The organism is Meiothermus cerbereus DSM 11376, assembly GCF_000620065.1.
Taxonomy (GTDB): domain Bacteria; phylum Deinococcota; class Deinococci; order Deinococcales; family Thermaceae; genus Meiothermus; species Meiothermus cerbereus.
Genome location: NZ_JHVI01000016.1, coordinates 1 through 56,060 on the forward strand (window position 1 = coordinate 1; position 56,060 = coordinate 56,060).

Sequence of the window (56,060 nt, forward strand, 5' to 3'; positions counted from 1 at the left end):
TGCGGGAATAGCTCAGTTGGTAGAGCACAACCTTGCCAAGGTTGGGGTCGCGGGTTCGAGTCCCGTTTCCCGCTCCAGCTTGCGCCAACTCATGGCGCACCGAACCCCCACTTCACCAGAGGTGGGGGTTTCTGCTTTTTTTTCGATTTCAGGAGTTGGGCTTTGTTAAATGGGAAGTATCCATCTTTCTATCTGCCCTACTTATACCGGATTCAAAAAGATAATCTTCAAACAAAAAGCGCTAAGAGGCTATCTTTTTGAATCCTAGAGCACTCCCTTCGGTCGGGTTAGTTCGTCACCGTTCGGTGACGAACTAACCGAATCTGGTATTACTCGAGCTCTGCCGGAGCTTACGTCGTGAACCAATGCCCGCTGAGCAAAAGTTGTGGACGGTACTGCGGAGCCGTCAACGGGGAAGCTGACCGAGGGGGTGGTGCAGGCCATCCTGACCAGCTAAGCCACACTTCCGCAAGGAACAAGGTACGTCTTCAGAGCGGGTCAGTGGGAGAATGGAGCAATTTTTGGGCTAGCGCTGCTGATCCACCTCGGGCAGATACGTGCGCCAGGCCTCGGGCAGGTGGGGCAAATCGGCTACCAGCAGAAGGCTGTGGCGGGGAGCGATGGGGCGGCGGGCCAGGTGCATACCGGCTTCCTCGGGGGTGCGGTTTTTCTTCTTGAGGTTGCAGGGACGGCAGGCAGTGACCAGGTTTTCCCAGATGCTGCGGCCCCCCCGGCTTTTGGGGAAGACGTGGTCTACCGTGAGGTCGCCCCCGCGTTTGCCGCAGTACTGACAGGTGTAAGCATCGCGGCGCAGGATGTTGCGGCGGTTAAGCGCAAGCCGCCCTGGAGGGCGGCGAACAAGACGTTTGAGGCGGATGATGCTGGGGATGGGGTAGGGGGTACTGGGAGTTCGCAGGTACTCGCCGCTTTCCTCGACCACCTCGGCGGTTCCATTCATAACCAGGATAATAGCACGCTTGACGCTTGCTAAACCTAGGGGCTCATAACCAGCATTGAGCACCAGAATGCGGGGGGAGTCGAGGTTCACGGTTCTTAGGATACTCGAAAATTGTCAGAGGATTCTAGAGCGACGCTTCACAATAGCTGCTCTATTGCGCCAATGGGGCGATCCCCTTCGGGACAGACCGCTGAAGCGACTGTTCACCTGTTTTCGAGTGCCCCAGCGGCAAAAAATACGTCTGGAACAGCACGTGTTATGATCGGCGTTGTGCCATTTTCTCTGAAGACCGCTCTAAAGCCTGGCCTCGGAACCGCGCTGCTAAACTTTGATTGAAGGGTAAAAGCGCCAATTTGCACCTGTGGCCCCACAGACCCTGCGGATGGAGAGCTGTTTGATCCAGCACATTTTTAATCGAGCAGCAGTTGCCCGATTGCAGAAAGTGAAACCCTGAACCAGCACTCTTTTGCACGTGGCGTGGCTGTTACAATCGAAAAGTTATGGGTCGTTTGATTCGTGGGCTGGCTGCCGAGGGAAACCTGCGGGTGCTGGCCGTAGAGACCACTGATATTACCGAAGAAGCCAGAGAACGTCACCAACTCTCGCCCACCGCTACCGCTGCGCTGGGCCGGGCCATGAGTGGGGTTTTGCTGCTGACCTTTCTGCTCTCCAAAACGCCTAAGGAGCGGGTAAGTCTCCAGTTTGTGGGCGATGGCCCCCTGGGGGGGCCGGTGGTAGAGGCTGCGCCGGATGGGTTTGTTCGGGGGTATGTCAAAAACCCTAAAGCCAACCCACCGTTACGGCCGGATGGCAAGCTTGATGTGGGGGCGGCTATTGGGCGAGGCGAGCTTAAGGTAGACCGGCTGCTGTCCAACGAGGAGCTTTACCAGTCCAGTGTGGAACTGGTGAGCGGTGAGGTGGCCGAAGACCTGGCCCGCTACCTGTGGCAGTCCGAGCAGATTCCCTCGGCGGTGTTGCTGGGGGTGCGGGTGCATGGGCAAGGCGAGGTACAGGTTGCGGGGGGTATAGCCATTCAGGTATTGCCGGGCTGCCCTGAGGAAGTGATTGAGCGGCTCGAGCAGAATCTTCAAGGCCGTTCGGGCATTACCGACCTGCTGCTGGAGAGGGGGCTCGAGGGAACCGTCGAGGCCTTGATGGAGGGCCTGGGTTACGACCCTACCGACCTGAGTGTGGTGGGGTTTCGTGAGGGGTATATCCCCCTTGTGTTCCGCTGCCGCTGTAGCCGCGAACGTGCCCTGAATGCCTTGATCTACTTCTCGCCAGAGGAGCGTGAAGAAATGATCGAGCAGGACGGGGGCGCCGAGGTGCTGTGCCACTGGTGTGCGGAGAAGTACCAGATTACCCCTGAGGAAATTCGCTCATTGCCTATGGGCGAGGGCTTTATGCCTGAGGTACCCAAAGCCTGAGGGCCTCACGGGATTATGCTTTCGGCTCTCGAGCTCAAAAAAATCGCGCCCTGGGGTAATCCTGCAAAACCCCCTGCTTGAAGGCCTCGTACCTGGAGGCTTCCACCAGGGCCACCGTCGAGCCGCCAAAACCGGCCCCGGTAAGGCGTGCTCCCACCGCTCCGTGGCGCAGCTCGGCCTCTACCAGCTGGTCGAGCTCGGGAATCGAGACTTCGTAATCGTCGCAGAGCGAGCGGTGTGAGGCCACCATTAGCTCGCCAAAGCGCTTGATATTGCCTTGCTCGAGCGCCTGTACCCCCTCCAGTACGCGCTGGTTTTCGGTCACCACGTGGCGGGCGCGCCGGTTCAGGGGTTCGGGCAGGGTCTCGAGGCGGGGGAGGTCGGCAGGGGAAAGCTCACGCAGCGACTTCACCCCCAGCAGTCGGCAGGCTTGCTCGCACTCGCTGCGGCGGGTGTTGTAGCCCGACTCGGCCAGGCGGCGCGGCACCGCCGAATCCACCACGGCCACCCGGTAGCCCTGGGGCAGGGGGGCCAGCCGGGTCTGGAGGCTCTGGGTGTCCAGGAACAGCCCATACCCCAGCCGCCCCACCGATGAGGCCATCTGATCCATGATGCCGCAGCGCACACCCACATACTCCACCTCGGCCTGCTGGGCCAGCAGGGCGATCCGCACGTCGTCCAGGGGCAGCTGGTAGAGCGCGCGCAAGGCCCGCAGCGTGGCCACCTCCAGCGCCGCTGAGCTCGAGAGCCCCCCACTCATGGGCACTTCACTGCGGATGTATGCCCGCAGACCGGGCACGGCGTAGCCATGCCGACGCAAGACCCAGACACAGCCCGCAATGTAGTCGAGCCAGTCGCCTTGCCGGGCTTCGTTCAACCCCCGGCTTTTGCGCTCCCGAAAGTTCTCGGCGTAGGCCTCGAGGCCCTCGGCAGCAGCAGCTTCGATGTGGGTCTGGTAGGGCAGGGGGGTGGGGAAGACAAACCCCCCGTTGTAGTCGGTGTGTTCGCCCAGAAGGTTTACGCGGCCAGGAGCCGAGGCGGATACGGTGGGTTCGATGCCAAAGACGTCTTTGAACATAGTCTGATCAAGATGCAGCAAGAAACGGGGTCTTGGGTTTTTCTATTAACCCTCGAGCACCATCGGGCGCGGGCGCCCGTCCACGGATGTCATGGGCCAGGCGGGGTCGAGGGTCAGGTTTTCCAGCCCTTGCTTGGTGAGCAGAAAGGTGTCCTCGACCTTGGCGCCGGGGAGGCTGGGGTTCCAGGCCAGGGCCATGCCGGGCTCGAGCTGGGTGGGGTTGCCGGGGCGGGCCAGCACCTCGCGGCTACGGTAGCCGGTCAGGCCGCCCTGGTGGTGGTTTTCGAACTCCTGGGGGTGGCCAGTGTCCTTGTAGGCGGCGCGGATCTTTTCCAGTACCTCGCCCAGCGTAGCGCCGGGCCTCGAGGCCTCGAGGGCCGCCGCCTCCACCTGGCAGACCTGCTGGTTGAGCCGCTGGGCTTCGGGGTGACCAAAGCTGCGCAGGCGGCTCAGGTTGGCAATCAGGCCGTGCCGCCGCCCGCAGACCACGCCCATGAACAACCGCCCCAGCCGCTGCTGTTTGGGAATGGGGTGGCGGTAGCGGAAGAGCCGCTCCTCACCGGCGACCAGCAAGACCAGAGGTTGGATGCCCCTGGACAGAAGTTCTTCGGCAATAGCCCCGGCCAGCTCGTGTTCGCTCCAGTCAGGATCGGCGAAGCGGAGGCTCTCGCCCAGGGCCGTGGCGGCCTCCCGACCCAGGGTGCGGTAGCGGGCCTGCTCCTCTGGCGAGAGCACCAGGCGCAAGGGGGTGAGGTCGTGCTCGAGGTCGCTGGGCCCCTCGGGGGCGGGCGGGCTGTACCAGGGATAGCGCACGACCTCGAGGCCCATTACCTCTTCGTCCAGAAGGCGTCCGGCCTCGATCTGGGAAGCGTGGAGCCGCACGCTGCCCAGGGTGACCTCGAGCCAGGCCGCAGCCGGGCGAAAGGTGACCACCGTGTTGTCGCCGCCGCCCGAAAGCCAGGCGAAGTTCTCGGGCTGCTGTACAAAAAAGCGGGCAAAACCCTGGGCTTCCATCCAGGCCCGCAGGCGGGTGAGTGCCAAATCGTTCATATCTCAGCCTATCGTTTTTTGTTACGCACGGTCATAAAAAATTCAAGGTAAGCCGAAGGTGGTGCTCAAATCGCAACCTCGCGCAGCACCCGCGCGGTCTCCTCGGGCAGGGCATCCATGGCAAAAGTACCGGCGGCAATCTCGGTTCCGGCCAGGTACTTCAACTTGTCGGCGGTGCGCAGGGCCGGGTAGAACTCCACGTGGAAATGGAAGACCTCCTCGGCGCCCTTGGGGGCGGCGTGCAGGGCCATGATGTAGGGCATGGGCTTTTGGAACAGGTTATCCAGCTTTTGCACCACCTGGCCCAGGAAGCTGGCAAAGCTCTTGGTTTCCTCCTCGGTAAAGGCCCACAGGCCGGGGCGGAACTGCTTGGGGAAGAGCAGCACCTCGTAGGGGTAACGGGCGTAGGGGGGGACGCAGGCGATGGTGTGCGCGTCTTCCAGAACCGTGTAAGGCCCCAGGTGGGGCAGCAGATTGAGTAGCACCGGGCTTTTCTGAAAGGCCTCGAGCTCCTTTAGCAGAATGGGCGGGATCCAGGGGTAGGCGTAAATTTGCCCGTGGGGGTGGTGCAACGTGACCCCCATCTGTTCGCCCCGGTTCTCGAAGGGCATCACGTACTGGATGTTGGGGCGGGCATAGAGCTCCTGGTAACGGTCGGCCCAGACCCGCACCAATAGCTCGCGCCGCTCGGGGCTGAGGGTGGCCAGGCTGCCGCTGTGTTCGGGCGTAAACACCACCACTTCGCAGTCGCCCCTGGCATCGCGGGTGGGGATGACCAGACCCTGTGGGGGCTCCCCGGCGTAGGGGGAGAGGGAGGGCCAGCGGTTCTGGAAGACGGCAATCTCGAAGTCTTCGAAGGGGATTTCGGTGGGGAAGCCGCCGGGTTTGCTGGGGGCCAGGGGGTCGTATTCCTTGGGGGGCAGGAATGTTCGCCCCTGACGGCTGGCGGCAAACACCACCCACTCATGCCTCAGGGGATGCCAGCGGGCGTGGGACTGGGCCTGAGCGGTGTTTTCGCCCTCCTCGAGCGCGGGCAGGGTGTGGGGTTTCAGGCCGTACAAATAAAGCATTCGACCATCTTTTTTCTGGTGTACGCGCTTATGCATGCTAACCTCAAATTGCTCGATGGCGTTCAGTCGGGATAAAGGGCCTGGCCTGGTAGCGGCTCCTCCTGCGGGCTGGTCTCTGCGCCAACTGCCCTAAAGCTCCAGCCAGCGGGCAAAATCCACCTCCCGCTCGCCAATCCTGAAGGTATAGGGGCCGGTTTGTGCGATGGACGGGGTGGCCTCGAGCCAGGCCTTAAGTTGTTCCCGTTCCTCGCCATCCAGCCACTCTGGGGGGTCGGAGGTGGCTTTGAAGCCCGATACCAGCCCCAGGTCCTGTAGTACCGCCCGCTGGGCAGGGCTGAGCAGGTTGTAGCGGGTACGAAAATAGGCCACATCGGGGTCGGTGTGCACCAGGGGCTTCAGCCAGAGGCGGTGCAGGCTGGTACGCAGGGCGTTGTAGGCGCTGGGGCCGGTGGGGTCGTGCAAAAATACCCGCCGGTCTTCGTTGTCCCAGTAAGGCGCCACGTCAGGCCCAATGCGTAGCCCATCCACCAGACCCAGCGAGGCGATGATGGGAGCGCCGCAGGCCAGGATGTACACCTCGTCGCCGGCAGCCTCGCGGATGATGCGCAAGGCTTCGCGGTAGGCATCCTCTCGGGCCTCCCCGGCGTGCCGGTGACCGGGTAATGCGGCAGCATACAGAAAATCCAGCTTCAAGTAGCGATAACCCCAGCCCCGCACCGTCTGGATAAGATTACGCAACCAGTTTTGTACACCGGGCAAGGTCACGTCGAGGGCGTAGAAGCCTCCCCAGTTGATGCCCGCCGGAACCAGATCGCCTTTTTCATCGCGCAAAAACCAGTCAGGGTGTTCTTTGAACAATTTGGAGCTGGGCCGGGCGATGAAAGGGGCCAGCCAGAGGCCGGGGGTCAGGCCCTGGCTCTGGGCCCGTAGCGCGATGGTGCTCATGCCCGAGGGAAACTTGTGGTTGGGCTCCCAGTCGCCCATATTTTGCTGCCAGCCGTCGTCTATCTGGAAGACCTCGAACGGCAGCCCCTGCAGACCAGCAATACTCTGGAGCATCAGGCCTTCCGAGATGTCGCTGTAGTAGCTATACCAGCTACACCATACCCTGGGCGCGGGTTGCTGGGCCCGCACCCCCAGGGTGGTGGCCAGCAGTTCGGCGTAGCGGGCCAAAACCTCTCCAGTTTCGCCGTAGGCCAAAAACCACTCTATCTCGTGCTCACCAAAGCCTTTGAGGCTCAGGCGGTCTGCCTCGATGCGGGCGCCAGGGCGCAACGCACCCAGAAAAAGCATCCGCCCGTCGTAGCCCTCGATGCCCCCCAGGCCGCTGCCGCCGTGGACGGGCGAGAGGGCATAGGCGGGGTCGTCGCATTGGGGCCGCCGCTCGGGGGGCAGGATGGGCTTGGGGTTTTCCTTGAGGCTGACCCAGGTTGCCTCGCTCCAGCTTTGCCAGCCCTGCTTGAAAAACATGGTGCGTCCGAAGGGATGGCCAATTTGCACGGTTTTGCCGCTAAGCAGGTAGCCGCCCAGGGTTTCTTCGAGCCTGCTTGCGCTTATGTGGAAGTCGTAGCCCTGAATCTGCATGGCTTACTCCTCGACCCAGATAGCCAAATCATAAGGAGCCATGGTGGGGCCACCCAGAACAAAGTGGGCATTTGCAGGCGCTGGAACCGTTTGCGGATGGTTGGCGTAGTTGAGGGCAAAGACCCAGTTGCCCCGGCGCCGGAGGCGCAAGCCTTCGGGCAAGGTTTGCGTGGTCAAACCCGCGCGCTGGGCGGCTTCGGCCAGGTAGTGCTGGAGAAACTCGCGATTTGGCCAGAAGGCCAGGTAGTGCCGGTTCTGCTGCTGGTAGATGGCCCCCTTGCCGTCGCCGAAAGAGGCCACCGGGGTCAGGCCAGACTCAACCCACTCCTTCCATACCCCCACCTGCCAGGATTGGCCCTGCCAGAGCACGGTGTCGGTCAGCCCTGGGCGCCAGCTTTCCACTCGAGTCACCTTGATGGGCAGCAGTTCCTGCAGCGTGCCTGGGGGTAACTGCGGTGGTATGCCCAGGGCCTCGGTTTTGGAGCCGGTACGGGGTCCAAAGATCAGGGTGCCAGGGGCGGTGCGGAAGGCCTCGAGGGCGGCTTCGCGCAGGATGGGCAGGCTGGGCACCACCACCAGCCGGTAGGGCTTCAGGCTGGCCCCAGGGGGCACCAGGTCCACGTCCAGCCCCAGGCGGCGCAGGGCCTGGTAAAAATGCCAGACCAGGTCGCGGTACACAAACCCCTGCCCCTGGGGCTGAATCCGGTAGACCCAGTCGGCCTCGTAGTCGAAGACCAGGGCCACCGGGGCTTTGGTGCTTGGGGACAGGGAGAGCTGGTGTAGCTCCTGGGCCACCTGCTGGGCCTCGAAAAAGCCTAGGTCGGGCTCGAGGTCGGGGCGGTTGAGCCCGGCATGAAACTGCTCCTGGGCCTGGGGAAACTGCCGCCAGCGGAAGTAGCTCACCACCTCGGCGCCGTGGGCCAGGGCTTCCCAGGTCCAAAGACGTACCATGCCGGGGGCCGGCGAGGGGTTGTGGTGGGCCCAGTTGACCGGCCCGGGCTGCTGCTCCATCACCCACCAGCGGGGCTTTACCCCACGGTAAAGGTCGTGGTGGAAGGCGGCCATGTCGGGGTGGCCGGTATGGGCGTAGCGCAGCTTCTCCTCTGTTGTGCAGGGCAGCACATCCATATCGGTGAAGCCCAGGGGATAGCTGTCCCAGCCAGCGATGTCTAGGTCCTGGGCCAGCCTGAAGTGGTCGAAGTCCGGGGTGTAGCCCATGAAGTTGTGCAGGATAAAGCGCCCAGGGGAATGCTGCCTGAGAATTTCCACCTGCATGTGGTTGAAGGCGGCTACCTGATCGGAGCTAAAGCGGTAAAAGTCGAGCCAGTGCGAGGGGTTGGCCTCGGTAACGGTCTGGTTGGGCAGGTCGATCTCGCCAAAGGAGCGGTAGGCCATGCTCCAGAACACGTTGCCCCAGGCCCGGTTGAGGGCCTCGATGCGGCCATAGCGGGCCTGTAACCACAGCCGGAAAGCCCGCAGATCCTCGGGGCCATAGCTGCGGGTGGTGTCGTGGCAGCCGTACTCGTTGTCGGTCTGCCAGCCCGCCACAAAGGGGTTCTGGCCGTAACGCTGGGCCAGCAGGGTTACGATGCGGCGGGCCTCCTCGCGGTAGACCCGGCTGCTAAAGCTGTAGTGGCGGCGCGAGCCGAATTTGCGCGGTTGTCCCTGCGCGTCATAGCCCAGAATGTCGGGGTGCTGGTCGATGAGCCACTTGGGCGGGGTAGCGGTAGGGGTGCCAAGCACCACCTTAAGCCCGGCCTGGCCCAGGGTTTCGATGGCCTCATCCAGCCACTCCCAGGTAAAGTGGCCGGGGTCGGGCTCGAGGCAGCTCCAGGCAAACTCGCCGATGCGGACGTAGGTCAGGCCCAGCGCTTTCATGCGCCGGGCATCCTCGGCCCAGCGTTCGCGGGGCCAGTGTTCGGGGTAGTAGCAGACGCCTAGCATAAGGTTTGGTATGGGGTATAGAGGGGTTTTGTGCTGGTGAGGGAGCTACCCAGGTGATACGCACAAGGCAGCAGCCCTGAACTAAAGCCCAGGTTTTGTTTTTGTGGGGTGTGCTTTGGGCGCTGCCTCATCTAGTCCTTCACCCCACCTGCGGTAATACCTGCGATAAAGTAGCGCTGCAGGAACAGGAACAGGACTAAAAAGGGCAGGGTGGTCATAACTGCCCCCACCATAATGCCCCCCCACGAGACCCGGGTGAGTCCAATCAGCGAGCCCAGCGCCACCGGTGCGGTCTGCATCTCGCGATCGGAAAGCACCAGCAAGGGCCACAGGTAGTCGTTCCAGGAGGCCAGGAAGAGAATGATGGCCAGGGCCGCCATGGCTGGGAGCACCAGCGGTACGGCCACCCGGAAGAAGATGCGAAACTCGCCGGCGCCGTCGATGCGGGCAGCTTCCAGCAGGCTCATGGGCACGCTCAGGAAGTTCTGCCGCATGTAGAATACGCCCAGGCTATTTGCCAGCGAGGGCAGAATCACCGCCCACCAGGTGTTGGTGAGCCGGAAATCGAAAGTCATGGCCTCGCGCAGGGCGGGCACCCCAAAGAAGAGGTAGGCCAGCGCTGCTACCGCGTAACCCAGCCACATTACCCGCCCCAGGGTAGGCGAGAAGCGGAGCCAGGCCAAGAGAAGCGCAATACCGCCAAACACCGCCATCCCGATCAGGATGGCCAGCAGGGTTTTGGCCTCGCGGGCCACCAGGATGAACTGCGGGATGACCACCGCAAAATAGGGGATGGTCAGGGTGGCGATTACCAGCGAGAACAAGAGCCCCTTGCCCCAGAACTGAAAACGGGCAAAAGCATACCCGGCCAGACTGGTTAAAAAGATGGAGAGCACCGTATAGATGCCAGCCACCATCACGCTATTGAAGAGGGTGCGCAAGAAGTTGGTGTCCGACTGCAGGCTTTGCAGGTTGGCGGCAAACTGGTTGCCCGGCAGGATGGGGGTAGGGGTGCTGAAGATGGCGATTTCGGGCTGGGTCGAGAAGACGAACATCAGCCAGAGTGGGGCCAGCCATAAGAGGGCCAGGGGGGTCAGGAACAGGTGCAACCAGAGGCTGCGCCACCACAATTGTCGTTTCATTGGTCCCTCCCAAAAAGCCGAAGCTGGATGATGGAGAAGACCAGTGCCAGCAGGGTAATGGCGTAGGCGATGGTGGAGGCGTAGCCGAAGTTGATGTTCTGGAAGCCCTGGCGGTAGAGGTAGACCCCCAGGGTGGTGGTAGCGGTGCCGGGGCCGCCGTTGGTGATGAGCCAGGGCTCGGTGAAGAGTTGCAGGGTTCCTATAATGGAGAGCACCAGGCAGAACAAGAGCACCGGGCGCAGGCTGGGCAGGGTGATGCGCCAGAACTGCTGCCAGGGGCTGGCCCCGTCGATCTCGGCGGCCTCGTAGATGTCTTTGGGGATGCTTTGCAGTCCGGCCAGGATGATGATGGCGTTATAGCCGGTCCAGCGCCAGGTGAGGGTGGTGATGATGACCACCATGGCGCCTACGGGGTCGAAAATCCAGTTGAGCTCGAGGCCTAAAGCGGCATTGACCGCACCGTTTTGATTAAAGAGCAGCCGGAAGACTGCCGAGTAGGCCACCGCCCCCACCACCACCGGGGCAAAAAAAGCGAAGCGAAAAAACCCCTTGGCCCGCAGCAATTGCGAGTTCAGCCCAATGGCTAGACCCGTTGCCAGAGCTAACATCAAGGGAACCTGGATGACCAGGATCAGAACCGTGTTGCGCAGGGCATCCCAGAAGGCGGCATCGCCCAGGATGCGGCCCCAGTTGATGCTAATGTCCCAGACCGGTGGGTAAACCCGGGTATTTTGAAACGAGAGCAGCAGCGATTCGATGATGGGCCAGGCCCAGAACAGGGCGAAAATCGCCAGGTAGGGAAGCAAAAAAAGGTAGGGGGTCGCGCTACGCTTCACGCGTCCTCCCGGAAAAAAAGCGCACAGATGTGTTGCATCTTATGGGATGTTCCAAAGTGATTCCGCTGTTGTAAAAGTTGGGGGTGGGACAACCCCACCCCCAAAAACCTTTAGCGTGCGATGGGTAGACCGGTGGCTTGGGAAATCTGCTGGGCAGCGGCATCGAGGGCGGCCTTGGCGCTGGGGAAGCGCCCGGCCACATAATCGGCCTGGGTCTTGACCATGATGGCCCGGGCTTCCTGGAAGAACTGGGTGCCGCGGGCTGCGGGTACGTTGCCGAGGGTGCCCAGGACAACCTGCCAGATGCGCTGGTTGCCCCAGTAGGGTTGAGGCTGGCTCACGTAAGGGTCGCGGGTAGCGGCCAGCAGCGAAGGCACCAGGCCATATTCTTTGAGCATGGTTACCTGGCCCTCGGTGGTGCCCAGGGCATAGCGAACAAAGGCCCAGGCAGCTTCTTTGTTGCGCGAGGAAGCGGGAATGGCCAGGGCTGAACCACCCAGGTTGGCCGCTCGAACACCACCGGGACGGGAGGCGGGCATTGGGTAGACACCCCACTTACCGCTCTGTTCGGGCGCATTGGAGCGGATGGTGCCTTCGTACCAGGCCCCGAACATGCTGGTGGCTACGGTACCGGCCTTGAAGGCCTGGATTTGCTCGTTCCAGCCGCCTTGCATCACAATACCAGCGTCGATAAGCTTTTTGACCGTCTCGAGGGCCGTCACACAGCCGGGCTGGTTAACCGTAACGGCACTGGCTTCGTTGTTGAAGTAGAAGCAGCTGTTCTGGTTGGCCAGCATGCGAAACCACTCGTCGTCCTGCCCGTTGGCGATGACCCCTACCTTAACCCGGTTGTTGGTGGCCGCGGCGATCTTCTTGCCCGCAGCAATAAAATCGTCCCAGGTGCGGATGGTGTTGGGGTTGACCCCGGCCTGGTTATAGATGTCGCGGCGGTAGAACATAACCACCGGGCCGGAGTCCCAGGGCATGGCAAAGACCTTGTTGCCCACGGTCAGTTCGGTCCACTTGAAGGCGGGGAACTGGTTGCGCAGGGTAGAGGCTGCCGGTTGCAGGGTGTTCATGTCGGTAAAGCAGTTGGGGAAGCGCGCCCAGAACACCTCGGCCTCGTTGTTTTCGATGGAGTACACGTCGGGCAGGTCGCCGCCGCCCGCTGCACAGCCCGCCAGCCCGCGGTCGTAGGTGGCCTGGTTGCCGATATCCAGCACCTTGACCTTAACGTTGGGGAAGAGCTTGTTGAAGCCGGGGATGTTGGCCTCGAGGGCCTTGGCGGCAATATCCCAGCTCCACACGGTAATCTCGCCGCGCAGGTTGGGGTTCCCCTGCATTTGTTGGGCCGAGGCCAGCGTGAGGGCCAGGGCCGCTCCTAAAACCAGTAGACGCTTCATGTATCCCTCCTTAGATACCAGCCTTTTGGGGGCCGCACTTCACGGCAAAACCACTTTTGGATATGCGGGAAGGTCCTTTTTTCCCCTTCAAGGTTCAAGCGGAGTCTAAGGGCTGGGCCAGAGGCTTGTCAATAGTTATGAATGCTTGCGAAAAGTTTCGAAAATAAACCCTGCGCCCTGGCGTTGCTGGCGCAGCAGCTGCCGCTGTTCCGGCCTGGGCGGGCTTCACGGGGATGCTGAGCCACAGCGCTGTGAAGCCTGGTGCGCTGGGCTACATGCAGCGGTTTTGACCTGCACCAAACAGAAATCTTCAAGTTGGATCAGGTGTGGCGGGCCACCGCCACCTCGAGCCCCCTGCTATAAAGCGCCTCGAGGTCTTCCTTTTTTGCTTTGCGGTCGGTGATGAGCAGGTCGACTGCCTCCAGCGGCCCGATGCGGGCTGCGGCCACCTGCATAATCTTGCTGTGGTCAGCCAGCACGATAATCTCGCGGGCGGCCTCCATCATGGCCCGCTTAATTTCTGCTTCTTGCAGGTTGGTGTTGGTGAAGCCTTTTTCGGGGTGTACCCCGTTGCAGCCCAGGAAAGCCTTGTCGGCGTTGATTTCGCGCAATAGCAGGGTGCCGTAGGGGTTGACCAGCGAATGCTGCAAAGGCCGCAGGGTGCCCCCGGTAACAATTACCGTAATGCCAGGGTGCGACTCCAGCAGCAAAGCGATGTTGAGGCCGCTGGTGATGACCACCACATTTTTGAGTGAGGGCGAAAGGGCTTTGGCCAGCTCGGTGGTGGTGCTGCCCACATCCAGAATGATGGTCTCGCCGTCGCGCACCAGGCTGGCGGCGTAACTGCCGATGCGCTCTTTCTCCCTGGCGTGCACCTGGCGGGTTTCCTCCAGGGGAAGCTCGAAACGCTTGGTTTCTGCGGGCACTGCCCCCCCACGGGTGCGGCGCAACAGCCCCTGTTGCTCCAGATACTCCAGGTCGGTGCGGATGGTAACGGTGGAAACGCCAAAGTGTGCAGCCAGTCTGCTGACCTCGACCCGGCCATCCCGGTGCAGCATGGCCAGGATTTCCTGGTGGCGAAAGGTGGCCTCGAGGGAGGGCATAGCGAAAGCATACGAAAGCAAACCAAAGAAAGCAAATCGAAAACGCAGTAAGAAAGGATTTCCTCGAGGTTCAGTCCTCCTCAACCAGCAGGGGCAGAAATACCGTGAAGCGGGTTTCGCCGGGCCGGCTGGCTACCCGGATTTCCCCGCCGTGGGCCTCGGCAATCTGTTTGGCAATGGCCAGCCCCAGCCCGGTGCCACCCTCGGGGCCTCGAGCGAAGCGGGTAAACAGGCGGGGCAGTACCTCCGGCGCGATGCCCGGCCCCCGGTCCACAATGGCAAAGGCGGCCCAGGGTTGTTTGGGCGGGTTCATCTCGGGGGTGGATGTGGTGCGTAGCTCGTCGGCGGATTCGTAGGGGTCGGGGGGGTTGTCGGTGGGCTCCTTGACCATCCAGACCCGCACCTGCACTTTTTCGGGCGCACCGGCGGCCCGCACTGCGTTGGCAATCAGGTTGCGGGCCAGTTGCAACAAGCGGTCGGGGTCGCCCAGCACCTCGGGAAACTCGGGGGGCATTTTGAGCACCACACCGGGGTACTCGCCTACGGCCTGGCGCAGCAGATCGCCCAGGTTGACGATGTGGGCATTAACGCTGCGCTCGGCCTCGCCCCGGGCCAGGGCCAGCAGGTCCTGCACCATGCGAACGGTATGGGCGGCAATTTTTCGGGAGCGATCGAGCATCTCGGTGTCGCCAGGGTTACGGCTGAGGCGCTCGAGGTAGCCATTGAGTGAGGTCAAGGGGGTGCGAAGCTCGTGCGAGACCTCGGCCAGAAAGGCCCGCTCGCGTGCCTGGGCCTCGCGCAGCTCGCCCAGCAGGTCGTTGACCTTCTCCACCATCACCCCCAGGTCGTCCTTGGGGCCGGTGTAGTGGATGGGCTCGAGGTTGCGGGGGCCGCGCTTGTCTACCTCCGAGGCCGCGCGGTGCAGCGGGATGAGCGAAACCTGGGCGGCCAGCACAATCAGAAGGGCCCCTATGGGAAATAAAAAAGCCATACCCTGAATCAAGGTGGTACGGACAGTGGCCGAGATGCCCTCGATGTAGCGGGTGTCCTGGCTGACCACCACCACCGCTCCGGGTATGCTCTGGTAGGCCGCCATAAAGGTTGGAGCGTAGTAGGGCTTGGCGGTGTTGCTGGCGGCTCGGATATAGTTTTTGGGTACTTTGTGGTCGAAGTCGGGGGTGGGTGCTACCAGAAGCTGTCCGCCCGTGCTGTAGAAGCTCACGCTCACCGGGCCGCTTCGGGGCAGGCTAATTTCCCCGGCCCGACCCGAGGAGTACAGTTGCGCTACCTCGTTGACGTAGCGCAATAGGGTACGCTCGACCTGCCCGTACAGGCCAAAGTTAATGCTGTAGACGGCAATGCTCAGGGTCAATACCAGTATCAGCACCCATAGGATGGTATAGGCCAGGATCAGACGGGTGCGGAAGGACATAAATATGAGCCTGGGGGAAACCTCAAGCAACAACCATCACCAGGGTTGGGCGGCCTGGGCATCGCTTTGAGGCCCAGGCCTATTCCGCTTCGCGCTGCCGCAGCGCATACCCCACCCCACGCACGGTGCGCAGATAGCCATAAGCACCGGCTTCCCGCAGCTTGGAGCGCAGGTTGGCGATGTGCACATCTACTACGTTGGAATCGCGCTCGAGCTGCCTTCCCCACAGGTGCTCCTCGATTTCCTGGCGGCTGAACACCTTGCCCGCCCGGCTTACCAGAAGCGACAGCAGCTCGAACTCCTTGGGCGACAGACGCAGCTCCTGACCCTCAAACAGCACCTGGCGTTTGGCGAGGTGCACTTCCAAACCACCCACGCTTATCTGCTCGCCGCCTTCGCGGTGGCGGAGTTGCACCTGGATGCGGGCCAGCAGTTCGGCGGGGTGAAAGGGCTTGACGATGTAGTCATCGGCCCCATCGGAGAGCAGGCTCACTTTGCGCTCTACCGCATCGGCAGCGGTCAGGACGATAATGGGCACTTCGTAGCCCGCGCGGATGCGGCGGGCCACCTCACCCCCATCCAGGTCGGGCAGGCCCAGGTCGAGAATGACCAGGTCGGGCAGCGCTTCGCGCAAACGCACCAGGCCGGCCATGCCGCCCGAGGCCCAGTCTACGGTGTAGCCAGCCTCTCCCAGCTCGAGCTGCAAGAGGTGGGCGATTTCAGGGTCGTCTTCAATCAAAAGAATGCGTTTCATCGAACCTCCGGCAAGACACGCCCATTGGGCAGATTCAAGCGATACGTACGGGTCAGAAGCTCATTAAGGCTAACACGTTCTCCCTGGATATTCAGGGCAATATCCCCCTTGGGGGTAGTAATTCCATTGTATGGCGGGCGATAGCCTCCATCCACCCGGAACAGCACCCGAACCTCGCGGTTGGCGGGTGCGGGCAGCATGCTTTGCAGAACCATATTGCGTGCTTCTACCTGCCAGACCACATACACGGTGAGCAAATCCGGGGACACCACCCGAATTTCGCTTCCCGAAGGGATAGAGGGGAGATTGGGCAGCGGCGCGAGCGCCAACACGAAGGCTAGTAGAAGACTGCGCATCGTCCCACCACTATGCAAGGCTACCTGAACAGGAGCATGGGATTCCAGTAAAAGGCATTTTAACCTGACCAAGCGGGCTGGCGGTGATTGGAATTGAAGGGCGCTTCATAAGCCTGCGAATTGCCCACAATACAGTAGCAATGCACACTGCCATGGTAGGGCAAATACAAACGCCATGAGTTTAGCATTTCTTTAGCTGGGGCAAAGCTCAAACTGGACAGCGGCAGAAAAACCCCCCCCGATGGCGGAGCTGGCCGGTGAACCTCGAGCTGAGAACATTCCCCCCTACCTCCAGGGCGTATAATCAGCTATGAGAAAAATCGAAGCCATGTTACTTCAGCTCGAGCAAGAACTGGAAAGACAAATGTTCGGCTCGCCTGCCCAGCCCAACCTGGCCGAGGCCCGCCAGCTGCTGGAGACCCTAACCAAACAACTTGATCAGGCCATCATCTTCGACAAAACCATTCGGGCCGACCTCGAGCGCCAGCTCGAGTCGCTGCGCGAACTTCTGGAAAGCGCGCAGGTTCCTGCGGATCAGGCCAAACAGCGGCTGATGGATTTTCGCAACTTTTACCAGAAGAGCTTTGGCAGCGGCCAGATTGTGTAGGTCGGCGCGAACCCACCTGAGCAATTTTGCCAGCCGCTAAAACTGTCCTTGACTGGTTTTTTGCGTAGGTTTCCATCAGGCCAAAATTACGGCAAAAAACCCGCCCAGGGTGGTGGCCAGCAGGTTAGTCAGATCGTTGCCCCACCAGGCCAGGCGGTCTTCTAACAAACCCAGCACAGTATCGGCCAGAGCGCCAGCGGCGCCCCCCACCACCACCGCTACCACCGGTGCTTTGAGCCAGACTGCCCAGGGGGCAAAAAGCAGTGCCCCACCCAGCAGGGCCAGCGTGCCCAGCCCGCTAACCGCAGCGTTGGTTCCGCTTTCGACACGGCCTTTTAGCGGATGCCAGGCCCAGCGGCTTCGACTGCCCAGCTCGGTGGCCAGGGTATCGGCAGCTGCGGTTGCCAGCGCGGCCAGAAAAAAAGCGGGCGCCCCCAGGGCAATGCCTACTGCGGCTGGAAGCCCATTGGCCAGCACCTGGGAAGCCATGCGGCCCGAGCGGTCTCGGCTGGTGTGGTTAAGCCGGCTGGCCAGGCTACCCAGGGCCACAAAGAAGAGCACTGCCAGGGCTGCTGGAATTCCTCCCGCCCAGAGGGGAAGGCCCCCTACCAAAGCGGCGGCCCAGGAAGCCCCCGGCCTGAGCCAGCCCATTCGCTCGGCCAGCAGCCCGATTCCAAAAGCAATGGATAAAGCCAGGAAGGGATTCATCTAAGTGTCTCCATCAAGATGCGGTTCCGAAAGATCGCTTTAGGAATTGCGCCAGGCACGCATAGACTCATTCCGCGGGTTTTGCCAATTTACCCTGGCGCAACTTAAACCCCACACGAGGCCTGGCGTTAGGCTGCGGCCAGGGCCAACCAGCTGTGCGCGCGCCTGCAGGATCCCAAAGACCAAACGAACCGGGGAGAAGCCTGTGCTATTCACGCCGACCTACCCAGCGACCCCGTTCGCAGCGCGGTCTCGAAGCCCTACAGCACCTGCGACCAGCTGACCGAGCGCACGTTGGGCACGCTGCGCAAGCGCTCGTCCAGGGCTTTTTGCTCGCTTTCGCTCAGGTCTATGCGGGTGCTAATGCGAAACAGCGAGGAAAGCGGTGAAGTGGGGCTCGAGTTCACGCCCATGGCACTTTTGCCCATCCAGGCGATGGCATCCATAATGTCGCGCAGCAATCCGGCCCGGTCGTCGGCCAGCACCTCGAGCTGCATCACCCGGCCCAGCCCTTCCCAGTAGGCCAGCACTACCCGTCCGGGGTCCTGCTCCATCAGGCGGCGCAGGTTGGGGCAGCTTGCTTTGTGGATGCTGACGCCCCGCCCCCGGGTGATGTAGCCCAGAATGGCGTCGCCCTTGGCGGGCTCACAGCAGCTCGCCAGCTTGATGGGAACGTTCAGATTGGACTCCAGACGGATGCCCAGCTCACTTTTGACGGGCTTGGGCTTAGTGGCAGGGGTTTCGCTTTTGGGGGCCAGGATGCGGGCGACTTGTTGTGGTGCAACCCGTCCCCCTGCGATGGCTGCGTACAGGTCCTCTGGCGAAGAGCTTTTGATGAGCTTGCGCCCTACCTCCTCGAGCTGGCTCTCCAGAGGCCGGGGCGGGCCCCGTCGTTTGAAGTATTTTTCCAGCATCCGCGCGCCTTTTTCCAGGGTCTCGGCTCGCTCGAAAGCCCGGAAGTACATGCGGATTTTTTGCTTGGCCGAGCGGGTTTTGGCGTAGTCGATCCAGTCCTTGGAGGGGTGGGCCGTTTTGGCGGTGAGAATTTCCACAATCTCGCCGTTTTGCAGCTCGTAGCTGAGGGGCACGATGCGCCCATTGACCTTGGCCCCGACCATGCGGTGCCCCACCTCGGTGTGGATATGGTAGGCGAAGTCTACCGGGCTCGAGCCTTTGGGCAGGTTGATAATTTTCCCCTTGGGGGTGAAGACAAAAACCCGGCCCCCTAGTAGCTCCTTGGTAACGGCCTCGACAAAATCGCGCGAGCTGCTGTACTCCTGCTGCCAGTCCTGGATGCTTTTGAGCCAGCCCACCCGCCGCTTGAGGTCTTCGGGGTCGGTCACGCCCTCCTTGTAAAGCCAGTGCGCCGCAACGCCAAACTCGGCCACCCGGTGCATCTCCCTGGTGCGAATCTGCACTTCCAGCGGCAGCCCGTTTACGGCAATCACGGTGGTGTGCAGCGACTGGTAGCCGTTGGGCTTGGGTACCGCGATATAGTCCTTGACCCGGCCCGGGATGGGCTGCCAGAGGGCGTGTACCAGGCCCAGCACGTGGTAACAAACCTGCTTTTCGCGCAGCGCGTTTTCTTCCGGATCCTGGCTAGGGCGTGGCTCCAGGATGACCCGCAAGGCCAGCAGGTCGTAAATTTGCTCGATGGCCTTGCCGTCGCGCTCCATCTTCTTCCAGATGGAGAACAGGTGTTTGGTGCGACCTGTGATCTCGATTTTCTTGATGGACTGCTTGAGGATGAAGTCCCGTGCCAGGGCCTGCTCGAGCTTTTCTTTGGCTGCCTGCACGGCGGCCTCACGCTCGGCACGGTGGCTTTTGAGGCGGGCCTCGAGGGCCTGGTAATTCTCGGGGTCGAGGTAGCGGAAAGAAAGGTCTTCGAGCTCGAGCTTGATTTGTCCAATACCCAGGCGGTGGGCCAACGGGGCGTAGATTTCCAGGGTTTCGCGGGCAATGCGCTGCTGCTTGTGGGGGGGCATGAACTCCAGGGTGCGCAGGTTGTGTAGCCGGTCGGCCAGCTTGACGATGATGATGCGCACATCCTCGGCCATGGCGATAAACATCTGGCGCAGGTCTTCGGCGTGCTTTTCCTCGGCGGGTTTGTCCTCCTGTGCGGCGTGGGCCAGTTTGTAGAGCTTGGAAACCTTGGTCTCGCCCTCCACAATCCTTCGCACCGCTGCCCCAAAGCGCTCCTCAATCTCCTCAGGGCGCACCTGGGTATCCTCGACGGTGTCGTGCAAGAGCCCAGCCATGAGGGTCTCGGCATCCAGGCCCAGCTCGGCCAGGATTTGCGCTACCGCGACCGGGTGAACGATGTAGGGCTCTCCACTCTTGCGCTTTTGCCCTTCGTGGGCGACATAGGCAAACTCGAGCGCCCCCCGCACCTGGGCCCTGGCCGCATCAGGCAGGTAGTGAAGGTGAGGCTCGAGCTGTTGCCACAAGGCCTCAACTGCGGTATGCGCTGTGGGCGATAGAGGTGCCGCCGTTGGCTGGGTATGCTTGGTCATATCAAGGTTCCGGGTCTGCACAAGGCCAGCCCTTAGAGGACGCTTTTCTAAGTCTAGCATTTTGCCGAAAACTAGCCAATTAGAGCGCCAATGTGAGGAGCGCGATAAGCCTGGTCGGACCGCCTTCACCCTTCGCTTGGGGGCCTGCTTTTTTCAGGCTGCTGCCGTAAAGCGACCGCCCGTTTTTTGCGACAAATGCAACACCTCCACGGTAAACTGGTCGCATGTTGCGACTAAACCTGACAAATATCCTATCCGAACGCATCGGTGAGCAGGGCGTTGATTGGCCTGGGGCGCTGGCTGCCCACACTCAAAGCTTAGAGGCGGCCCGCGCTGCGCTGTGGCAGCGTAAGTCCGACCCTGCCGAGTTCCTGGGCTGGATTGACGTACCCGAAGATACCGAGACCCTGCGGCAGGTGTTGCGCTACCGCCAGGCCAATGCCTGGGTGCAAGACCTGGTGGTGCTGGGCATTGGTGGTTCGGCCCTGGGCGCTCAGGCGGTGAGTGCGGCTCTGGGTAAAGGCCCGGTGCGCCTGCATTTTGTAGATAACGTGGAGCCTGAGCCTATTCTGGCCTTGCTCCGTACCCTCGACCCTCACAAAACCCTGGTCAATGTGATTTCCAAGTCGGGCTCCACCGCCGAGACCATGGCGGCCTTTCTGGTGTTCCGGCAGTGGCTCGAGCTGGGCCTAACCGACTGGAAGAAACACGTGGTGGTCACCACCGACCCCGCCAAGGGTATTCTGCGCCCTTATGCCCAGGCCGAGGGCCTGACCGCTTTCGAGGTGCCACCTTCGGTGGGGGGACGCTTCAGCGTGACCTGCCCGGTGGGAACCTTGCCGCTGGCTTTTGCCGAGGTAGACCTCGAGGGCCTGCTGGCCGGGGCGCGCAAATCCAACGAGCAGGCCAGGGCTGCACTGGAACACAACCTGCCGGCCCAGACCGCGTTGATCCACCACCTGTTTAGTCGGAAGGGCAAAAACATCGTGGTTTTTATGCCCTACTCCACCCGCCTGCGCTACCTGCCGGACTGGTTCGTGCAACTCCACGACGAATCGCTGGGCAAGATGCGCGACCGAACGGGCCAGGAGGTTCGCACCGGCACCACCGCGGTGCGGGCCATCGGGACCACCGACCAGCACGCCCAGGTGCAGCTTTTCCGTGAGGGGCCGCACGATAAGCTCATCAACATCGTGCGCCTGTTGAACCCCAGCGAAAACCTCGAGATCCCGGCGGTGAAGGGTCTCGAGGCCCTCGATTACCTCTTCGGCAAGAGCTTCTTCGAGCTCCTGGACGCCGAGGCCAAAGCCACCGCCCACGCCCTGGCCAAAGCCAAGCAGCCCAACTACACCCTTACCCTGGAAAAACTCGACGCCTACAACCTGGGCTGGCTATTGCAACACCTGATGTGGCAGACCGCCTTCCTGGGGGAATTGTGGAACATCAACGCCTTCGACCAGCCCGGGGTGGAGCTCGGCAAGGAGTACACCTACGCCCTGATGGGCCGCAAGGGCTATGAGCCGCTGGCCCAGGAATTGCGCGCCGAAGGAGTGGAATAACCGCACTTCCGGGCTGCTTCCGGTGTAGAGGGGGGCTGGTACGAACCCCGCCTGAACCGTTGCGCTACGGGAAGGCGAGCGCAAGACGATCTCTACGGTTCCTTGCAGTGTCTCCATAGTTAAAATGCAAGATGCTGTTCCGAAAGATCGCTTTAGGAATTGCGCCAGGTACGCATAGACTCATCCAACTGGTTTTGCCAATCTACCCTGGCGCAACTGCTATCCACGCTTCAGGCGGGGGCCCCAGAAAAAAAGCAATCAAAAGGACTTCTTATACCAGATTCGGTTAGTTCGTCACCGAACGGTGACGAACTAACCCGACCGAAGGGAGTGCTCTAGGATTCAAAAAGATAGCCCCTTGATGTTTTTTGTTTGAAGAGTATCTTTTTGAATCCGGTATTATGAGCCGGTCGAAGCCGAACAGGTATGGGTTGTTCCACAACGGGATGCAAACGGGTTCAGCGCTCCAACAGCGCACGCATGGCCTGGGGTACCGGCTGGGGCTGGCGCGTTTGGGGGTGGGCGGCCACATAGATGACCTCCCCGCTAATCAGGTGCGCCTCACCCCGAAAGATGCCCAGCACAAACTGCATACTGCTGTTGCCGATGCGCCCTACCCGCACGCCAATCTCGAGCTCGTCGTCGTAGTGGGCCGGGGCGTGGTACTCCACGGTGGCCTTGACCACAAACAAATCCAGCCCAAAGCGCTCCACCGTGCTGGGGTAGGGGATGCCCAGAGCCCGCCAGAATTCGGTGATAGCTACGTCGAAATAGGTCAGGTAGTGCCCGTTAAACACGATGCCCTGAGGGTCGGTCTCGGCCCACCGCACCCGCAGGCGATGATAAAAGCCAAACTCGGACTTTAACAACTATGCCTCACCAGCGGCTTTAGGCTGCTTCAAGAATCGCTATCTTCCAGGCCCCCCACATCCCAGTGCTCGGGCGAGCGCCAGAGGTTGGAAATCAAGAGCTCGCGCATGGCCAGGAACTCCTTGGGCATCCGTTCGTATAGCTTGATGAAGAGTTCCTCGTGCGAGAGGATTTCCTTGAGCCACAGGTCGCGGTCGATGGCCATGAGCTCTTGGAATTGCTCTTTGCTGAAGTTCAGGCCGCGCCAGTCCAGGCTTTCGTAGTGGGGTACGTAGCCCAGAGGGCTTTCGGTAGCATAGCCCCGACCGTTAACCCGCTCCACAATCCACTTCAGCACCCGCATATTTTCGCCAAAACCCGGCCAAAGGTAGTTGCCATCCTTCCCCTTGCGGAACCAGTTCACGCTGAAGATGCGGGGGGGATCTACCACCCGGCGGCCCATATCCAGCCAGTGGTTGAAGTAGCTGGCCATGTGGTAGCCGATAAAAGGCAGCATAGCGAAGGGGTCGCGGCGCACCTCGCCGATCTGGCCGAAGGCGGCAGCGGTCATCTCCGAGCCCATTGTGGCGCCCAGGTACACCCCAAACGACCAGTTGAAGCTCTGATACACCAGCGGTACCACCGTGGCCCGCCGTCCGCCGAAGATGAAGGCCTTGATGGGCACCCCTTTGGGGTTTTCCCACTCGGGGTCAATGACCGGGTTCTGGCTGGCCGGGGCGGTAAAGCGGGCGTTGGGATGGGCCGCTTTGCGCCCACAGTCGGGGGTCCACTCGTTGCCCTGCCAGTCAATGGCTTTGGCCGGGGGCGGGCCGTCCATACCCTCCCACCACACGTCGCCCTCGGGGGTGAGGGCCACGTTGGTGAAGATGGTATTGGCCTTGATGGTTTCCATGGCGTTGGGGTTGGTGGCGTAGGAGGTGCCGGGTGCTACCCCGAAGTACCCGGCTTCGGGATTGATGGCGTAAAGTCGTCCGTCGGGGCCCGGTTTGATCCAGGCGATGTCGTCGCCTACGGTGGTCACTTTCCAGCCTTCTTCCTGGAAGGGCTTGGGCGGGATCAGCATGGCAAAGTTGGTCTTACCGCAAGCGCTGGGGAAAGCGGCCGCTACATAGGTTTTCTGGCCTTTGGGATCTTCGACCCCCAGGATCAGCATGTGCTCGGCCAGCCAGCCTTCGTCGCGCCCGATCACGCTGGCAATCCGCAGGGCCAGACATTTTTTACCCAGCAGGGCGTTGCCACCGTACCCCGAACCATAGCTCCAGATGCTGCGCTCCTCGGGAAAGTGCACGATGTATTTGACCTTGGGGTTGCAGGGCCAGGGGACATCTTTTTGTCCTGGCTCGAGGGGCATGCCCACCGTGTGCATGCAGGGCACAAAGTCGCCATCCTCGCCCAGCACATCGTAGACGGCTTTGCCCATGCGGGTCATGATGCGCATGTTCACCACCACATAGGCCGAGTCGGTAATCTCGATGCCGATGTAGCTGATGGGAGAGCCCAGCGGCCCCATGCTGAAGGGCACTACGTACATGGTGCGGCCCCGCATGCAGCCATCGAAGAGGCCCTGTAAGGTGGCGTGCATTTCTTTGGGGTTGACCCAGTTGTTGGTGGGGCCGGCGTCTTCTTTGTTGATAGAGCAGATGAAGGTGCGATCCTCTACCCGTGCAACGTCGCTAGGGTCGGAACGGGCCAGAAAACTGTTTGGGCGTAGCTCGGGGTTGAGCCGTATAAACGTACCGGCTTCAACGAGCTGGTCGCACAGGGCGTTGTACTCCTCTTCGGAGCCGTCGCAAAAGTGCACGGCATCGGGCTTACACAGGGCTACGGCCTCGGTGATCCAGTGCTTAACTCGCTCGCTCTTGATGTAGGAAGGGAACTCGAGGTTTTGCATATTGTCCTTTACTCTAACGGTTGTCCCAAGATATTTCACGGGCATTGGGGTTCCTCCTCTGGCAGGCCGACGACTTTGATAAATCTATCACTAGCCTTCGGAATCAGTCTTCACTACAAACTTGTAATTCAGTAGGGGCAATCGCCCCGCCTTGGGCGAAATGGCAGAGTCTAAACTGGGTTTATGAAAATCCGCTTGCGCGAAAACGGCTCGCTGGTGATCGACCTGCCCGAGGGCAGCAAGTTTGTGCTTAATGGAGAAGAGCGGGTTTTAGAGCGAGCCAAGCTGGCTTTGTGCCGCTGTGGCCACTCGGAATGCAAACCGTTTTGCGATGGAAGCCATAAGCGGGTGGGTTTTGTGGCGGAGGGGGGAGAGTTGGAAATAGAACTGCAATAGGCTGAGCAGGGTTTTTTGTTATGCTGGTGGCGCACATGAAACCTGGCCCTCTAAACGCCATTACCGATGTTCCCGGTATTCAGGTAGGCCACTTTACCGACCTGGACAACCTTACGGGTGTTACTGTCATCTTTCCCCAGAACGGGGCAGTGGCGGGGGTGGATGTGCGCGGCAGCGCGCCCGGTACCCGCGAAACCGACCTGTTGAACCCGGTTAACCTTGTTGAGCAGGTACAGGCCGTGGTGCTCTCGGGGGGGAGCGCCTATGGCCTCGAGGCGGCCGCAGGGGTGATGCGCTGGCTCGAGGAGCAGGGCAAGGGCTATCCGGTGGGTAACGCCGTCGTGCCCATTGTGCCAGCCGCGGTGATTTTCGACCTGCTGGTAGGCAGCCCTACCGTGCGCCCCAGCGCCCTGTACGGCTACCAGGCGGCCCAGAACCTGAAGGGGGGGCCGGTCGAGCAGGGCGTGGTGGGGGTGGGCACGGGGGCGCGGAACGGTGGTCTGAAGGGCGGCACCGGCACGGCCAGCCTCGAGCTGCCCGGCGGGGTGGTGGTGGGGGCTATCGTGGCGGCCAATGCCTACGGACAGGCCCACGACCCCATAACGGGCGAGCTTTATGCGCGTTTCTTAGAGCAAAACGGCGAGTTCAAGCTCAAACACCCCCCCCGGCCCCTATCGGCCCCAGACTACAGCGATCTTTTCACGACCTCTTTAGTGCCCAGCAATACCGTAATTGGATGCGTAGCCACCAACGCCCGCCTGAGCAAAGCCCAGGCCCAAAAGGTAGCCCAGATGGCCCATGACGGCATTGCCAGGGCCGTTTTCCCAGCCCATACCATGTTCGATGGCGATGTGATTTTTTGTCTGGCTACGGGGGAGGTGGAAATTGCAGGCCCTGCCGAACTCAGCCGCCTGGGTGCGGTGGCCGCCGATGTGTTTGCCAGGGCGCTGGTGCACGGGGTGCTGCAGGCCTATTCGGTGGGCGGGCTGGTTTCCTACCGCGACCTGTACGAAAAATAGGCGCAAAGAGGGATTTCTTGCGACCGCTTTGCCGGGAAGAACAATGGATCAAAACAACCTTGCCCTTCAAGCTGCCCAGGCCGTAGACACCGCCGAACTGGTGCGCCTGACCCAGGCGCTCGTTCGCATCGCCAGCTACTACCCAGGGCCGGGCGAGCAGCCGGTGGTGGATTTTTTGGAGTCCTACCTGCGCCAGCGCGGCTTCCAGACCACTGTGCAGGAGGTGGTTCCAGGCCGCCCCAACCTGATTGCCGACCTGGGGCAAGGTTCCGGCGGGCTGATTCTGGAGGGCCATAGCGATGTGGTCACGCATGGCAATCCCGAGCAGTGGACGGTTCCCCCCTACGAAGCCCGGATCCTGGACGGCAAGATTTACGGGCGCGGAGCCTGCGATATGAAAGGCGGGCTGGCAGCGGCCATCTGTGCGGCAGTAGCGGTACAAAAGGTGCTGGGCCAGCCCCGCAAAACCCTGCGGCTGTGCATCCCCTGTGATGAAGAAGGCCTGATGATCGGGATCAAGGCTTTTATCCGGGCGGGCTATGCCGAAGGCTTCGCCGGGGCGATTATCTGCGAGCCGGAAGAAAACCAGGTCTGCTTGTGGCAAAAGGGCGCCATGCGGGTCTGGGTGCATTTTCGGGGAAAGATGGCCCACGGGGCCATGCCCTATGCCGGAGCCAATCCCATCCCCTCGGCGGCCCGCTTTGTGGCGGCGCTGGGCGGGCTGCAAGCCGCTTTGCAAAGCGAAAGCCAGCACGAATACCTGGGCCTGCCCTGGCTGACCCCGACGGTCTTCGAGGCAGGGGCAGGGGAGGGGCAGCTCAACGTGATCCCCGATCGGGTGCGGGTAGGGCTGGACATCCGCACCAACCCCGGCCAGGATCACCGGGCCCTCGAGGCCCGGCTTCGGCAAGTGCTGGAAGAGAGCCTGGGGGCCGGTGTAAGCGCAACCCTCGAGGTCTTTGAAGTCCGCCCCGCCAGCGAAACCCCGCGCGACGCTGCGCTGGTGCAAGCGGTAGAACAAGGCTTGCAGCTGCTGCAGATGCCTGTTCGTTACGGTGGGGTGCCAGGGGCTACCGATGGCACTTTTTTGTGGGCCTGGGCCGGCTTGCCTGTTGTAACCATTGGGCCAGGGAGTCGTACCGTTCCACACCAGGTTGATGAGCACATCGAGATTGAAGAGCTGATTGCAGCCGCCAGGCTTTATGCTGCTGTCGCTGTGCTGATGCTGCGGGATGCGTAGAGCAGCCTTCGGCAAGGTGCAATCCCCATCATGAAAAGGGCTCTACGGGCTTATTTTTGCTGCGAGCAGCGGGAAGACCGCGATAATTGCTGCACTGCGGGGCGATAATCCCGTTTGCCAACCCCCTGGTTTTCGTGTTATTGTCTACTTGCGAGCGGTGCCGAAAAAAGCGTATCGGTAAGGCTTTTTTCGGATCGGGAGGGTGGAGAAGACCCAACTGATGTTCTGGTGGGACTCGTGATACCGAGCCCACCCGCGCGACGCGGCCATAAATCGCGACATTCCCATATAAAAAATAGGAGGAATCGTGATGAAACGTTGGTTGCTTATAGGCGTGTTGGCCTTGGCTGGCCTGGCTTGGGCGCAGCAGCGCGGTGGTTCCATTACCATCGCTATCCAAACTGAACCCGCAGCCTGGGATCCGACCCAGGTAGCGGGTGCGGATATCTCCCGCGTGGTCTACGACAATGTGCTACAAGGGCTGGTCAAGCGCAACCCCAAAGGCGAGATCGTGCCCTCGCTGGCTACGCGCTGGACGGTGTCCAACTCCGGCCTGACCTATACCTTTACCCTGCGCCAGGGGGTGAAGTTCCACGACGGTTCCGACTTCACCGCCCAGGATGTGCTGGCTAAGTTTAACCGGGCCCGCAACCCCGATACCCGGGCCTCGGGCCACCTGCGCCCCGACCTTTACCGCGATATCGTCAACATCACCAGCCCCAACCCCAACACGGTGGTGTTTAGCCTGCGCCAGCCCAACAACGACTTTCTTTTCATCCTCTCGCGCCCCGAGTCGCTGATTGGCCCCCGGCAGCGGCCTCTGGCCGAGCAGCGGGTGCAGCCCATTGGCACCGGCCCCTTCCGTTTTGCAGCCTGGGAGCGGGGCGTGGCGGTGCGGCTCGAGCGCAACCCCAACTACTACCTGCAGGGCCTGCCCTACCTGGATCGGGTCAACTTCCGCTTCCTGGGCGATGGGGATGCCCAGCTGGCCGGTCTGCGGGCTGGCGACCTGGACGTAATTGCCTATAGCTTGTTGCCCGAAAACGCGGTGGTGCTCTCGCGCGACCCCAACTTCAAAGTCTTTTCTGGTTCGGCTACCGCCGAGGCGGTGGCTGGTTTCAACAACAGCCGCCCGCCCTTCAACGATGTGCGGGTGCGGCGGGCCATCACCCTGGCCACCAACAAGGACGAACTAATCCAAGGGGCCATGCTGGGCTACGGCACCAAAATCGGCTCCATGCGCTCGCCCGGCGAAGCCTGCTATGTGGATCTGAGCAACTTCAACGCCTACAACCCCGATGAGGCCCGCCGCCTGCTGGCCGAGGCCGGTTTTACCAACCAGAACCCCCTGCGCTTTACCTTCAACCTGGCCGCCGAGTTCCCTTACGAGCGCCGCATTGGCGAGGCCATGGTGGCCCAGCTCAACAAACTGGGGCCGCTGCAGGTCACCATCCAGGTCACCGACTTCAACACCTGGCTGCAGCGGGTCTTCCGTCAGGCCGACTATGCCATGACCATTATCGGCCACGTGGAAGCCAACGATATTGGCAACTACGCCAACCCCAACTACTACTGGCGCTACAACAGCCCCCGTTTCCAGCAGCTTTTCACCCAGTACCTGCGGGCCCCCAACCAGACCAAAGCCTGCGAGGCCCTGGCCGCCGCCCAGCGCCTACTGGCTGAGGATGCCGCTGGGGTTTGGGTCATGAGCCTGCCCGCGCTGGGCGCTTATCGAGCCCGCATTCAGAACTGGCCCGACGGTTTCCTGACCCCCGCCATCAGCGTGGCCGAGGTGTGGGTACGGCAGTAGCCTGTAAGCCTTAGCTTTGAGGGTCGAGTGTCAAGGGCGTTTCGGCTCTAGAACCTCGGCCCTCGAGCCTTGACTATGTTTGCCTACACGGTTCGCCGCCTGGGTTTTGCCCTCGTCACCTTGTGGTTGGCGACGCTGCTGGTCTTTGCTGCACTGCTGCTGATTCCTGGCAACCCAGCCCAGGCCATTCTGGGCATTGATGCAACCCCGGCTGACCTGGAAGCCCTCGAGGCCCGTTTAGGGCTGGATAAACCCCCCCTCGAGCGCTACCTGAGCTGGCTGGGCGGGGTGCTGCGGGGCGACCTGGGACAGTCGATTCGTTATGAGCGGCCCATCTCCGAACTTATCGTGGCCCGGCTGGGGATTACCTTGCCCATTGTGGTGGCTTCGCTGCTGTTGGCCACGCTTATTGCAGTACCGCTGGGCATCCTGGCGGCCCGCAGGGCCGGAAGCCCAATAGACCTGGGTATTTCGGTGGTCTCGCTGGTGGGGATTGTGCTGCCCTCGTTTTGGGTGGGGCTGATGTTTATCTACATCTTTATCGTCTGGCTCAAGCTGCCGTTGCCTACCAGTTTTCCTATTGGGGGCTGGGAGAACCCCCAGCGGGCCTTGCTGGCCCTGGTGCTGCCGGTGCTGACCGTGGCCCTGGCCAGTGCTTCGTTTCTGGTGCGGCTGGTGCGGGGGAGTGTGCTCGAGGTGCTCTCGCAGGACTTTATCCGTACCGCCCGGGCCAAGGGGCTAACAGAGCGGGTGGTGCTGTACAAGCATGCCCTGCGCAACGCGGCCTTGCCGGTGGTCACGGTGCTGGGCCTCGAGTTCGCCAGCTTGCTTATCGCCACGGTGGTGGTGGAGACGGTCTTCGGGATTCCGGGCCTGGGCTCGCTCTCGCTTACCGCCATCAGCGCGCGCGACTACCCCCTGGTGCAGGCGGTGGTGCTGGTGATAGCGGCTTTTATTGTGCTGATGAACCTGCTGGTGGACTTGCTGTATGGTTTGCTGGATCCGAGGGTGAGCTATGCGTGAAGGGCGGCCCCCCATCCCCCGGCCCCTTCCTCCCAAGGGGAGGAAGGGGTGGCTGAAGATGTCTGCTGGAGGCCGAGAGTGAGTTATGCGTAGCCAGGCTGTCCCATCGAAAACCTCCAGGAGATCATCTGGTTGGGCCAAGCTGCCCATTGCGCTAAAGGTGGGTTCTTTCCTGATTCTGCTGGTTTTGTTGATGGTGCTGGCCAGCTCACTCAACCCCACCGACCCCAACGCCACCACCCCCAGCCGTCTGGCCCCCCTTTTTTCCCCCGGACACCCCCTGGGCACCGACATCCTGGGGCGCGATACCCTGGCTAGGGTGCTGGCGGGGGCCCAGAATGCCCTTTATGTGGGCCTGATTGCGGTGGGTATCGGGCTTTCGGTGGGGCTTTTGCTGGGTGTGCTGGCAGGGTATTTGGGCGGCTGGCTCGACCAGATTCTGTCGGTGTTGCTGGAAACGCTGTATGCCCTCCCGGCCCTGCTCATCGCCCTGCTGCTGGCTGCTATTTTCAACCCCGGCGTGACCACCTCGATGGTGGCCATCGGTCTGGCCGCAGTGCCAGCTTTTGCCCGGGTGGCCCGGGCCGGCGTGTTGTCGGTCAAGGCCCTGCCCTATATCGAGGCTGCAAGAGCTCTGGGCATGGGCAGTGGGCGCATTATGCTGCGGCACGTGCTCCCTAACATCATCGGGCCCCTGGTGGTGCAGGCCAGCCTGGCTTTTGCGGTAGCAATTCTGGCCGAGGCCGCGCTCTCGTACCTGGGTTTGGGCACCCAGCCCCCCAACCCCAGCTGGGGCCGGATGCTGCGCGAGGCCCAGAGCTACCAGGAACTCACGCCTTATCCGGTAATTTTCCCTGGTTTGGCGATTGGTCTGGCGGTGCTGGGCTTCAACCTGCTGGGTGATGGGCTGCGGGATTACCTGGATCCGAGAAAAAGAAGCTGAAAGAGGTTGCTATGAACTACGCAGACATGTTTCGGCTCGACGGCAAAGTGGCACTGGTGGTGGGGGGAGGTTCGGGGATTGGGCAGGCCTCTTGCGAGGCCCTGGCGGCCCAGGGGGCTACCGTGGTGGTGGCAGACCTGAAGGCCGAACTGGCCGCCGAGACCGCCGGCCGGATTGAGGCCAACGGGGGCCGGGCCGAAGCCGATGTGGTCAACATTACCAATGCGGAAGGGGTAAAGGGGCTAATCCAGGGCATTCTGGAGCGGCATGGGCGGCTCGATGTGGCCGTAACCACCCCCAGCATCAATGTCCGCAAGCCCATCCTGCACTACTCGAGCGAGGAGTTTGACCGGGTGGTAAGCGTCAACCTCAAGGGCACTTTTAATGTGCTCACCGAGGCAGGCCGGGCCATGGCCGAACAGGGCTCGGGCTCGCTGATTGCTTTTTCCTCTATTCGTTCGCAGGTGGTGGAGCCGGGGCAGTCGGTTTACGCCATGACCAAAGCGGGTACCGTCCAGCTCGTCCGGGGTTTGGCGGTGGAGTTGGGCCCTAAAGGGGTGCGGGCCAACGCCATTGGGCCAGGCGTGATTGACACCCCGCTTACCGCCCCCATCAAGAGCAAGCCCGACTGGTACCGCGCCTATGCCGAGCGCAACATCCTGCGGCGCTGGGGCCGCCCTGAGGAGGTGGCGGCAGCGGTGGCTTTTCTGGCTTCGCCGGCGGCTTCCTACATCACGGGCGCCATCTTGTTTGTGGACGGGGGCTGGACAGCCATTGATGGGCGCTTTGACCCACCGCTGTAGCGTTGTCCGCTTGGCGGGTGCGCCTTCAGGGTGTGTTCAGAAAGTGGCACTAAACTAAGCTGGTGAACGCTGTGCTTCTACGTCTGCTGCTGGTGGGTCTACTGAGCGGGGTGGCTGTTGCCCAAAGGCCTGTTGATATCGCATTCTGGCACACCCTCGAGTCCCCCGGGCGGGAGGCGCTGGAAAAAATTGTGGCGGATTTCAACGCTCGACAACGCGACTATCGCGTGGTAGCGCAGCATGTGGGCGACCTGCGCGAAGGGGGGTTCAAACTAACCGCGGCCCTTCGGGCAGGCAATGCGCCCCAGCTTTACTATGGCGAGGTTTCGTTTGTGAGCCGGGCAGTACAGGAAAACCTGGCCCTGCCTCTGGACGAATACCTGGGGGCTTTGCCCAACGACTTCTATCCCGGCTTGCTCGAGACCGGACGCTTTAGGGGCCGAACCTACGCCCTGCCGGTGGAGCTACACCTGCCGGTGCTGTTCTTCAATGCCGACCAACTGGCCGCCCGCCGCCTGAACCCACCCCAAAGCTGGGAGACCCTGGCCAGTACCGCCCAGCAGCTTACCACCCGTTCGGCCAAAGGGCTGATGGTGGTGAGCGATGTCTACAGTTTTAATGCACTCGTGATGAGCCAGGGTGGGCAACTCGTGCGCGAGGGCCGGCCCAACTTTACCGATGCCAGGGTGGTGCAGAGCCTCGAGTACCTGCAAAACCTGGTGCGCTCGGGGTATGCGGTGAGCCGCAACATCGCCGAGGCCCAGTTTGCCATGGTGGATTTTGTGCGCACCAAGGTGTTTATGGGGGTTGCGCCCATTACCGTCTGGCCCACCCTGGAAAAACGTACCCCCATTCCATTCCGGCTGGGGGTGGCCCCCCTACCCCGCACGCCCGACGGCAAGCTACCGCTGGCCGGGGGCAACCTGATGGTGCTGCGCGGCGCCAGCGAGGCCCAGGCCAGAGGGGCGGTGGCCTTGTGGCGCTACTGGATGGAGCCTGCCACCCAAGCCGAATGGGTCAAAGCGACCTACTGCCTCCCCTTGCGCCGTTCGACCCAGCCCTTGCTGGAGGATTTCTACCGCGAAGACCCCCGCCGCCGGGTGGTGCTGGGGGGCCTCGAGCAGGCCGCCACCTGGGTGCAAGACCCCGAGGTGACCCTCTGGTATGGGTTTTTGGAGGAGGCCCTCGAGCGCGTCTTGAAGGGCAACGCCAACCCCCGCCAGGCCCTGGAAGAGGCCCAGCGCAAGGCTCTGACGGTGGAGCGCCGCTAGCGCGTTTCAGTGAACGGTTTTTGTTGTGGTGGAGCATCCCTCATGCTCTTTGGGCTTTTGTGGAGGGTGCGACAATAAATCTGCTTGATTTTACTTATTTTGGAGCCCCCACCCGAAGCGCCGCAACTCGCAGCAGTCGTAACGGACGAGCTTTTGACAGCGCTTAGCGGAACGCTTTGAGCGGGGTTCATATCAGTCGATAGCGACAAGGGGGCGGGTGGGGTGGTTGTTGCGCCAGAAGAGACGGCTGGTCAGCTCGGCCAAGCCCCAGGCCAGTAGGGCCGTACCCAGCAGCACCCCCCACAGCAGCAGCGGCAAGGGAACCAGATCCAGCGCAACGATGCTGGCCGGCAGCATACCCGCCGCGAATTGCATGGCCATACCCAGCAGCACCGCGGCGTGCAGCCACAGGTTGGGCAGGGGGAACAGGTGGGTGTGGCGGGCCGGGTAAGCGAAGAAAAGCTGGCCGATGGCCATGAAGTGGAAGGCCGTGCTGCGGGTGGCCTCGAGGCTATACCCGAAGCGTGGTAGCAAGCCCAGCAGCCCCAGCGCACACATCGCCTTGATGCTGCCGCTCACCAGCACAAAGCGCAAAGAAACCCGATCCAGCAGAGGGGCATGTGGCGGGCGAGGCGGATGTTGCATCACACCGGGGTTTTTGTCCAGGGTGAGGGCCAGGGCTGGCAGGCCGTCGGTAATCAGGTTGATCCACAGAATCTGCACGGCTGTAAGCGGCAGAAGCAAGGCCCCGGTGGCGTCGCGTAGGTTCAGCAGGGCCGCGGCAAGAGCCCCGATGGCCACCACCAGCACCTCGGACAGGTTGGTGGAGAAGAGGAAGCGGATGAATTTCTGGATGTTCTCGTAGATATTGCGCCCTTCCTCGATGGCCGCTACGATGGTGGCAAAGTTGTCATCCAGCAGCACCAGGTCGGCCACCTCGCGGCTCACGTCCGAGCCGCGCTGCCCCATGGCCACGCCCACGTCGGCGCGTTTGAGGGCGGGGGCGTCGTTCACGCCGTCGCCGGTCATGGCCACCACCTCGCCGCTGGACTGGAGCAGCTCCACCAGCTTTAGCTTGTGCTCGGGGGAGACCCGGGCGAATACATTCACCTCGCGTACTGCCTGAGCCAGGGCCTGGGGGGTGTATTCTTCTAGGTCGCTGCCGGTGATGACCCGCTCGCCCGGAATCCCGATCTGATGGGCGATGGCCAGCGCGGTGGCCGGATGGTCGCCCGTGACCATCAAAACCCGGATACCGGCTTCCTGGGCCTTGCGGATGGCCTCGGGCACCTCGGGCCGGGGCGGATCCCAGAACAGCACCAGGCCCAAAAATTGCAGGTTTTCTTCAGTTTCGCCGGCAGCCCAGGCCACCCCCAGCACCCGGTAGCCCTCGGCAGCATAGGCCAGGGCTTTCTCGAGCCAGGACTGCTGTTCGTCTGGGGGCAGGCTCGAGCGCCCCAGCAACACTTCGGGGGCGCCCTTGAGATAGCTTTGCAGGCCCTTTGGACTCTGCACTGTGACCCGCTGGAACTTGTGGCTGCTCTCGAAGGCCCGTTCGGAGTGGCGGGGGTGGTACTGCCGCAGGGCTTCTACATCCACTCCCTTCTGCTCCACAAAGTTCAGCAGGGCCAGATCCATGGGGTCGCCGATGCCGTGGTCGGCGTCGTTGGCCAAGGCCAGGGCGGTGTGGGCCAGAGCGGGGTCGGGGCTATCCAGGGCCCGTACCTCCATGCGGTTTTCGGTGAGGGTGCCGGTTTTGTCGGTGGCGATGACCGTAACCGAGCCCAGGGCCTCCACGGCCGAGAGTTTGCGTACTACTGCTTTGCGCCCGGCCATGCGCTCCACCCCCAGCGAGAGCGTGAGGGTTAGCACCGCCGGCAACCCCTCGGGCACCGCAGCCACCGCCAAGGCCACCGCAAACAGAAAGACCTGTGGGAGCCGGCCCACCCCCTCGGTAAACAGGCCCAAGAGCACCAGCAGCCCGGCCAGCAGCAACACCCAGCGGGCCACCTGGTTGCCGAAGCGGTGGAGGTCGTGCTCGAGCGGTGTGGGCTCGGCCTTAATCTCACCCAGAAGGGTAGCGAGCTTGCCCAGCGCGCTCTCGGGGCCGGTGCGCTGCACCTCGGCAAAGGCCTTGCCCCGCACCAGTAGGGTCCCGCTAAACAGTTCCTGACCCGCTTCTTTTTCCACCGGGAGGCTCTCGCCGGTCAAGACCGACTCGTCTAAAAGCGGGTTGCCTTCCAGCACGGTTACATCGGCAGGAACGCGGTCGCCGGCCTCGAGCCGCACCAGGTCGCCCGGCACCAGCTCGCGGCTGGGGCGCTGCACCCACACCCCATCGCGCTCGACCCAGACCAGGGGGCTGGATAGCCGCTTGAGCTTATGCAGGGCCGCTTCCGACTTGCGTTCCTGCCAGGTGCCCAGCCCGGCGTTGAGCAGCAGAATCAGGCCAATCACCACGGACTCCAGCGGCCAGCCATGCCGACCCTCGAGCCACCACACCGCAAAATCCACCGCCAGGGCAAACAGCAGGATGTAGATCAGCGGACTTTTGAACTGCTGCAAAAACCGGCGCCACAGCGGCTCGGGAGGTTTCTCGGGTAGGGCGTTGGGGCCGTGGCTGTGCAGACGTCTTCGGGCTTCGGATTCGCTCAGGCCGGAAAAGGATGGCTCAACATACATGGTGGCCCTCCAAACAGACTCAAGTATCACGCTGAGGGGTGCTTGTTACCGGAGCATTACCTGGGCCTGCCAGAATGCTGCGGATGAACGCCTCGGCGGCTTGCCTGACCTCTGGACTTAGCCCTTCGCCGCTGCCAAACCGCCGACCCTCGAGGCCGTAAACCACCGTGCGGCGAGGCAGCACACCCAGGGCGCGGGCGAGCTCGAGGGCCTCGCTCAGGCTTAAGACGTGGCTCGAGAGGCGATTAAGTGCCGCGGGCAAGGGGTCAGAACCCACCTCGAGCACATGCAGGGTTCCGGGCGGTTGGCCCGAGCACACCGCCTCCACCACCCAGGCCTCGTCGGCCCCGGCCAGGCCCTCCACCAGGCGGGTCAGGTCGTCGCCCACTTCCAGCACTTCCAGGCCCGCTGTGCGAAGTTGTTTGGCAATCCAGGGCCCCACCCCGTCGTCCTGACGGAAGGGATTGCCCAGGGCCAGCACTCTAGGTCTCATGCTCCATTTCCAGCCGCAAAAAGTGGGTCGCGCAGGAGATGCAGGGATCGTAGTTGCGGATGGTCTGCTCGCAGCGCAGGGTGAGCTCGGGTTTGGGCAGCTCGAGGTGGGCCGCCACAAACTGCCGCAGGTCTTCCTCAATCATCTTCTGGTTTTGCGAGGTGGGGGGCACGATTTTGGCCTCGGTAATCAGGCCCTGTTGGTCCATCTGGTAGCGGTGGTAGAGAATGCCGCGGGGGGCCTCGCTACAGCCCGCACCAGTGGCGGCTTTGGGCACCACCGGAAGGCTGGGGGCATCGGGCTCCTCGTATTCGCCCATCAGACGCAGGGCTTCCTCGCAGGCGTAGAGGGTTTCGAGGGCCCGCACCACAATGCTCTGGAAGGGGTTGCGGCAGACCGGCCCCAGGCCAACCTCCTTTGCCAGCGATTGCAGCGGGGCGGGGAGCAGGTCGTAGTTGAGGTTGTAGCGGGCCAGTGGCCCCACCAGATAGGGCTGCCCAGAAAGGGTAGCGTGCAGGGCGTTGGAGTGGGGGACGTGTTCTTCCTGGAAGTGCTGCTCGAAGGCCGAAACCGGGATGTCCAGCCCCCGGTTGGAGACGATGCGCCCCTGCAGGATGGGGTAGGCGCCCTCTTCGCGCAGCGAGACAAAGGTGTAGTCGGGCTTTAGGTCGGGAAAGTTCAGCCCTGCCACAAAGCGCACCGTCTCCAGGGCAATCTCGCGGGCTTGCTCGAGCTTATCCCGCACTGCCAGCAGCTCGGCCTTGCGCGGCACCCGGTAGAACCCGCCCACCTTTACATTTATGGGGTGAATCTCGCGCCCGCCCAAGAGCGTCATCAGTTCGTTGCCGGTCTTCTTGAGCTGGAGGGCCCGCTTGATCCGCTCGGGCTGGTCCTGCGCCAGCCGTACCGCGTCGGGGTAGCCCAGAAAATCGGGGAGATGCAAAAAGTAGATGTGCAGGGTGTGGCTCTCGATCCACTCCCCGCAGTAGAGCAGCCGCCGCAGGGCTTTGAGCTGACCCCCCACTTCCAGGCCCAAAGCGGCCTCCAGGGCCTGGCAGGAACTCATCTGATAGGCCACCGGGCAGATGCCGCAGATGCGGGCGGTGATGTCGGGCACTTCGGCAAAATTGCGCCCGCGCAAAAAAGCCTCAAAGAAACGTGGGGGCTCGAAGATGTCGAGCCGCACCTCTTCGACCTGGTTCCCCTTGACCCGCACATACAAGGCCCCTTCCCCTTCCACGCGGGCCAGGTTGCCTACCCGGATGGTTCGGGTATGGCGGGGTTTCGCGCTGTCATCCATGGCGCGCTGCCTCCTTGCTAAAGGCCTGGGCCCCGGCGTTGTAGGTGCGGAAGGCCCGCTGTTGGGCTGTTTCGTCTACCCCGAGGTGCGTCCACCAGGCGCTCAGGGCCACGGTATTGGGATTCTCCTGAGGGCCAAAGCAGCCGTAGCAGCCCCGCTGGTAGGCCGGGCAGATGGCCCCACATCCGGCCTGGGTGACCGGCCCCAGGCAGGGGATGCCCTGGGCCACCATCACACAGACCGTGCCCCGGGCCTTGCACTCCAGGCAGACGCTGTGCGGGGGGATGTTGGGCTTGCGCTTGTGCAAAAATGCCGAGATCACCTCGAGCAACTGCGCTTTATTCACCGGACAACCCCGCAGCTCGAAGTCCACCTTCACGTGCTCGGAGATGGCGCTGGAGTGCTGCAGGGTCTGGATGTACTCGGGCCGAGCATACACCACGCGGGTAAAGGCCTCCACATCGGCAAAGTTGCGCAAAGCCTGGATGCCCCCCGCCGTGGCACAGGCCCCAATGGCCACTAGAAACCGGGAGTTCTTGCGGATAGCCTGGATGCGCTCGGCGTCGTGGGGGGTGGTGATGGAACCTTCTACCAGCGACAGGTCGTAGGGGCCGGGCAGAACAGCACTGGAGGCCTCGAGGAAGTGGGCAATTGTCACCGCTCCGGCCACGGCCAGCAGTTCATCCTCACAGTCCAAAAGCGAAAGTTGACACCCATCGCAGGAGGCAAACTTCCAGACCGCCAGGGTGGGTTTGTGCTTACCGGGCATCTAGACCTCCTTTCGCACGATCCAATCCCGCACCTGGGGGAAGGCGAATACTGGCCCGTCCTTACAAACGAAGTGCGGCCCCAGCTGGCAATGTCCACAAAAGCCCACTGCACACTTCATGTTGCGCTCCATCGAAAGGTAGAGGTTTTCCTCCGGCACCCCGCGCTTACGCAGCTCGGCAATGGTAAAACGCATCATTACTTCCGGCCCCACCATCAGGGCGGTGGTGTGGGCGGGGTCTAGCTGCAGGTGGGGAATTAGCTCGGTAACCAACCCCACAGCCCCATCCCAACGGCCCTCGGCCCGGTCTACCGTCACCCGCACCGGCGAGGCACCGGGGGCATGGGAGAGGGTGTGCTGCCAGCGCTGGAGTTCTTTGGGGAACAGCAGGTCGGCGGGGGTGCGGGCCCCATAAAGCAGGTAAACCCGCCCGTAGTTCCGGCGGTGGCGCAGCAGGTGGTAGATGGCGGGGCGCAAAGGGGGCAGCCCAATGCCCCCAGCTACCACCACCAGATCACCTCCCCTGGCCTGTTCCATCGGCCAAGCGCTGCCAAAAGGCCCGCGTACCCCCAGCACATCCCCCTTGCGGAGCTGGCACAGGGCCTCGGTGACCGGGCCCACCCGGCGGATGGTGTGCACCAGGCGCTCGGGCTTGTGGGGGTCGCCGCTGATGGAGATGGGTACCTCGCCCACCCCAAAGACATACAGCATGGTGAACTGGCCCGGCAAAAAGGCGAGCGGCGGGCTGGACTGGGCCTCGAGCTCGAGCGTCACCACATCGGCGGTCTCGCGGATGGCCCGTGCCACCCGAAAGGGACGGGGCAGCATGGGGTCGGGCCGTGGGGTAGAACTAATGAGGCTGACCATATAAGTCCAGTAGGCGAAGCCGGGTGGCCTGCAAGCGTCCGCCGATAACCCTCGAGAAGCGCTTGCACAGCTCGTAACCGAAGTGGTGGTCTTCTTCCGAGCGCTGGCGTACCGCCGCTGCATCGAAGGCCAGCAAGCGGGCAGCCTGGAAGATGTGGGCATCGAAGGTCTTGCGGGTCTCGGGCAGCATCACCGACCAGCCCAGCACCTCCCCCGGCCCCAGGGTCTGAATCACCAGCGCACCTCGCCCAGGGGTGTGGATTTCCAGGCGCACCAGCCCCTCTTGAACCAGGTAAAAGTCTTTGGATTGGTCGCCCTCCCGGTACAGGTAGTCGCCTACTTCCAGCGCCAGGGGCTCGGCCAGCTCGGCCAGCCAGGCCAGGTCTTTGGGTCGCAGGCCGCGGAAGAAGGGATGTTCGCTCAGATACTGCTGAAGGCTGGTTTTAGACATGTGCACCCCCCGCTGGCGGTACGGACCAGGGCTGCCCCGAAGGCGAGGCCCTCATGGCAGCCACTTCTTCGGTCAGGTCAATCCCCACCGGACACCAGGTGATGCAGCGGCCACAGCCCACACACCCCAGGCTGCCAAACTGGTCCTGCCAGGTAGCCAGCTTGTGGGTTAGCCACTGGCGGTAGCGGGCCCTGGTCGAGACCCGCACGCTGCCCCCGTGAAGGTAGGAGAAGTCGGCGGTGAAGCAGGAATCCCAGCGGCGGGTGCGTTCGGCCATCTGGCCCGCGAGGTCGGTATGGTCTTCCACGCTGGTACAGAAGCAGGTGGGGCAGACCTGTGTACAGTTGCCGCAGCTCAGGCAGCGGGCCGCCACCTCCTCCCAACGGGGGTGCTCGAGGTTCTGGTAGAGCATCTCCTTGAGCCCTTCGGTATCCAGTTGGCGTCCCATCTGACGGGCCGCCTGGGCCACCAGGGCCTCGGCTTGGCTCCACTCCGACCCCTCCGCCGGACGATGGGCTACCCGATCCAAAAGCCGGGCTCCGGCCTCGCTGCCCACCTCCCCCACAAAATAGTGCCGGTCGCCCTCCAGTACCTCGGTCAGGGCCAGGTCAAAGCCGGTCTGGGCTTTGGGGCCGCTGTTCACCGAGGTGCAAAAACAGGTGTTGCCCGCTTGTGTACAGTTGATGGCCACAATAAACACTTGCTCGCGCCGGGCTTGGTAATGGGGGTCCTGGTAGGGGCCGCCCAGAAAAACCCGATCCTGTATCTGAATGGCTGCCAGTTCGCAGGCCCGCACCCCAAAGAAGGCATATTTGGGGATGGGCTCGTCTTCGCTTTCGAACTCGAGCTTCCCGTTTTCCCTATGGGATCGGAACAAACGCAGAAGGGGCGGGTGCAAAAACCGCTTCCAGCTATGAGGCCCCACGTTGTAGCCAAACAGGGCCTCGTCGCTTCGCCGCCGCAGACGGTAGGTGCCCCCCTCCTGGTGGTCGGTGTAGCCGATGGGAAGGTCTTCAAGCCGCTGGAGTTCGTCGTAGACGATGGCCCCTTCCCGCATTGTGGGCCCCAGCGTCTGGTAGCCCTCGGCCTTGAGGGCCTGCAATAGCTGCTCGAGCCCAGAGCGTTCCAGTACAAACTGGCCCTTGCTCATGCCTTCCTCCGTTGCTTTTAGCTTAACCGATTGCGCCTGGGCCAAATGACCTCCGGCCTCGAGCCTTGCTAAGCTCGAGGCTAGGTCAGAGCTAAAGCCCACAAGTTCAGTGGCTAAGGGCTTAAACCCTCAAATCCGCTTACGCTCATCCCGCCGACCCCCAGCGCAATAATTTCTGCGCGGTTGATCAGCAGGTATTCCAGTTTTTCTTGCATCACCCCTTCGCCCACCACTGCGTTCCGCAAGATCAACACATTTTCCGGCCCACCCCACTGGGCCGCGCAGCGCCGGAAGGTTTCTGGGTCGTGAAACTCGTCCGGCCCAATCTCGTCGCCCTGTATGATGCGCTCTCCCAGAAAAACAATGCGAGTGTGCCTCATAAAAGCCTCCCTCAAGCCCTGGCTTTGCGTCCTTTACGGTTTTGCTCGGTCTCCACGATGCGCCGCTTGGTGCGCACCACCGAGTCGGGGTTAAGGCTGATGGAGTCGATGCCTGCATCCACCAGGAAAGCGGCAAACTCGGGGTAGTCGGAGGGAGCCTGCCCGCAGATTCCCACCTTGCGCCCGTGCTTGTGGGCTTTTTGAATCAGTTCGGCGCAGGCCCACCTGACCGCCGGGCTGCGCTCGTCGAAGAGGGCCGCTACCTGGGTGGAGTCGCGGTCTACCCCCAGCACCAACTGGGTCAGGTCGTTGGAGCCAATCGAGAAGCCGTCAAAAACCTGGCTAAATTCTTCGGCCAGGATCACGTTGGAAGGAATCTCGGCCATCACGTAGACCTCGAGGCCGTTCTTACCACGCTCCAGGCCTCCTTCTTTCATGACATCGAGCACCTTTTTGCCTTCCTCTACCGTGCGGCAGAAGGGAATCATCACCACCAGGTTGGCGAGGCCCATCTCGTCGCGTACCCGCCGCACCGCCTCGACCTCGAGCAAAAAGCCCTCTTTGTAGTCGGGGTGGTAGTAGCGGCTGGCCCCACGCCAGCCCAGCATGGGGTTTTCCTCGCTCGGCTCAAAGGCCTCGCCCCCCAGCAGCTTGGCGTACTCGTTGGTCTTGAAGTCGCTCATGCGCAAGATAACCGGCTTGGGATAGAAGGCCCCGGCCAGCACCGCGATGCTCTGGCTTAGGCGGTCAATGAAGTATTCGCGCCCGCTCTTGTAGCCATTGGTTTTAACCTCGATTTCGCGCCGCACCTTGGGGCTTAGTTTTTCGGGGTGCAGCAGTGCCAGGGGATGAATGCCCACCCAGTCGGCAAAGATAAACTCCATCCGGGCCAAGCCCACCCCATCGTTGGGCAGCAGGGCCAGCCGGAAGGCCTGCTCGGGGTTGCCCACGTTCATCATGACCTGGGTGCGGGTGGCGCCGATTTGGAAGGGGTCGAATTCCTCCACGCTGAATTTCAAAACCCCCTCATAAACCCGCCCCACCTCGCCCTGGGCGCACGAGACCGTGACCGGGCCACCCTTAGCCAGGGCTTTGGTCGCCCCAGCAGCCCCCACCACCGCCGGAATGCCCAGCTCGCGGGCCACAATGGCCGCGTGCGAGGTGCGCCCGCCCCGCTCGGTCACGATGGCGCTGGCAATCTTCATGATGGGTTCCCAGTCGGGGTTGGTGGTGACGGTCACCAAAACATCGCCGGGCTTGATCTGGTTCATGGCCTTGGGGTCGCGGATGACTTTGGCGGGCCCCGTAGCAATCTTTTCCCCCACCGCCAGCCCTTCCACCAGCACCTTGCCTTCTTGTAGCAGGGTATAGGTCTTGATGGTGGGGTTTTTACGGCTGTGGACGGTTTCGGGCCGGGCCTGCACAATAAACAGCTCACCGGTAATCCCGTCCTTGGCCCACTCGATGTCCATAGGGGTGGGTGAGCCCCGTTTTTTGCTGTAGTGCTGCTCGATCGCAACCGCCCACCGGGCCAGGGTCAGCACTTCTTCGTTGGAGAGCACCCACTGGACTTCTTCGTTGGAGAGCACCCACTGGTTGCGTTCGGCGGGCGCTACCGGGTTGTTGCGTAGCTTGTGATGCTCGGCGTCGTAGACCAAACGCAGTTCCTTGGCCCCCAGTTTTTTCCAGAGCAAGGGCTTGTAGCCTTTGGCCAGGGTTTCCTTATGGACATAGAAACGGTCGGGGGTGGACTTGCCCTGCACGATGTTCTCGCCCAGGCCCCACACCCCTTCCAGCATCACCACCCCGTCAAAGCCGGTCTCGGTATCGAGGGTAAAGATCACGCCCGAGGAAGCCAGATCCGAGCGCACCAGTTGCTGCACTCCCACCGAGAGCAAGACCTTTTCGTGGGGGAAGCCCATATCTACCCGGTAGCGGGTGGCCCGGGCGGTGTAGAGGCTGGCAAAGCATTTCTTCACGGCCTCCAGCAACTCGGCCTCGCCCTGGATGCCCAGATAGCTCTCGTGCTGCCCGGCAAAACTGGCAGTGGGCAGGTCTTCGGCGGTGGCGCTGGAGCGTACCGCCACCATCAGGTCTTCTATGCCGGCCCGGCGCGAGAGTTCGCGGTAGGCCAGCAGAATTTCACCCTCGAGGTCTTCCGGCAGCGAGGCCCGCAGAATCAGGTTGCGGATGAGCCGGGTGCGCCGGGCCAGGTCGTCGGGGTCGTGGGGGTTCAGCTCGCGCAACTGCTCGCGGATGGGGGCCCCCAGGCCGTTGGCCTGTAGGAAGTGATGGTAAGCCTCAGCAGTAACAGCAAAGCCATCGGGCACCCGTACCCCCAGCTTGCCCAGTTCGCGTACCATCTCGCCCAACGAGGCGTTCTTGCCCCCGACCAGTGGTACTTGTTCGATACCCACCTCCTTAAACCACCGCACAAAGCGCAGCGTGGGTTGGACGGAACGGCCCTTGGGGCGGCTCGAGCCCGAACGGGGCTTCGCGGATTCAACAGTAGCCATAAATGCCTCCTGCCTAAACCCTAAAAAGCCCTTATTACCAAGCCATTACTTGCATAGAGGGGCCAGACCTGGGAGCGGTTCGGTGCCCCGATGCAAGAGAAGATTTTCTACAGGTGCCGATCGAGCCAGTCGGCAATGTCTTGCAAAACCTGTTCCTTTTGCAGGTCGTTGAGGGGCTCGTGATATCCCCCCGGATAGATGCGCAGCTCTTTGTCGATCGAGGATACCTCTCGGAAAAGCCAGTGTGCCCCCTCGACGCGGTTGATGGCGTCGGCCTCACCATGCAGGATGAGCAGCGGATCCACAACCCTTTTGACCTGGGTTTTGAGCGAGCCCATGGCGTTCAGCACTTCGGTGCCCCAGCGGACACTGGCCCTACTGTGCACGAGGGGATCGTTACGATAAGCTTCGATCACGGCTGGGTCGCGGGAGAGGGCTTTGATATTTAGCCCCAGTTTGAACGACAAAGCGGGCCAGTTTGCAGATAGCAGCCGCGCCGCGGCCACCAGCAGGGGATTAGCGGTGCTACCCGGCTCGAGCAAGGCCCCACTCACGATGGCTCCCCTTATGTCCAGGGGCTGCATTGTCAGGTAGCTCAGCACCACCAGGCCGCCCATGCTGTGGCCAAACAAGAACGATGGCAGCGAGGGTTCGCAGGCTTGTGCAAAGTTGCGAAAAATGGCCAGGGCGTGCCAGTAATCGGTCCAGCTGTCGATGTGCCCGCGCTGCCCACTCGAGCGACCATGACCCACCAGGTCGTGGGCATACACCGCGTAGCCACGGGAAACCAGGTACTCTGCAAAATGGGCATAGCGCCCGCTGTGCTCGCCAAAACCATGGGTCACAACCAAAAAGGCTTTGGGCCTGCTGGGGCGCCAGCGCCGGTAGAACTGTCCGTAGCCATTTCCGCTTGGGGCAATACCTTCATGGATATGCATAGTCCTGTCAACCTAATGTGAGCGCATTATAAGCAATCCAACTGGCGGTAGCCACTGGCCCTGTACTATTGGGATACTGCCCCCCAGGCTGGCAGGTGAGTTTGCCGAACCACCGCAAGGGGTGCATTGTGCGAAAAAGCCCGAAGACAACCTCGTCCATCTGGGCCTGGCCTACCACCTCTGGGTTGCGCGGGTTTATCTGCGGGGGTGCTCCTTTAGCGCAGCACGCTGTAGCCCGCCCAGTCGACGGGACGCTCCGCCAGGCCCAGGCGCCAGGCCACCCCCTGGGCACAGCGCTCACCTGCCCGGCCATCGCCATAGGGGTTGGGCCGGAGGCGCATGGCCTGCAGGGCGGCTTCATCCGAGAGCAGGGTGTGGATGGTCGCAAAAACCTGCTCTGGGTCGGTTCCGGCTAGCTTCAAGGCCCCCACCTCGAGCCCTTCGGGTCGTTCGGTTACGTTGCGCAGCACCACCACCGGTATGCCCAGGGTGGCCCCGCTTTCCTGAACCCCGCCGGAGTCGGTTACGAGCAGAGTTGAGCGCCTCATCAACCCAGCCATAGCGCCAAACTCCAGCGGCTCGAGCAGCTCGAAGTTGGGCACTTTTTCCAGCACTGGATACACGGCCTCCCGCACCGCCGGGTTCAGGTGCACCGGGTATACAAAATGACACTCGGGATGGGCCCGGGCTACTCGAGCCAGGGCCGCAGCCAGCTCGTGCATAAAGGGCAGGTTTTCACGGCGGTGCATGGTTACGGTCACGATGCGCTTGCCTGCGGGCAGGGGGGGAGGGGTGCCGCGTTCGCTGGCATACAGCACCGCGTCTACTTCGGTCTGGCCTGTTACGATTATGTTTTGCGCGGCTTTGCCCTCCTGCAAGAGGTTTTTCTTAGAAGTATGGGTAGGGGCCAGATCCAGGTCGGTGAGCACATCGGTCAGGCGGCGATTGGCTTCCTCGGGGAAGGGCTCGAGCAGATTAAAGCTACGCAGCCCCGCCTCTACGTGTGCAACTGGAATATGCTCGAAGAAAGCCGCCAGGGTTACGGCAAAGGTGGTCAGGGTATCGCCGTGCACCATCACATAGTCGGCGCGAAGCTCCTTAAGTTTTGCTGCCGCAGCTGGCACAATGCGTCCCATCAGGTCTGGGAGGGTCTGGCGCTCGGTCATCACCTGTAAGTCGGCGTCGGGCTCGATGCCAAATACCCTTAGAGCGTCCTCGAGCTGTGTGCGGTGTTGCCCGGTTGAAAGCACAATGGTTTCGATACCCGCCAGCTTGCGCATAGCAAAGATAACCGGAGCCATCTTGATGGCTTCGGGCCGGGTTCCAAAGGCCAGCACCACCCGCTTCATGGCGCCTCCTGCCGATTTGCTGGTAAATACAAGGTCTTCATCCTGTCGAACTATAGTACAGCTCTTTTGCTGCTGCGTTCAGATAAACATAGGACTTACGCAGTTGAACGTTGACAAAACCATAGGTTGGCTCCTCACTTCAGCCCGTCGGAATTGTGTTTTATTGACGTTGTGGGCTTCTTGTTTCTGGAATCGTTATACCTTGTAAACGCAGGTACGTTAGGATTCGGGTAAATACCGTTCTGTACGCGATTTTATCGATCTTGTTCCCCCCAAATCCTCACTCAAGTGCGCAACTCCTAAAACAATTAAACAATCATCTCTGGCTGTTCCGGCAGGTGTTGTACGCTGGGGGGGTGGGATCCGCAGGGTGGATAAAGCGCTTTGCTTTGCTTGTAGCAATGGCTGTGGGCATGCTGGCCCTGGCCCAGAGCGTCCCCTGGCCTCCCGGTGAGCGGCTGACCTATAACCTTACCTGGCAGGGTATAGGGGTGGGCAGGCTTTACCTCAGCGCCGATCCAGTGGAGGGCGGCTGGCGTTTTCGCCTCAAGCTCGAGCCCACCGGGCTGGCCAAGGCCGCGGGCTATGGCCTGGAGTCTGAAAGCCAGGTAGGCCTCGACTTCTTTACCGACCGCTTCTGGCAAAACCTGACCGAGCCGCTCAAGGGCACCACCCGGCTGGTCTATGAACGCCAGGAAAACAGCGGTTCATGGGCGAAGGTGATGCACCCAGACGGTAGACAGACCGGTTGGAACAGCCCGAGCGACCAGATACTGGATCAGCTTGCGCTCATCTACTACCTGCGTCTGCGCCCCGAGACCCGCCAGATTTACGCGGTGGACTACCCCAAACCCGTCCAGGGACGCCTGGAGGTGCTGCCGCCCAACAATGGCCTGGTGGGGTATCGTTTTGCTCGAGAAGACGTTCTGATAGAAGTCTGGTACCGCCAGGATGCCCGGCGCACCCCGGTTCGCTTCGTCTTCGGGCGGGATTTTGGCCGACTGGAAGCCAGCCTGGTCGAGAACAGCAATGGGCGCTGATCCACGCGATGGGGCTGAACCCCACCGGCAGCTTTCTGTTTGGCGCAGGTCAACACCGACTGGATGTTAGAGCAGTTCCTGGCCCTGCTTTTGATGGGGGGCAGTAAAAAGAACAAATCAAAGGCATTTCTTTACCATAAATTGGGGAAGCCCGTCTGATGCACGGTGGTATATACGCCCCACAAAAGGCCAGAGCCGACCCGGCGGCCACTGGTGCAGGTGCTTTACAAACTTGGAAACTGGGTTTGGGTGAGTTATAGTTGCCCCATAGGGAACCTAATCAACCTCAACGGGGCCTTTGTGGCTCTAGAGAAGGTTGGGGTTGAAAGCAAGAGAGCAGATCTGGAGGCATGGTTTGAAAGGAAACATCACCGTAACGGAAGGCGCGCTGGCCGCTATTTTGGGCCTGGCTGCGCATGAAGTGCCGGGTGTGCTGGGCATGAGCCCTGCAGGCATCCGCGAGTCAATTAGTCGCGTCCTGGGCCGCAGCGAGGCCAGTGAAGGGGTGGTGGTCAAGCCTGACCCAGCCGCAAGCGGGAAGTATCAGGCCGACCTGTACGTGGTGATCGCCTTTGGGGCCCGCATACCCACAGTGGTGGATAGCATAGGGGAGCGGGTGCGCTGGGCAGCCAAAAGCCTGGCCGGGGCTGAGCTTTCTAGCGTGCGTGTCCACGTGGTAGGGGTGAGCCGTGGCTAGGCGGGCCAGGGAACAACAAGCAGTAGGGCAGGGGGTGCGTCATGGCCAGTAACCTTTCACCTGGCGAGCTGGCCCAGGCCTTTCGTTATGCGACCGATTGGTTTGCGGTCTATGTAGAAGAAGTGAACGCGCTCAACGTTTATCCGGTACCCGATGGCGATACCGGTACTAACATGCACCTCACCCTACAGTCGGTGCGACGGGAGCTCGACCTGGCCGACACCAGCAAAATGAGTGAGGTGGCTCGAGCCATCAGCTATGGTTCGCTGCTGGGTGCCAGGGGCAACTCGGGGGTCATCACTTCCCAGATTCTCAAGGGCTTTGCCGAGACCATTAAAGATGCGGCCATGCTTTCGCCTGCCTTGCTGGCCCAGGCTTTCGAGGAAGGCTCCCGTATGGGCTACAAGGCGGTGATGAAGCCTGTAGAAGGCACCATCCTGACCGTTTCGCGTGGGGTGGCTGAAGGCGCGCGGGAGGCTTTGGAGAAAGGAGCCGGCAGCCTCGAGGAGGTTCTGCAGGGGGCTTTGTTGAGAGGCCGTGAAGCCTCCGACCGTACCCCCGAGCTGCTGCCGGTGCTCAAGCAAGCTGGGGTGGTAGACGCCGGAGGGGTGGGCCTGCTGCGTTTTATCGAGGGGCTCGAGGGTTACCTCAAGGGCTTGCCCCTGCCCGAACCGCCCAAAATTGAGCGCTATGCCCAGACCGCCTTTGAGGAAGAAGAGTTTGGCTACTGCACTGAGTTTTTGATGGAGGGTGTGGCCGAATCCATCGAGAAAATCCGTGAAGCGGTTTCGTCCTTTGGCGACTCACTGCTGGTGGTGGGGGCCGAGGGCTACGTCAAGGGCCACATCCACACCAACGACCCCGACGGGCTGCTGGCCAGCGTGGCCCGCTACGGCAAGATGATCCGCACCAAGGTCGAGGACATGTCCCAGCAGCACACCGAGATCCTCTCCATGGCTGGGGCAGTCGACGAGGCGCCACCCCCCACCGGTCTGGTGGTGGTGGCCAACGGCTGGGGGCTGGTCAAAGCCTTCCGGGGTTTTGGGGCGCGGGTTGTGGCCGGGGGTCAGACCGCCAACCCCAGCGTGCAGGACATCCTGGACGCCATTCGAAGCCTGCCCAACCCCGAAGTAATCGTGCTGCCCAACAACAGCAACGTGATTATGTCGGCCCAGCAAGCAGCCAGCCTGGCTGAGGGAAAGACCGTACACGTCATACCCACCCGCACCATGGGCCAGGGGCTGGCGGCCAGCGTGCTGTACCAGCCTGAGCTGCCCTCGAGCGAGCTCCTGCCCGAGATGGAAGAGGCCTCTAGACGAGCCGCCACCCTGGAAGTCACCCGGGCCAGCCGGAGCGTGGAGATAAGTGGGGTCAGCGTGACCGAGGGGCAGCCCATCGGCTTGCGTGATGACAAGCTGGTACTGGCAGCCGATACCCCCGAGGATGCCTTATTTAATCTGGTCAGCCTGGCGGTTCAGGAAAATGAGCGCGAGATACTCACCATTTTCCACGGCCCCACCCTTACCAAAGAAACCCTGGATGCCCTGACGGCTCGAGTTTCTCAGGCTTTCCCCGAGCTTAGCCTCGAGGTTCATCCGGGTGGGCCTGACCTCTACGACTACCTTGCCGTGCTGGAGTAGGCCCAAACCCCAGGTATAGGTGCTGTCCGGTGTGCAAACCGGACAGTTTTTGCATCCCGGCGTTACGGACTATGCCCCACACGTAATGTAGCCCCACTGATTTGTGATTGGAAAAACACGTGCAGTACGGCATAAATGCTACATTTTGAGCCGCAAATCCTGTCAGGCAGATGTCATGTTTAAAGATGAGAAATGTAAAGGAGTGCTTTAGGTTGGACTCATAAAACAGTGAGCCAAATAGGCCTTGTTAAGCAAGTAAATAAAAGACTCCCCGAATAAACCACATCTAGACGGCCCGGCTAAATGAGAGACGTAACGCCTCTTTCTAAGAGAACCTGAGAACTACCCCCTAACCTCGAGGTGTATGAGATGGTTACTGTATTTGCGAATTCCAATCCTGATCCTGCTGATTGCAGTGTTTGGATTAAGCTGGGCCCAGGCCCCCCGGGTGATGACCCTCAAGGCTACGGCCTACACCTCTTCGGTGCGAGAGACCGACAGCACGCCCTTCATCACTGCCACGGGTGCGCGCACCCGTATCGGCATCATCGCGGTTAGCCGGGATATGCTGCGCGAACTGCCCTATGGTTCTAAAGTGATGCTCGAGGATCTGGGCACCACCGGGGGCAAGGGCAAGGGCCGCTTCAACTACCTGTTCAAGGATCGGGTTTTTGTTGTGGAAGACACCATGCATCCCCGCAAGCGGGAGCAGCTCGACGTCTGGCTCCCCGACCGGAATACCGCCATTCGCTTTGGGGTACGCAACGTTCGGGTCACGGTGATTCAGCGGGGCCGGGGGTAAGGCCAACCCTACCCGGAGCACGCCGCTAAGGGTGAGCGCGGATGTGGGCGCCCCTCAGGCAGGGCGAGGTAAGATGGTCGGGCCTGGGGGCGTAGCGCTGGGATTGTTGCACCGCTAAAGCACATCTGCTGCTGAAGTAGCTGGGGATGCTTTGAAGCTGCAAGCATCCATGGCAAAAACAGCAGGGTGCCCGACCCTCACCAACCCTATGCGGTTCATCTGGTTTCTTGCATCACGCTACCTGCGTCACCGCCGCACCCAGAGCCTCATCAGCCTGCTGGGGGTGGCGGTGGGCATTATGGTGCTTACCACTGCCCTTTCACTTACCAATGGCTTTATTAAGGGGCTGGTTGAAGCCACCCTTAAGGCCGTGCCGCACATCTACCTGCAAAGCCTGAACCCTGAGGAAAGCCCCCCACCTCCCCCCCACCCCCAGGTAGTGGGCCAGGCCCCGGTGCTCCTGACCAAGGCCCTCCTGACCCGCCGGGCTGGGGCGGGCCGCAGCGCAGGGGCCGACTTTGCCACCCTGATTGGGCTGGGGGACGGCGGAGAGGCAGTCTACCCCGAGCTCGACCTATCGCAGCTAAAGCCCGGTGGCATCGTGCTGGGCAGTGCCCTGGCCCGCAGCCTGGGGGCCTACCCGGGCGACAGGCTTTTTCTGGTTTCCATCAACCAGAAGCGCATCGAGCTAAGGGTGGTGGGCTCGTTTCAGACCGGCAACTACCTTCTCGATGCGGGCTTCGCCTTTACCACCCTGCAGGATGCCCGCGAACTGATGGAAGCCCCCACGGCCCTCTCGGGCTATCAACTCCGCCTGCGTGACCCTGAGCAGGCCCCGCAGGTGGGGCTGGCCCTGGCTGGGCGGCATTACTTCCCCCAGACCTGGCAGTCCAGCAACCGCACCCTGATCGAACAGCTGGCCCTGCAAAAACGGGTGATTGGTATCGTGGTCTTTTTGATTGTGGTGGTGGCGGCCTTGGGTATGGCCAGCGTACTGGTGCTTACGGTCATCGAGAAAACCCCCGACATTGCGCTGCTGCGGGTAATGGGGGCCAGGGCCAATCAGGTGGCGGGGGTGTTTGCGCTTCAGGGCTTGGTGCTGGGCACGCTGGGTATCGCTTTGGGCAACCTGCTGGGCTTTGGCCTCTCCAGCTACTTTGCCTGGCGACCTGTAGAGATTCCGGGTGAGCTTTATTTCCTCACCCGCCTGCCGGTGGAGATCAAGGCTTCAGACTTTGTCTGGGTTTCGCTGCTGAGCTTGCTGGTGGTGCTGCTGGCTTCGCTTTTGCCGCTTTGGCGGGCTTTACGCATCAAACCAGGTGAAGTGTTGCGTTAAGGTTATGTCAACCCCGCCTGAGGCTTTCAAATGTTTTTGATTTGTTCTTTCTTTGGGGCCCCGCCTGAAGCGTGGGTGGCAACGGCTCGAAAAGCTAGGGTGCTCTGGCAATCCCTAACGGAACGATTCAGGCGGGTATTCACACCGGCTGGATACATGGGCCAGCGCCGGTGCTTTGGCCTAGGGCCCCAGAGCACAAAGCCAAGCAGGCTCGAGGCCCGCATGGGCGCTTAGACTAAGGGTATGTTTGGCTTTTTTCGCAAACCTGATGAGCACCTCCAGCGCGAGGGCGATACGGCCTTCCGGGTACGGGTTCGCACAGCGCGCAATGGCGATATTGTGGAACTGCGGCTTACCAAGGGCAACGAGATTTCTGCCTCGGACGAAGGAGGGTACTATGTGCGTAAGATTATCGTGTCGCCACAGCATCTGGATCGGGCTGTGCTGGAAATTTGGTTCGACCACGCCTACCGCCCTAAACGCAAGCTGGTGGAGGGTGGCGAGCTGATTCCCATCCGCGATTGGACATAAAAAACCCCTACCCTGGAGGTAGGGGCGCATTCGCTGGGAGAAGGATTACTGTAGCTCGTCCTCGAGGTTGTCCATCAGCCGTTGGGCAAGGCTGCTTTGCTCCTCGCTGGTGAAGCCTTCATCGCTGCTGCTGGGATAACTGCGCCGCCCTCCTCCGGTGCGCTCGAGCTGGGGTTGCAGCTCGCGCAGGTCTAAGTAGCGGTCGCTCTGGTTGCGCAGCTCGAGGTCGGTGAGTTCGGGTACGCCCAGCAGGTGAATCTCCTTGCCCTGGGCCCGCAAGGCCGAAAGGGTGTGGGACAGGTCGCCCGAACCGCTGGCTACTACAGCCCGCTCCCAGCGGGGTGCGGTAATGAGCAGGTCGGTAGCAATCATGGCCTCGAAGCGGGGGTCGCCATGGGTTTCGCGGCTGCGAACGGTGTAGCCCATAAACACCAGCGCATCGAGGAATTTTTGCTGACGTTCATCGTTGCTATCGGTGACGGGCGCATAGTAGAAGGCGTTGTAGAGGTCTTCGGGTTTGGAAAAAACCCCAATCGCCTTCCGGTGGTCAATGTTCCACCCCAAACGCTTGGCCGCATCGTACATGTAGGAGCCGTCAATAAACAAAGCCGTCTTCATCGTCTTTTGTCTCGCTTCCTGGTTTGCGGAGGGGCCATCCGCTACGCTAGATGCATGCTACATCTAGACGGCCCAATCTACTATATCGGTGCGCTCGAGCGACCGTTGGTGATTCAGACAGGGCCACCCCTAGCTCTGCTCTTTACATCATGCGATATTGCCTGTCAATTTCCAAGCATCGTAACGGATTTGGCAGGTCTCGAGGTGCAGGCCGCCTGCGACTGGCGCGCAAAAGAGGAGCTTTTCAAGGCCTTGCTGTGGCAGGGTGTTGAAGTCTATCTGCTAAACCCCGATCCCCGCAAACCCCTGCAAGCAACACGCCATTCGGTGCGGGCCGCGCTGATTTACATACACAGCCACAAAAACCAGACCGCCTGCCTGTGAGTTTGCAATACGCACCTCAAGCGTTTGGCTCGGCCCAGCGTTACACAAACTGGGTACAAGACTGTGAAAAAAACTTGACCTTAGCCCTGAACCGTGCTCCTCTAAACCTCCAAAACCACCTTGCCAAATACGCTGCGTGCTTCCAGTAGGCGGTGTCCCTCGGCGGCCTGGCTGAGGGGCAGGGTTGCCCCCACCACAGGCAATAATCGCCCCTCCTCAACAAACTTCAGGATAGGGAAGAGGCGGCTTTTGGAGGCCATAGTGGAGCCAAAAATAGAGAGCTGACGGTAAAAGATGTGCGAAAGCGGGGTGGTGGCCTCGTAGCCTGAAGAGGCGCCTACCAGGCTAATCCGCCCACCCCAGGCGGTGGCCTTAATGACCCCCTCCCAGTACTGGGCTCCGGTATGGTCTACCACCGCGTCGGCGCCTTTGCCTCCGGTAAGCCTGCGAACTTCTTTGTGCCAGTCGGGCTGGCTGTAGTTGACCCCTTCATCTGCGCCCAGGGCTTTGGCTTTGGCCAGCTTTTCTTCGTTGCTGGCAGTGGCGATAACCCGTGCGCCGTGCAGCTTGGCGATCTGAATGGCCGCTACCGAGACCCCCGAACCCGCAGCCATGACCAGCACATCCTCGCCAGGCCGAACCTGTAGCTTGTCCACTACCATCTGCCAGGCGGTCAGGAAGGTGAGGGGCAACGAAGCGGCCTCGAGCCAGCCCAACCCAGCTGGCTTGGGCAAGATGTTGGCCGAAGGAACCGTGACCAACTCGGCATACCCGCCCCAGCGGTGTTCACCCAGAATCTGGTACTCAGGACAGAGGTTATCCTGCCCGCCCAGACAGCGCTCGCACCGACCACACGAGACCCCTGGGTTCACCACCACAGCATCCCCAGGTTTTATACCGCCAACACCAGCACCTACCGACTCCACCTCGCCAGCAATGTCGCACCCCAGAATGTGGGGTAGGGGAAGCCTGGGGCTGGCTACGCCCTTGCGCACCCAGATATCGAGGTGGTTGAGCGCCACCGCTTTCACGGCAACCCGCACCTGCCCGGCTTCCAGTGCTGGGGGGGCAATTTCGCCATAGCGCAAGACCTCCGGGCCTCCCCTGGACTCCATCCATACTGCTCGCATGGGGCGATTGTGCCATCTAATGCTGTGGCCGTCAAACCACAATCCGCGTGCCTGCTGTGCCCTCCAGAACCCCTTGCAGGATGCCCCGGGCACCCCTGGCGACGGTGGCCCAGGGGGCGCCCTTACGCAGCGCGTTCAGGGCGGCTTCGACTTTTGGAATCATGCCACCGGAGATCGTGCCTTCTTGAATTAAAGCCTGTACCTGTGACTGGCTAAGCTGTGGAAAGCGGCTCGAGGGGTCTTTGGGGTCGCGCAGCACCCCCACCACATCGGTCAGGAAGATGGCCGGCAGGTGTAGCGCTCCGGCGATGGCTCCAGCGGCGGTGTCGGCGTTGATGTTGAGGGGGCCCTGGGGGTCGAGGCCGATGGGGGCCACCAGGGGGGTGAGTCCAGCTTGCAACAACTTTTGTAAGGCATCGGTGTTGACCCTGACCACCTCGCCCACCCGGCCCAGCATGGGGTCTAACAAACGGGCCTGAAGCAGCTCTGCATCCCTTCCGGTCAAGGCCAGGCTGAGCCGCCCACGGCGAGAAAGCCCATCGGCAAGGTGCTTGCCCAGGGTGGTGAGAACCATCTCCACCACTTCCATCTGTTCGGGCGGGGTAATGCGCAACCCCTGATGAAAATGGGTTTCGAAGCCCATCCGGTTCAACCACTCGGCAATTCGGGGGCCACCCCCGTGTACCAGCACTAGGGGCCCGGGATAGGTGCTTATCTCATCGAGCAGCTCCCCTGCTTCCTTGAGACTACCCCCGATTTTTACCAGCAAAGCCTGTTCCATATTGACAATCATACCCAGCGCGGGGCCTTTGCTCGGCTTGACATGCCCCTAAGCGGATGTTACCCTTTTGAGTGCGCTTGCGTGAGCAAGTAGACAATTGGGCGATTAGCTCAGCGGGAGAGCACACGCTTCACACGCGTGGGGTCGTAGGTTCAAATCCTACATCGCCCACCAGCACCAGGACGAGAAAAACCGGAGTCGCTAAGGCTCCGGTTTTTGCTTTATACCCCCAAAATCTTTCCATCGGGCCAACCCCCAAAGGGGTAGGGGCTGCGTGATGCTGTGCACATGGGCTCGAGGTTGGGGCGGAGATTTTACTGTTATGGACAGAAAATAAAAGCCCCACTTTGTGCTTCTCTCGCAAACCTGTACAATAAAGCGCTATGGCTGGGTTATTTTCGTTTCGCGGGGAAGACGTGGGTATTGATTTGGGCACCGCCTCGGTGCTCATTTATGTGCGTGGCAAGGGTATTGTGCTGCGGGAGCCCTCGGTTATCGCTATGGTGAGCGACACCAAAGAGGTCAAGGCAGTAGGGGCCGAGGCTTACCGGATGCTGGGGCGTACCCCTGGCAACATTGTGGCGGCGCGTCCCCTAAAAGATGGCGTAATCGCCGACTATACCCTGACCGAGCGAATGCTCACCCTGTTTATCAAGAAAGTCTTGCCGCCCTTGCGCTTTTTCCGGCCACAGGTGATGGTGGGTGTGCCTTCTGGCGTGACCGAGGTCGAGCGCCGGGCGGTGGTGCAAGCCATCGTGGAGGCAGGCGCCAAGCGGGCCTATCTGATTGACGAGCCCCTGGCCGCGGCCATTGGCGCGGGTATCAAAATTGCCGAGCCGACCGGCAGCATGGTGGTGGATATTGGGGGAGGTTCCAGCGACATTGCGGTTATTTCGCTCGGTGGAATTGTGCGTTCGACCAGCCTGCGTATAGCCGGTAACGAGTTTGACGATTCCATCATCCGGTATATTCGCAACAAGTACAACCTGCTGATTGGAGAACGCACCGCCGAGGATCTCAAGATAAAAATTGGCGCCGCCAAACATGTGCCGGGTGAGCAGGGTATGGTGGCCGAGGTGCGGGGCCGCGACCTGATTTCGGGTTTGCCCAAGAGCATTGAGGTGACCACTGATGATGTGGTAGAGGCCCTCAAAGAACCCCTCGAGAAAATCGTTCAGGGGGTAAAGAGTGTGCTCGAGATCACCCCACCCGAACTGGTGGCCGACATTATCGACCGGGGCATTTTGCTTACCGGTGGGGGCGCCTTGCTGCGCAACCTGGACCTGCTGTTGCAAGAGGCGACAGGGGTTCCGGTGGTAGTGGCCGAAAACGCGGTTGAGGCGGTGGCCCTGGGGACGGGCAAGGCCCTCGACATGCTCCACGTACTGCGAGACGCCCTGGTTACTTCCGATAACG

At 61.7% G+C, this 56,060-nt stretch carries 50 protein-coding genes and 2 tRNA genes (1 of these 52 running past the window's edge); 21 read left to right on the forward strand and 31 right to left on the reverse strand.

Features of this window, described 5'->3' with window-relative positions:
• Position 1 precedes the first annotated feature (1 nt).
• Positions 2–77 (forward strand) — tRNA-Gly (locus Q355_RS0107295).
• 449 nt (positions 78–526) lie between these two features.
• On the opposite strand, the gene Q355_RS0107300 is transcribed toward Q355_RS0107295, so the two are convergent.
• Complete coding sequence (locus Q355_RS0107300) at positions 527–1,048, reverse strand: HNH endonuclease (RefSeq protein WP_027877193.1); 522 nt, start codon at positions 1,046–1,048, stop codon at positions 527–529.
• 410 nt (positions 1,049–1,458) lie between these two features.
• Here Q355_RS0107300 and hslO point away from each other — a divergent pair, with 410 nt between their 5' ends.
• Positions 1,459–2,385 (forward strand): Hsp33 family molecular chaperone HslO, encoded by a 927-nt coding sequence (gene hslO / locus Q355_RS0107305; RefSeq protein WP_027877194.1) that lies wholly within the window; start codon positions 1,459–1,461, stop codon positions 2,383–2,385.
• Positions 2,386–2,419: 34 nt separating this feature from the next.
• On the opposite strand, the gene galK is transcribed toward hslO, so the two are convergent.
• From galK to Q355_RS0107365, 12 genes are all read right to left on the reverse strand, one after another.
• Positions 2,420–3,463 carry a galactokinase gene (galK, locus tag Q355_RS0107310; RefSeq protein WP_036258953.1) on the reverse strand — a complete coding sequence of 348 codons (1,044 nt, stop codon included), beginning with the start codon at positions 3,461–3,463 and terminating at the stop codon, positions 2,420–2,422.
• A 45-nt stretch (positions 3,464–3,508) separates the two neighbouring features.
• The gene (locus Q355_RS0107315; RefSeq protein ID WP_027877196.1) at positions 3,509–4,513 is read right to left on the reverse strand and encodes a M24 family metallopeptidase; all 1,005 of its coding nucleotides are present in this window, start codon (positions 4,511–4,513) and stop codon (positions 3,509–3,511) included.
• 65 nt (positions 4,514–4,578) lie between these two features.
• Positions 4,579–5,619, reverse strand: a complete 1,041-nt coding sequence (galT, locus tag Q355_RS0107320) for a galactose-1-phosphate uridylyltransferase (RefSeq protein ID WP_027877197.1) — start codon at positions 5,617–5,619, stop codon at positions 4,579–4,581.
• Positions 5,620–5,712: 93 nt separating this feature from the next.
• Entirely contained in the window at positions 5,713–7,167 is a 1,455-nt protein-coding gene (locus Q355_RS0107325) for a glycoside hydrolase family 36 protein (protein WP_027877198.1), read from the reverse strand.
• A gap of 3 nt (positions 7,168–7,170) precedes the next feature.
• A complete protein-coding gene (locus Q355_RS0107330) occupies positions 7,171–9,111 on the reverse strand; it encodes a beta-galactosidase (RefSeq protein ID WP_027877199.1) in 1,941 nt (646 codons plus the stop codon).
• 131 nt (positions 9,112–9,242) lie between these two features.
• Positions 9,243–10,253 carry a carbohydrate ABC transporter permease gene (locus Q355_RS0107335; RefSeq protein WP_027877200.1) on the reverse strand — a complete coding sequence of 337 codons (1,011 nt, stop codon included), beginning with the start codon at positions 10,251–10,253 and terminating at the stop codon, positions 9,243–9,245.
• Positions 10,250–11,089 carry a carbohydrate ABC transporter permease gene (locus tag Q355_RS0107340; RefSeq protein WP_027877201.1) on the reverse strand — a complete coding sequence of 280 codons (840 nt, stop codon included), beginning with the start codon at positions 11,087–11,089 and terminating at the stop codon, positions 10,250–10,252. The genes Q355_RS0107335 and Q355_RS0107340 overlap by 4 nt, the downstream gene beginning before the upstream one ends.
• A 110-nt stretch (positions 11,090–11,199) precedes the next feature.
• Positions 11,200–12,492 (reverse strand): extracellular solute-binding protein, encoded by a 1,293-nt coding sequence (locus Q355_RS0107345; RefSeq protein WP_027877202.1) that lies wholly within the window; start codon positions 12,490–12,492, stop codon positions 11,200–11,202.
• A gap of 320 nt (positions 12,493–12,812) precedes the next feature.
• Positions 12,813–13,595, reverse strand: coding sequence for a DeoR/GlpR family DNA-binding transcription regulator (locus tag Q355_RS0107350; protein WP_027877203.1), 783 nt, complete (start codon positions 13,593–13,595; stop codon positions 12,813–12,815).
• A gap of 70 nt (positions 13,596–13,665) precedes the next feature.
• Positions 13,666–15,027 (reverse strand): sensor histidine kinase, encoded by a 1,362-nt coding sequence (locus Q355_RS0107355; protein WP_027877204.1) that lies wholly within the window; start codon positions 15,025–15,027, stop codon positions 13,666–13,668.
• Between the two features lie 79 nt (positions 15,028–15,106).
• Entirely contained in the window at positions 15,107–15,781 is a 675-nt protein-coding gene (locus tag Q355_RS0107360; RefSeq protein ID WP_027877205.1) for a response regulator transcription factor, read from the reverse strand.
• Complete coding sequence (locus Q355_RS0107365) at positions 15,778–16,137, reverse strand: hypothetical protein (protein WP_027877206.1); 360 nt, start codon at positions 16,135–16,137, stop codon at positions 15,778–15,780. Before Q355_RS0107365 ends, Q355_RS0107360 begins: the two co-directional genes overlap by 4 nt.
• 310 nt (positions 16,138–16,447) lie before the next feature.
• On the opposite strand from Q355_RS0107365, the gene Q355_RS0107370 reads away from it, so the two are divergent.
• Positions 16,448–16,744: a hypothetical protein gene (locus tag Q355_RS0107370; RefSeq protein WP_027877207.1), complete on the forward strand. Its 297-nt coding sequence runs from the start codon at positions 16,448–16,450 to the stop codon at positions 16,742–16,744.
• Positions 16,745–16,819: 75 nt separating this feature from the next.
• Here Q355_RS0107370 and Q355_RS0107375 read toward each other — a convergent pair whose 3' ends face one another.
• On the reverse strand, positions 16,820–17,452 hold the full coding sequence (locus tag Q355_RS0107375; RefSeq protein WP_027877208.1) for a DUF92 domain-containing protein: 633 nt from the start codon (positions 17,450–17,452) through the stop codon (positions 16,820–16,822).
• Between the two features lie 260 nt (positions 17,453–17,712).
• Entirely contained in the window at positions 17,713–19,965 is a 2,253-nt protein-coding gene (locus tag Q355_RS0107380) for a RelA/SpoT family protein (RefSeq protein ID WP_051529352.1), read from the reverse strand.
• 224 nt (positions 19,966–20,189) lie between these two features.
• Here Q355_RS0107380 and Q355_RS0107385 point away from each other — a divergent pair, with 224 nt between their 5' ends.
• Complete coding sequence (locus Q355_RS0107385; protein ID WP_027877210.1) at positions 20,190–21,524, forward strand: hypothetical protein; 1,335 nt, start codon at positions 20,190–20,192, stop codon at positions 21,522–21,524.
• 458 nt (positions 21,525–21,982) lie between these two features.
• On the opposite strand, the gene Q355_RS0107395 is transcribed toward Q355_RS0107385, so the two are convergent.
• Positions 21,983–22,393, reverse strand: coding sequence for an acyl-CoA thioesterase (locus tag Q355_RS0107395; RefSeq protein ID WP_027877211.1), 411 nt, complete (start codon positions 22,391–22,393; stop codon positions 21,983–21,985).
• Between the two features lie 29 nt (positions 22,394–22,422).
• Positions 22,423–24,285 (reverse strand): phosphoenolpyruvate carboxykinase (GTP), encoded by a 1,863-nt coding sequence (locus Q355_RS0107400; protein WP_027877212.1) that lies wholly within the window; start codon positions 24,283–24,285, stop codon positions 22,423–22,425.
• 183 nt (positions 24,286–24,468) lie between these two features.
• On the opposite strand from Q355_RS0107400, the gene Q355_RS0107405 reads away from it, so the two are divergent.
• From Q355_RS0107405 to Q355_RS0107440, 8 genes are all read left to right on the forward strand, one after another.
• Positions 24,469–24,681 carry a CDGSH iron-sulfur domain-containing protein gene (locus Q355_RS0107405; protein WP_027877213.1) on the forward strand — a complete coding sequence of 71 codons (213 nt, stop codon included), beginning with the start codon at positions 24,469–24,471 and terminating at the stop codon, positions 24,679–24,681.
• 35 nt (positions 24,682–24,716) lie between these two features.
• The gene (locus tag Q355_RS0107410) at positions 24,717–25,700 is read left to right on the forward strand and encodes a P1 family peptidase (protein WP_027877214.1); all 984 of its coding nucleotides are present in this window, start codon (positions 24,717–24,719) and stop codon (positions 25,698–25,700) included.
• A 43-nt stretch (positions 25,701–25,743) separates the two neighbouring features.
• Positions 25,744–26,940, forward strand: coding sequence for a M20 family metallopeptidase (locus tag Q355_RS0107415; RefSeq protein WP_027877215.1), 1,197 nt, complete (start codon positions 25,744–25,746; stop codon positions 26,938–26,940).
• A gap of 310 nt (positions 26,941–27,250) precedes the next feature.
• Complete coding sequence (locus Q355_RS0107420; protein WP_027877216.1) at positions 27,251–28,750, forward strand: ABC transporter substrate-binding protein; 1,500 nt, start codon at positions 27,251–27,253, stop codon at positions 28,748–28,750.
• A 75-nt stretch (positions 28,751–28,825) separates the two neighbouring features.
• Positions 28,826–29,773: an ABC transporter permease gene (locus tag Q355_RS0107425; RefSeq protein ID WP_027877217.1), complete on the forward strand. Its 948-nt coding sequence runs from the start codon at positions 28,826–28,828 to the stop codon at positions 29,771–29,773.
• Between the two features lie 85 nt (positions 29,774–29,858).
• Positions 29,859–30,716 (forward strand): ABC transporter permease, encoded by an 858-nt coding sequence (locus Q355_RS0107430; RefSeq protein WP_027877218.1) that lies wholly within the window; start codon positions 29,859–29,861, stop codon positions 30,714–30,716.
• An 11-nt stretch (positions 30,717–30,727) separates the two neighbouring features.
• The gene (locus Q355_RS0107435; protein ID WP_027877219.1) at positions 30,728–31,519 is read left to right on the forward strand and encodes an SDR family NAD(P)-dependent oxidoreductase; all 792 of its coding nucleotides are present in this window, start codon (positions 30,728–30,730) and stop codon (positions 31,517–31,519) included.
• Between the two features lie 71 nt (positions 31,520–31,590).
• Complete coding sequence (locus Q355_RS0107440) at positions 31,591–32,790, forward strand: extracellular solute-binding protein (protein ID WP_036258984.1); 1,200 nt, start codon at positions 31,591–31,593, stop codon at positions 32,788–32,790.
• Between the two features lie 192 nt (positions 32,791–32,982).
• Here Q355_RS0107440 and Q355_RS0107445 read toward each other — a convergent pair whose 3' ends face one another.
• The 11 genes from Q355_RS0107445 to wecB all read right to left on the reverse strand — a co-directional run bounded on the left by Q355_RS0107445 (position 32,983) and on the right by wecB (position 45,685).
• Positions 32,983–35,472 carry a cation-translocating P-type ATPase gene (locus Q355_RS0107445; protein WP_027877221.1) on the reverse strand — a complete coding sequence of 830 codons (2,490 nt, stop codon included), beginning with the start codon at positions 35,470–35,472 and terminating at the stop codon, positions 32,983–32,985.
• A 19-nt stretch (positions 35,473–35,491) separates the two neighbouring features.
• Positions 35,492–35,965: a hydrogenase maturation protease gene (locus Q355_RS15565; RefSeq protein ID WP_084496081.1), complete on the reverse strand. Its 474-nt coding sequence runs from the start codon at positions 35,963–35,965 to the stop codon at positions 35,492–35,494.
• Entirely contained in the window at positions 35,955–37,265 is a 1,311-nt protein-coding gene (locus Q355_RS0107455; protein ID WP_027877222.1) for a Ni/Fe hydrogenase subunit alpha, read from the reverse strand. Before Q355_RS0107455 ends, Q355_RS15565 begins: the two co-directional genes overlap by 11 nt.
• Positions 37,258–38,034 carry an NADH-quinone oxidoreductase subunit B family protein gene (locus tag Q355_RS0107460; protein WP_027877223.1) on the reverse strand — a complete coding sequence of 259 codons (777 nt, stop codon included), beginning with the start codon at positions 38,032–38,034 and terminating at the stop codon, positions 37,258–37,260. The genes Q355_RS0107455 and Q355_RS0107460 overlap by 8 nt, the downstream gene beginning before the upstream one ends.
• Positions 38,035–38,901, reverse strand: a complete 867-nt coding sequence (locus Q355_RS0107465; protein ID WP_036258960.1) for an FAD/NAD(P)-binding protein — start codon at positions 38,899–38,901, stop codon at positions 38,035–38,037.
• A complete protein-coding gene (locus Q355_RS0107470; protein ID WP_036258963.1) occupies positions 38,885–39,352 on the reverse strand; it encodes a Crp/Fnr family transcriptional regulator in 468 nt (155 codons plus the stop codon). Before Q355_RS0107470 ends, Q355_RS0107465 begins: the two co-directional genes overlap by 17 nt.
• On the reverse strand, positions 39,345–40,502 hold the full coding sequence (locus Q355_RS15570) for a 4Fe-4S dicluster domain-containing protein (protein WP_051529350.1): 1,158 nt from the start codon (positions 40,500–40,502) through the stop codon (positions 39,345–39,347). Before Q355_RS15570 ends, Q355_RS0107470 begins: the two co-directional genes overlap by 8 nt.
• Before the next feature lie 113 nt (positions 40,503–40,615).
• A complete protein-coding gene (locus Q355_RS0107480) occupies positions 40,616–40,882 on the reverse strand; it encodes a hypothetical protein (RefSeq protein ID WP_027877226.1) in 267 nt (88 codons plus the stop codon).
• An 11-nt stretch (positions 40,883–40,893) separates the two neighbouring features.
• Positions 40,894–43,326: a phosphoenolpyruvate synthase gene (gene ppsA, locus Q355_RS0107485; RefSeq protein WP_027877227.1), complete on the reverse strand. Its 2,433-nt coding sequence runs from the start codon at positions 43,324–43,326 to the stop codon at positions 40,894–40,896.
• Positions 43,327–43,505: 179 nt separating this feature from the next.
• Entirely contained in the window at positions 43,506–44,336 is an 831-nt protein-coding gene (locus tag Q355_RS0107490; protein ID WP_051529351.1) for an alpha/beta hydrolase, read from the reverse strand.
• Positions 44,337–44,551: 215 nt separating this feature from the next.
• Positions 44,552–45,685: a non-hydrolyzing UDP-N-acetylglucosamine 2-epimerase gene (gene wecB, locus Q355_RS0107495; RefSeq protein ID WP_027877229.1), complete on the reverse strand. Its 1,134-nt coding sequence runs from the start codon at positions 45,683–45,685 to the stop codon at positions 44,552–44,554.
• A gap of 401 nt (positions 45,686–46,086) precedes the next feature.
• Between wecB and Q355_RS0107500 the strand changes: the two genes are divergently transcribed.
• The 6 genes from Q355_RS0107500 (at position 46,087) to Q355_RS0107525 (ending at position 51,731) form a co-directional block, all read left to right on the forward strand.
• Entirely contained in the window at positions 46,087–46,725 is a 639-nt protein-coding gene (locus Q355_RS0107500) for a DUF3108 domain-containing protein (RefSeq protein ID WP_036258966.1), read from the forward strand.
• A gap of 355 nt (positions 46,726–47,080) precedes the next feature.
• Positions 47,081–47,422 (forward strand): Asp23/Gls24 family envelope stress response protein, encoded by a 342-nt coding sequence (locus Q355_RS0107505; RefSeq protein ID WP_027877231.1) that lies wholly within the window; start codon positions 47,081–47,083, stop codon positions 47,420–47,422.
• 41 nt (positions 47,423–47,463) lie between these two features.
• Complete coding sequence (locus Q355_RS0107510; RefSeq protein ID WP_027877232.1) at positions 47,464–49,062, forward strand: DAK2 domain-containing protein; 1,599 nt, start codon at positions 47,464–47,466, stop codon at positions 49,060–49,062.
• Between the two features lie 364 nt (positions 49,063–49,426).
• Positions 49,427–49,864 (forward strand): 3D domain-containing protein, encoded by a 438-nt coding sequence (locus Q355_RS0107515; protein WP_027877233.1) that lies wholly within the window; start codon positions 49,427–49,429, stop codon positions 49,862–49,864.
• Positions 49,865–50,072: 208 nt separating this feature from the next.
• A complete protein-coding gene (locus Q355_RS0107520; RefSeq protein ID WP_027877234.1) occupies positions 50,073–51,200 on the forward strand; it encodes an ABC transporter permease in 1,128 nt (375 codons plus the stop codon).
• A 243-nt stretch (positions 51,201–51,443) separates the two neighbouring features.
• Positions 51,444–51,731, forward strand: a complete 288-nt coding sequence (locus Q355_RS0107525; protein WP_027877235.1) for a hypothetical protein — start codon at positions 51,444–51,446, stop codon at positions 51,729–51,731.
• 45 nt (positions 51,732–51,776) lie between these two features.
• Here the strand turns inward: Q355_RS0107525 and Q355_RS0107530 are convergent, their stop codons facing one another.
• Entirely contained in the window at positions 51,777–52,349 is a 573-nt protein-coding gene (locus Q355_RS0107530) for a LabA-like NYN domain-containing protein (protein ID WP_027877236.1), read from the reverse strand.
• Positions 52,350–52,403: 54 nt separating this feature from the next.
• On the opposite strand from Q355_RS0107530, the gene Q355_RS0107535 reads away from it, so the two are divergent.
• On the forward strand, positions 52,404–52,733 hold the full coding sequence (locus tag Q355_RS0107535) for an STAS domain-containing protein (RefSeq protein ID WP_027877237.1): 330 nt from the start codon (positions 52,404–52,406) through the stop codon (positions 52,731–52,733).
• A gap of 101 nt (positions 52,734–52,834) precedes the next feature.
• On the opposite strand, the gene Q355_RS0107540 is transcribed toward Q355_RS0107535, so the two are convergent.
• Positions 52,835–53,863, reverse strand: coding sequence for a zinc-binding dehydrogenase (locus tag Q355_RS0107540; RefSeq protein ID WP_027877238.1), 1,029 nt, complete (start codon positions 53,861–53,863; stop codon positions 52,835–52,837).
• A 31-nt stretch (positions 53,864–53,894) separates the two neighbouring features.
• The gene (gene argB / locus Q355_RS0107545) at positions 53,895–54,644 is read right to left on the reverse strand and encodes an acetylglutamate kinase (protein WP_027877239.1); all 750 of its coding nucleotides are present in this window, start codon (positions 54,642–54,644) and stop codon (positions 53,895–53,897) included.
• Positions 54,645–54,743: 99 nt separating this feature from the next.
• On the opposite strand from argB, the gene Q355_RS0107550 reads away from it, so the two are divergent.
• A tRNA-Val gene (locus Q355_RS0107550) sits at positions 54,744–54,818 on the forward strand.
• A gap of 209 nt (positions 54,819–55,027) precedes the next feature.
• On the forward strand, positions 55,028–56,060 hold the 5' portion of the coding sequence (gene mreB / locus Q355_RS0107555; RefSeq protein ID WP_027877240.1) for a rod shape-determining protein. It continues 14 nt past the right edge of the window; the window shows 1,033 of its 1,047 coding nt (coding positions 1–1,033); the start codon lies at positions 55,028–55,030; the stop codon falls past the right edge of the window.

What these genes read in the sequence shown, in the direction of transcription:
- hslO (WP_027877194.1), top strand. Translation starts at nt 1,459, where the DNA reads ATGGGTCGTTTGATTCGTGGGCTGGCTGCCGAGGGAAACCTGCGGGTG.
- galK (WP_036258953.1), bottom strand. Translation starts at nt 3,463, where the DNA reads ATGTTCAAAGACGTCTTTGGCATCGAACCCACCGTATCCGCCTCGGCT.
- Q355_RS0107315 (WP_027877196.1), bottom strand. Translation starts at nt 4,513, where the DNA reads ATGAACGATTTGGCACTCACCCGCCTGCGGGCCTGGATGGAAGCCCAG.
- galT (WP_027877197.1), bottom strand. Translation starts at nt 5,619, where the DNA reads ATGCATAAGCGCGTACACCAGAAAAAAGATGGTCGAATGCTTTATTTG.
- Q355_RS0107325 (WP_027877198.1), bottom strand. Translation starts at nt 7,167, where the DNA reads ATGCAGATTCAGGGCTACGACTTCCACATAAGCGCAAGCAGGCTCGAA.
- Q355_RS0107330 (WP_027877199.1), bottom strand. Translation starts at nt 9,111, where the DNA reads ATGCTAGGCGTCTGCTACTACCCCGAACACTGGCCCCGCGAACGCTGG.
- Q355_RS0107335 (WP_027877200.1), bottom strand. Translation starts at nt 10,253, where the DNA reads ATGAAACGACAATTGTGGTGGCGCAGCCTCTGGTTGCACCTGTTCCTG.
- Q355_RS0107345 (WP_027877202.1), bottom strand. Translation starts at nt 12,492, where the DNA reads ATGAAGCGTCTACTGGTTTTAGGAGCGGCCCTGGCCCTCACGCTGGCC.
- Q355_RS0107350 (WP_027877203.1), bottom strand. Translation starts at nt 13,595, where the DNA reads ATGCCCTCCCTCGAGGCCACCTTTCGCCACCAGGAAATCCTGGCCATG.
- Q355_RS0107355 (WP_027877204.1), bottom strand. Translation starts at nt 15,027, where the DNA reads ATGTCCTTCCGCACCCGTCTGATCCTGGCCTATACCATCCTATGGGTG.
- Q355_RS0107360 (WP_027877205.1), bottom strand. Translation starts at nt 15,781, where the DNA reads ATGAAACGCATTCTTTTGATTGAAGACGACCCTGAAATCGCCCACCTC.
- Q355_RS0107365 (WP_027877206.1), bottom strand. Translation starts at nt 16,137, where the DNA reads ATGCGCAGTCTTCTACTAGCCTTCGTGTTGGCGCTCGCGCCGCTGCCC.
- Q355_RS0107370 (WP_027877207.1), top strand. Translation starts at nt 16,448, where the DNA reads ATGAGAAAAATCGAAGCCATGTTACTTCAGCTCGAGCAAGAACTGGAA.
- Q355_RS0107375 (WP_027877208.1), bottom strand. Translation starts at nt 17,452, where the DNA reads ATGAATCCCTTCCTGGCTTTATCCATTGCTTTTGGAATCGGGCTGCTG.
- Q355_RS0107380 (WP_051529352.1), bottom strand. Translation starts at nt 19,965, where the DNA reads ATGACCAAGCATACCCAGCCAACGGCGGCACCTCTATCGCCCACAGCG.
- Q355_RS0107385 (WP_027877210.1), top strand. Translation starts at nt 20,190, where the DNA reads ATGTTGCGACTAAACCTGACAAATATCCTATCCGAACGCATCGGTGAG.
- Q355_RS0107400 (WP_027877212.1), bottom strand. Translation starts at nt 24,285, where the DNA reads ATGCAAAACCTCGAGTTCCCTTCCTACATCAAGAGCGAGCGAGTTAAG.
- Q355_RS0107405 (WP_027877213.1), top strand. Translation starts at nt 24,469, where the DNA reads ATGAAAATCCGCTTGCGCGAAAACGGCTCGCTGGTGATCGACCTGCCC.
- Q355_RS0107410 (WP_027877214.1), top strand. Translation starts at nt 24,717, where the DNA reads ATGAAACCTGGCCCTCTAAACGCCATTACCGATGTTCCCGGTATTCAG.
- Q355_RS0107415 (WP_027877215.1), top strand. Translation starts at nt 25,744, where the DNA reads ATGGATCAAAACAACCTTGCCCTTCAAGCTGCCCAGGCCGTAGACACC.
- Q355_RS0107420 (WP_027877216.1), top strand. Translation starts at nt 27,251, where the DNA reads ATGAAACGTTGGTTGCTTATAGGCGTGTTGGCCTTGGCTGGCCTGGCT.
- Q355_RS0107425 (WP_027877217.1), top strand. Translation starts at nt 28,826, where the DNA reads ATGTTTGCCTACACGGTTCGCCGCCTGGGTTTTGCCCTCGTCACCTTG.
- Q355_RS0107430 (WP_027877218.1), top strand. Translation starts at nt 29,859, where the DNA reads ATGCGTAGCCAGGCTGTCCCATCGAAAACCTCCAGGAGATCATCTGGT.
- Q355_RS0107435 (WP_027877219.1), top strand. Translation starts at nt 30,728, where the DNA reads ATGAACTACGCAGACATGTTTCGGCTCGACGGCAAAGTGGCACTGGTG.
- Q355_RS0107445 (WP_027877221.1), bottom strand. Translation starts at nt 35,472, where the DNA reads ATGTATGTTGAGCCATCCTTTTCCGGCCTGAGCGAATCCGAAGCCCGA.
- Q355_RS15565 (WP_084496081.1), bottom strand. Translation starts at nt 35,965, where the DNA reads ATGAGACCTAGAGTGCTGGCCCTGGGCAATCCCTTCCGTCAGGACGAC.
- Q355_RS0107455 (WP_027877222.1), bottom strand. Translation starts at nt 37,265, where the DNA reads ATGGATGACAGCGCGAAACCCCGCCATACCCGAACCATCCGGGTAGGC.
- Q355_RS0107460 (WP_027877223.1), bottom strand. Translation starts at nt 38,034, where the DNA reads ATGCCCGGTAAGCACAAACCCACCCTGGCGGTCTGGAAGTTTGCCTCC.
- Q355_RS0107465 (WP_036258960.1), bottom strand. Translation starts at nt 38,901, where the DNA reads ATGGTCAGCCTCATTAGTTCTACCCCACGGCCCGACCCCATGCTGCCC.
- Q355_RS0107470 (WP_036258963.1), bottom strand. Translation starts at nt 39,352, where the DNA reads ATGTCTAAAACCAGCCTTCAGCAGTATCTGAGCGAACATCCCTTCTTC.
- Q355_RS15570 (WP_051529350.1), bottom strand. Translation starts at nt 40,502, where the DNA reads ATGAGCAAGGGCCAGTTTGTACTGGAACGCTCTGGGCTCGAGCAGCTA.
- Q355_RS0107480 (WP_027877226.1), bottom strand. Translation starts at nt 40,882, where the DNA reads ATGAGGCACACTCGCATTGTTTTTCTGGGAGAGCGCATCATACAGGGC.
- Q355_RS0107490 (WP_051529351.1), bottom strand. Translation starts at nt 44,336, where the DNA reads ATGCATATCCATGAAGGTATTGCCCCAAGCGGAAATGGCTACGGACAG.
- wecB (WP_027877229.1), bottom strand. Translation starts at nt 45,685, where the DNA reads ATGAAGCGGGTGGTGCTGGCCTTTGGAACCCGGCCCGAAGCCATCAAG.
- Q355_RS0107500 (WP_036258966.1), top strand. Translation starts at nt 46,087, where the DNA reads ATGGCTGTGGGCATGCTGGCCCTGGCCCAGAGCGTCCCCTGGCCTCCC.
- Q355_RS0107510 (WP_027877232.1), top strand. Translation starts at nt 47,464, where the DNA reads ATGGCCAGTAACCTTTCACCTGGCGAGCTGGCCCAGGCCTTTCGTTAT.
- Q355_RS0107515 (WP_027877233.1), top strand. Translation starts at nt 49,427, where the DNA reads ATGAGATGGTTACTGTATTTGCGAATTCCAATCCTGATCCTGCTGATT.
- Q355_RS0107520 (WP_027877234.1), top strand. Translation starts at nt 50,073, where the DNA reads ATGCGGTTCATCTGGTTTCTTGCATCACGCTACCTGCGTCACCGCCGC.
- Q355_RS0107525 (WP_027877235.1), top strand. Translation starts at nt 51,444, where the DNA reads ATGTTTGGCTTTTTTCGCAAACCTGATGAGCACCTCCAGCGCGAGGGC.
- Q355_RS0107530 (WP_027877236.1), bottom strand. Translation starts at nt 52,349, where the DNA reads ATGAAGACGGCTTTGTTTATTGACGGCTCCTACATGTACGATGCGGCC.
- Q355_RS0107535 (WP_027877237.1), top strand. Translation starts at nt 52,404, where the DNA reads ATGCTACATCTAGACGGCCCAATCTACTATATCGGTGCGCTCGAGCGA.
- Q355_RS0107540 (WP_027877238.1), bottom strand. Translation starts at nt 53,863, where the DNA reads ATGCGAGCAGTATGGATGGAGTCCAGGGGAGGCCCGGAGGTCTTGCGC.
- argB (WP_027877239.1), bottom strand. Translation starts at nt 54,644, where the DNA reads ATGGAACAGGCTTTGCTGGTAAAAATCGGGGGTAGTCTCAAGGAAGCA.